We start from the raw sequence: 57671 nt of genomic DNA on the forward strand, positions 1-57671 counted from the left end.
AGAAGCTCGCCGTGCTCGTCAACGAGTTCGGTAGCGAGGGCGTCGACGGCGAGATCCTGAAATCCTGCGCCGATGCGAACTGTCCGGAAGAGAACATCGTCGAGCTCGCCAATGGCTGCATCTGCTGCACCGTCGCCGACGATTTCATTCCGACCATGGAAAAGCTGCTGGCGCGCCCGGTGCGGCCCGATCACATCCTGATCGAGACCTCGGGCCTGGCACTGCCGAAGCCGTTGCTGAAGGCGTTCGACTGGCCGGAGATTCGTTCGCGCATCACGGTCGATGGCGTGATCGCGCTCGCCGATGCGGAGGCCGTTGCCGCCGGCCGCTTCGCGCCCGACCCGATTGCTGTCGAAGCGCAGCGCGCGGCGGACGAGAGTCTGGATCACGAGACGCCGCTGTCGGAAGTGTTCGAGGACCAGATCGCCTGCGCGGACATCGTGCTGCTGACCAAGGCCGATCTCGCCGGCAGCGCAGGCATCGAAGCCGCCAAGGCCGCGATCACCGCCGAGATGCCGCGCCGCGTGCCGATGCTCCCCGTGACCGACGGTGCGATCGATGCGCGCGTCATCCTCGGCCTCGGCGCTGCCGCCGAGAACGATCTCGCCGCGCGCCCCTCGCATCATGACGGCGAGGAAGAGCACGAGCATGACGATTTCGCATCCGTCGTGATCGATCTTCCGGAGGTTACGGACGTCGACACGCTGGTCGCTTCGGTCCAGCGCCTGGCGCGCGAGCAGAACGTGCTGCGTGCCAAGGGCTATATCGCGGTTGCGGGCAAGCCGATGCGCCTGTTGCTGCAAGCCGTCGGCGAGCGCGTGCGCCACCAGTTCGACAAGCCCTGGGGCGCAGGCAGCAGGCAGTCGAAGCTCGTCGTGATCGGCGAGCACGGCGATATCGACGAGGCCGCGATTAGGTCAGGACTTGGTCTTTCAGGATCTGGCATCTGATGCACGTCGTCTTCCGCGAGAGCCGCGGTCTCGAGGAGACCGCGACGCCAAGGGACATCGGCCAGGACCCGGCCGATCTCGTGGTGCTCTCGTATTCGGATTCCGATCTTGCCGCGTTCGCGGCCGGCTGGCGGCGCGGCCGTGACAGCCTGCCGTCGCTGCGGCTCGCCAATCTCGCGGAGCTGCGTCATCCGCTGTCGGTCGACACCTATGTCGAGCGCACGCTGTCGCGGGCGCGCGGCATCCTGGTGCGGCTGATCGGCGGCGAGTCCTATTGGCCATATGGGTTAGCTGCCCTGCAACAGCTCGCCAAGGATCGCAACATCGTACTGGCTGTGCTGCCGGCCGATGGCCGCGACGACACGCGGCTCGATGCGTACTCCACGCTGCCGGTCTCGACGCTGCGGCGGCTCAAGGTGCTCTGCGACACCGGTGGGCCGGTCGCCGCGCAAGCCGCGATCGCGCAGCTCGCGCTGGCTTCGGGGCTCTATGCCGGCCCCGTCGTCGGCGAGATGACCGTGCCCGAGATGGGATTTTACGATCCCGCGCGGGGAGTGATTGCGGCACCGGCAGCGAGCCAGGGGAATCCGCTCGCGCTCGTGACCTTCTATCGCTCTTATCTCACCGCGGCGGACACCGGCCCGGTCGATGCCCTGATCGCGGCGCTGCGTGAGAAGGGATTTGATGCCTACGGCGTGTTCGTTGCCTCGCTGAAGGCTGCGGGTGTTGCGGATTGGCTGCGAGCGTATTTCGCCAAGAATCCTCCGGCCGCGATCGTGAATGCGACGGCGTTCTCTGCGGCAGGCGACGACGGCACGACGCCGTTCGATGCCGCATCCTGTCCCGTGTTCCAGGTCGCGCTCTCCACGGCGCGGCGCGCGGACTGGGCGGAGTCGCTGCGCGGCCTGTCGCCCGGCGACCTCGCGATGCATGTGGTGCTGCCGGAGGTCGACGGCCGTGTGTTCACGGGCGTGGTAAGTTTCAAATCGGCCGCGGAGCGTGATCCCGATCTGCAATTTTCGCATCTGGCGCACAGGCCGGACGAAGAGCGCGTGACGGCCGTCGCCGCGCGCGTTGCGGCCTGGCGTCGCCTCGCGGAGAAGCCGACTTCCGAGAAGCGCGTTGCGATCGTGCTCTCGAACTATCCGGGCCGTCCGCACCAGATCGCGCATGCGGTGGGGCTCGATGCGCTGGCGTCCGTCGAGGCCTTGCTGTCCGACCTGACAGAGGTCGGCTTCGATGTCGCGCCGGTCCACGCGCTCGGCGGGACGCTGCTCGAGCGGAAATTGACCTGGAGTGTCGCGGAGTATTGCGCGGCACTCTCGCGTCTCCCGCAGGTCCTGCAGGATGATCTTGTGCAAGCCTGGGGTGGCCCGGAGGATGACCCGGGTTGTCGTGACGGCGCATTCCATTTCGCGGCTATCGCTTGCGGCCAATCGATCATCGCGGTTCAGCCGGAACGCGGCGATGCGACCACCCGCGATGCCGACTATCACGATCTCGCCCGCACGCCGCGCCATGCCTATGTCGCGTTCTATCTCTGGCTCAGGCAGCAGGGCTGTGATGCCGTCGTGCACATGGGGGCGCACGGCACGCTGGAATGGCTGCCCGGAAAATCGGTGGCGCTGTCGTCGCGCTGCTGGCCGGAAGCCCTGATCGGCGATCTGCCCGTCGTCTATCCCTTCATCGTCAACGATCCCGGCGAGGCCGCGCAGGCCAAACGGCGTCTGGGTGCCGTGACCATCGGCCATCTGCCGCCGCCGCTCGAGCAATCCGCGGTGCCGGAAGGCCTGCGCCGGCTCGAGCGTCTGCTCGACGAATATTCGACCGCCGACGGGCTCGATCCTGCCCGCCGCCAGCGGCTGATCGCCGCAATCCGCGACGAGGCGCGGGCCGCCGGCCTCGAGGACGATCTCGGCCTTGATGCATCGGCGGCGCCGGCCGAAGCGATTCCGCGGATCGACCGCTTCGTCTGCGATCTCAAGGAAAGCCAGTTCGGCGATGGCCTGCACGTGTTCGGCCGCGGCGCCTGCGGCGAGGCAGAGCGCGATGCGCTCCGTGCCGCGCTTGCGGGAATGCGCGTCGCACCGGGACCGTCGGGCTCGCCCTATCGCGGGCGCCAGGACGTGCTGCCGACCGGGCGCAATCTCTTCGCCGTCGATCCGCGCGCGGTGCCGACGCCGTCGGCACATGCACAGGGGATCAAGCTCGCGGAAGAGCTGCTGCGCCGCCACCTGCAGGATCATGGCGACTGGCCGAAGGGCCTCGTGGTCGATCTCTGGGGCTCGGCGACGATGCGCACCGCGGGCGAGGAGTTTGCGATGGCGCTGCATCTGGCCGGTCTTGCGCCGCGCTGGGACCACGCCTCCGGCCGCGTCACCGGCTACGACATCATTGCGCCGGCCGAACTGGGCCGCCCCCGCATCGACGTCACGCTGCGCGTGTCGGGCCTGTTCCGCGACGTCTTCGCGGGCCTTGCGCAATTGTTCGAGGCTGCCGCCGAGGCGCTTGCAGCTCGCGAGGACGAGGGCGAGGAGAATCCCTATCGCCATCGTGCCTCCCGCGTGTTCGCACCGCGTCCCGGACAATATGGCGTTGGCCTCTCCGCGATCCCGGATGCCTTCACGCCCGAGACGCGCGACGCGGCCGGCGAAGCGTGGCTGTCGGCATCGTCCTGGGCTTTTTCCGCCGATGGCGCGATGCAGCCGGATCGCGCCGGCATCGAGACGCGGCTCGCAGCCGCCGATGCTTTCGTTCACGTGCAGGATTTGCCGGAAACCGATCTGCTGCTCGCCGCCGACTACGCCGCGCACGAAGCCGGTATCGCGGCGGCTGCGGCACATCTCGGCGCGGCAGGACCATCGCTCTATCATCTCGATACGACGCGCCCCGAGCAGCCGCATGCGCGCACGCTGACGGAGGAGGTCTCTCGCGTCGTCCGCGCGCGTGCGGCCAACCCGGCCTGGATCGCCGGCATGATGCGCCACGGTTTTCGAGGCGCCGCCGAGATCACCGCGACGCTGGAACACATGGCCGCCTTCGCGCATCTGGCGGGTGCCGTGCCGCCGCATCTGTTCGATCTCTACTATGACGCGACGCTCGGCAACGACGACGTCCGCGCCTTCATGGCCCGCGAAAATCCGGCGGCGCTCGCTGCCATGGAGACCTGCTTCACGCGCCTGCATGAGGCCTCACTCTGGCAAACGCGCCGCAATTCGATCGCGGCTGCGCTGAGGGAGGCGTCATGAGCGCTTCCGCGGTCAAGGGCTGGTGTCCCGGCGCGCTGCGCCCGATGCAATCGGGCGACGGGCTCGTGGTCCGCGTACGCCCCTTCGGTGGGCGGCTCGAAGCCGCGCAGGTCGCCGGGCTTGCCGAGCTCGCCGAACGCTATGGCAATGGTCTGATCGATGTGACGAGCCGCGCCAACCTCCAGATCAGGGGGGTGAGCGAACAGGGCCATCGGCCGCTGCTCGAGGGCCTTGCACGGCTGCAATTGCTCGACCCCGACACGGACGTCGAGGCCCGCCGCAACATCCTGGTGACGCCATTCTGGAATGTTGGCGACGAGACGCAGGCGCTCGCCGCGGAGCTGGAAGAGGCGCTTGCCGACAGCGCGCTCGATCTTCCCACAAAGTTCGGATTCGCCATCGATGACGGAACCTCGCGCGTGCTCGCCGGCGATTCCGCCGATGTGCGCATCGAGCGCGATCGCGGCGGCCGGCTCCTGGTGCGGGCCGATGGCGCGAGGCTCGGCCGCTCTGTCGCACGCGGACAGGCGGTGAGCACGGCGCTGGCGCTCGCGCACTGGTTCATCACATCAGGCGGCGCGAAGGATGGGCGAGGGCGCATGGCGGCCCATGTCGCGGCCGGCGCGGCATTGCCTGGGACATTGAACGGCGACACCGAGCCCGCGCCCGTGATGGCGGCGTCACGGCCCGGGCATTATCCGCAAGGCGCCATGGTCGGCGTCGCGTTTGGGCAGATGCTGCACACCACGCTCCATCAATTCTCCGGCTGCGGCCATGCGCTGCGCATCACGCCATGGCGGATGGTGCTGAGCGAAGGCAAGCGCGAGATGCCGAGCGGGGCGGGCCTCATCACCGAGCCCCACGATCCGGCACTGCGCGTCATCGCCTGCAGCGGTGCGCCGCGTTGCCGCGAGGCGCATGCCGACACGCGCGCGCTGGCAGCCGCCCTTGCACCGCGTATCGCGCTGGACACGCGGCTTCACGTCTCCGGCTGCACCAAGGGCTGCGCGCGGTCCGGCGCATCCGCGGTGACGCTGGTTGCAACCAGTGCCGGATTCGATCTCGTCCGTGACGGCTCGACCCGCGACGAACCGGTTTTGCGCGGATTGAACGGCGCCGACATCGTCAGCGATCCCTCCATCCTGGTCGGGGGGCACTGATGCCGCACACCTACGAGACCGATGGCGCGGCGATCTACCGCCAATCCTTCGCGACCATCCGGACCGAATCGGATCTTGCGCGCTTTTCGCCGGACGAGGAGCCGGTGGTCGTGCGGATGATCCATGCCGCCGGTATGGTCGGCCTGGAGGCGCATATCCGCTTCACGCCCGGAATGGCGACCGCCGCGCGCGCGGCCTTGCAGAAGGGCGCGCCGATCCTGTGCGACGCGCGCATGGTCTCCGAAGGAATTACACGCGCGAGATTGCCGGCGGCCAATGCTGTGATCTGCACGCTCGGCGACGAGACCGTTCCGGCGCTGGCGAAATCCATGCGCAACACGCGCTCTGCCGCGGCGGTGGAGCTGTGGCGGCCGCATCTCGATGGCGCGATCGTCGCGATCGGCAACGCGCCGACTGCACTGTTTCACCTGCTCAACATGCTGGAAGACCAGAACTGTCCGCGGCCTGCGGCGATCATCGGCTGCCCCGTCGGCTTCGTCGGCGCGGCGGAATCCAAGGCGGCACTGATGGCCGATCCGCCTGTGCCGGCGCTGACAGTCGAGGGCCGTCTCGGCGGCTCCGCGATCACGGTCGCCGCCGTGAACGCGCTGGCGAGCCGGAGCGAGTAGCCATGGGACGCATCATCTGCTGCGGTCTCGGCCCCGGCGATCCCGACCTGATGAGCGTGCGCGCGGATCGCACCGTGCGCGGCGCGAAGCACGTCGCCTATTTCCGCAAGAAGGGGCGGCCCGGCCAGGCGCGGCGTATCGTCGAGGGCATGCTGGGTGCCGACGTCACCGAATACCCGATGGAATATCCGGTCACGACGGAGCTCGCCTTCGACAGCGCGGAATACGTCCAGCTGCTGGCCGGCTTCTACGACGAATGGGCGGAGCGGCTGGCGCGGCTTTCGCGCGCGGTCGACGTCGTCGTGCTCTGCGAGGGCGATCCCTATTTCTACGGCTCCTTCATGCATCTGCACACGCGCCTGCAGGGGCGCGTCGAGATCGAGGTGATCGCGGGCATTCCCGGCATGGTCGGCTGCTGGAACGGCGTCGGCCGGCCGATCGCGCTCGGCGACGACGTGACGACAGTGCTGATGGGCACGCTCGCTGAAGACGAGCTCGAACGGCGCATGCGCGATTCCGATGCGCTCGTCATCATGAAGACCGGCCGCAATCTCGCAAAGGTGCGCCGCGCGCTCGCTGCCGCCGGCCGGCTCGACGACGCCTGGCTGGTCGAGCGCGGCACCATGCCGGGCGAGCGCGTGGTGCGGCTCGCCGAGATCGATGCCGCCGATTGTCCTTACTTCGCGATCGTGCTCGTGCACGGCAAGGGCCGGCATCTGGACGCGGGCGAATGACGGGCTCGCTGACCATCGCAGGCCTCGGGCCGGGCAGCGATGCGCTGGTGACGCCCGAGGTCTCTGCCGCGCTTGCCTCTGCGACCGACATTCTGGGCTACGCGCCCTATGTCGCGCGTGTGCCGCCGCGAGCGGGGCTCGCCCTGCACCCATCCGACAATCGCGAGGAGCTGCAGCGCGCGAGCGAGGCCCTGCGGCTCGCGGCCGAAGGCGGGCAGGTCGTCGTCGTTTCCTCCGGCGATCCCGGCGTCTTCGCGATGGCGTCCGCCGTGTTCGAGGCGCTGGAGCAGGCGCCGCAATATCAGGAGCTGCCGATCCGCGTGCTGCCCGGCATCACCGCGATGCTGGCAGCGGCCGCGCGCGCTGGCGCGCCGCTCGGGCATGATTTCTGCGCGATCAATCTCTCCGACAATCTCAAGCCGTGGGCGGTGATCGAGAAGCGGCTGCGGCTTGCCGCGGAAGCCGATTTCTCGATTGCGATGTACAATCCGCGTTCGGCGAGCCGGCCGGAGGGCTTTGGCCGCACACTTGCCGTGTTGAAAGAGGCCGGCTGCGGTGATCGCCTCGTGATTTTCGCGCGCGCGATCAGCACCGCCGACGAGAAGATCGAGACGGTCACGCTGAACGAAGCGACGCCCGAGATGGCCGACATGCGCACGCTGGTGATCGTCGGCAATTCGCAGACGCGCCGCGTCGGCCGCTGGATCTATGCGCCGAGGCAGGTGCGATGACCGAGCCACTGCATGATCTCGGCCACGCTTTCGACCCGCATCCGTTCGGGCAGTCTTGGCCGCGCGATCATGATCACGGGCAGGCGGAGCACGCGGGCCGCGTCGATCTTGGCGCGCGCGCCGTCGCCGCCGGAGTTGCGGGCGACGATCCACGCGATGCCGCGCGCGCGCACCATCTCGAGCTCGCCGTCGAGCGTGAACGGCCCGCGCGATACGATCACGTCAGCCGGGAAGGGCAGCGCGGCTTCGGGCGGATCGACGAAACGCAGCGTGTAGGCGTGCTGTGGCTTGGTCGCGAATGGCGCGATGTGCTGGCGGCCGATGGCGAGGAACACTTTTGCCGGCGCCTCGGGGAGCGCGGCGGCTGCGGCGCTGACATCCGCGACCTCGATCCAGTTGTCTCCGGGCACTTTGGTCCAGGGCGCACGTTCCAGTGCGATCAGCGGCGTCTTGGTTTCTGCACAGGCCTCGACCGCGTGGCGGCTCATCTCGGCCGCGAAGGGATGCGTCGCGTCGATCACATGCGTGATGCCTTCGCCGCGGATGTAATCGGCCAGCCCGCTCACGCCGCCAAAACCGCCGATGCGCGTCGGCAGCGGCTGATCGGAGGGCGTGCGGGTGCGGCCGCCATAGGAATAGACGGCGTCGATGCGCACGCGCGCGATCTCCGCGGCGAGCACGCTCGCATCGGCGGTTCCGCCCAGAATAAGGGCGCGCGGCATGGCTGATCCCTGGCTGACCATCATCGGTATCGGCGAAGATGGCCTTGCCGGGCTGTCGGAAGCAAGCCGAAAGGCACTTGCTAACGCCGAAACCGTCTTTGGCGGTGAACGGCATCTTGCGCTTGCCGGCGTGAGCGGTCGCGGCCGCCCATGGCCGGTGCCGTTCGACGCAGATGTCGTGCTGAGCTGTCGCGGCCGGCCGACGGCGGTGCTCGCCTCCGGCGATCCTTTCTGGTACGGCGCGGGTGCAAGTCTTGCCGAGAAGCTCGACACGGGCGAGTGGGTTGCCCATTCAGCCCCGTCGACCTTCTCGCTCGCCGCCGCGCGGCTGGGCTGGCGTCTCGAAGCCGTTGTCTGTCTCGGGCTTCACGCCGCGCCGTTCGAGCGGCTCGTGCCGCATCTGGCGAATGGCGCGCGCATCATTTGTCTCGTGCGCGACGGGAAAGCCGCCGGTGATCTCGCGAAATGGCTGAGCGCGCGCGGATGGGGGGCTTCGGCATTCTGGACTCTCGCCGCGCTCGGCGGCCCACGCGAAAGCCTCAAGGAGCATTGTGCGGGCCGCTTTGCCGGCGATCTCGCTGGAAACCTGGTCGCAGTGGCGATTGAGGCGAAGGGCGCGCAGGGCATTCCCCGCAGCTCGGGACTTTCAGACGATCTCTTCGTCCATGACGGCCAGATCACCAAGCGGCCGGTGCGCGCGCTCGCGCTCTCGACGCTGGCGCCGCGTTCGGGCGAGCGGCTGTGGGACATTGGCGCCGGCTCGGGTTCGATTTCGATCGAGTGGGCGCTGTGCGGCGGGACGGCGATCGCCATCGAGGCGCGCGAGGATCGCGGGGCGAACATTCGCAGCAATGCAGCGTCGTTCGGACTGGTGCATCGGATCACCGTCATCACAGGGAGGGCGCCCGAAGCTCTCGCTGCGCTGGACCCGCCGGATGCCCTCTTCATCGGCGGCGGTCTCGATAGCGCGATGTTCGACGCGATCTGGTCGCGGCTTGCGCCGGGTGCGCGGCTGGTTGCCCATTCAGTGACGCTGGAGACGGAGGCGCTGCTTGGCGAGCTGCATCAGCGCCACGGCGGCGAGCTGATGCGGGTCGAGATCGCGCATGCCGGGCCGCTCGGCCGCTACCGGTCCTGGGAGGCTGCGCGTCCCGTGGTGCAGTGGAGTGCGGTCCGATGAAGGTCGCCGGGCTCGGATTCAGAAAGGATGTCACGCTAGCTTCGCTGCGTGAGGCGCTGCTGGCGGCCGGTGGTTCCGAAGGCCTTGCGGCGGTCGCGACTGTCAGCGAAAAGGCCGAGGTGGAAGCGTTGAAGCAGCTCGCGCGGGAATGCGGCGTGCCGGTCATGGCTGTCCCGGCCGACATGCTGGCCGGCATCGAGACACCGACGCGGTCGAAGCTCGTCGCGGAAAAATTCGGTACCGGATCAGTCGCTGAAGCCGCGGCGCTCGCTGCGGCTGGTCCGCGCGCGCGATTGATTGCGACGCGGGCGGTCTCGCAGGATCGCACCGCGACGGCGGCGATCGCGGAAGGAGACGGCGCATGACGGTGCACTTCATCGGTGCGGGGCCGGGCGCCCCTGACTTGCTGACGCTGCGTGGCCGCGACCTGATCGCGGTGTGCCCGGTCTGCCTCTATGCCGGCTCGCTGGTCCCTGAGGGCGTGCTGGCGCATTGCCCGCCTGGTGCGCGGATCGTCAATACCGCGTCGCTGTCGCTCGACGGGATCGTGGCGGAGATCGCCGCCGCGCACGCCGAGGGCAAGGATGTTGCTCGCTTGCATTCCGGCGATCTCTCGATCTGGTCAGCAATGGGCGAGCAGCTCCGCCGCCTGCGCGCGCTCGGTATTCCCTATACGGTGACGCCGGGCGTTCCGTCGTTCTCGGCGGCAGCGGCGGCGCTGGAGACTGAACTGACGCTGCCGGGTCTTGCGCAATCCGTGGTGCTGACACGCACACCGGGCCGCGCCAGCGCGATGCCTGAAGGCGAAAAGCTCGCCGCCTTCGCCGCGACCGGCGCGGTGCTTGCGATCCATCTGTCGATCCACCTGCTCGACAACGTCGTCGCCGAGCTGACGCCGCATTACGGCGCGGATTGCCCCGTCGCGATCGTCTGGCGTGCGAGCTGGCCGGAGCAGCGCATCGTCCGCGCCACGCTGGCAACGCTCGATGCCGCCGTCGGTCCCGAGATGGAGCGCACCGCGCTGATCCTGGTCGGCAGGACGCTCGGCGCGGCCGATTTCGACGAGAGCCGTCTCTATGCCGCCGATTACGATCGCCGCTATCGGCCTGTTGGCGCCGAGCCGCGCTTTCCGGAGGCATCGTGATGCCGGCAGGGCTCGTCATCTCCGCGCCTGCCTCCGGCGTCGGCAAGACGACGTTGACGCTGGCGCTCGCGCGCGCCTGGCGCACTCGCGGGTTGAACGTGCAGTGCTTCAAGAGCGGGCCCGACTACATCGATCCCGCCTTCCATGCCGCCGCGACGGGACGTGCTTCCGTCAACGTCGATAGCTGGGCGATGGATCGCGGGACGATCGCGCATCTCGTCAGCCGCGGCACCGATGCCGATGTCGTGCTCGCCGAAGGCTCCATGGGCTTGTTCGACGGCGTTGCCGCGCGCGGCGTCTCCGGCACCGGCGCCACCGCCGATATCGCGGAGATGCTGGGCTGGCCGGTGGTGCTGGTGATCGACCCCTCCGGACAGGCGCAGACGGCCGCCGCAATTGCCGCGGGCCTTCGCGACTATCGCGCGGGTGTGCGCCTTGCCGGCGTCGTGCTCAACCGTGTCGCCAGCCCGCGCCACGAAGACCTGGTGCGGCGCGCGCTCAACGATGCCGGCATCGCCGTGTTCGGCGCGCTGCCACGCCATGCCGAGATCAGCCTGCCGAAGCGGCATCTCGGCCTGGTGCAGGCCGAGGAGCAGGCCGAGATCGGCAAGCTGATCGACGAGGCCGCGCGCTTCGTCGCCGAACATGTCGATCTCGATGCGGTGCTGCGTTCGGCAGCCAGCTGGTCGCCGCAGCCTGCCGCGAATGATCTGAATGTGACACCGCCCGGCCAACGCATTGCGCTGGCCCGCGATGCAGCCTTCTCCTTCGTCTATCCGCATATGCTGGAAGCCTGGCGCGCTGCGGGCGCCGAGATCTCGACATTCTCGCCGCTTGCCGATGAAGCGCCTGACGCGAGCGCCGATGTGTGCTGGCTCCCCGGCGGCTATCCCGAGCTGCATGCCGGGACAATCGCGGCCAATGCGCACTTTCGCAGCGGCCTGCGCGCGTTCGCTGACACACGGCCGGTGCACGGCGAATGCGGAGGCTATATGGTGCTGGGAACCGCTTTGACCGACGCCGACGGCGTTCGCCACGAGATGACCGGCCTGCTTGGCCTCGAGACGAGCTTTGCCAAACGCCGCGTGCATCTGGGATATCGTCTCGCTGCGCTCGCCGCCCCGATGCCGGGGCATCAGGTCGGCGCGCGGCTGCGCGGTCACGAGTTTCACTATTCGACGATCGTCGCGCAGCCGGACACGCCGCTGGCGGTCGTGCACGATGCAACAGGTGCGGTCATCGCCGAAACGGGCTCGCGCCGCGGCCACGCCACGGGCACCTTCTTCCATCTGATCGCGGAGGACCGGTGAGCGGTTTTGTCACTTTCATTTCGGCCGGCCCCGGCGACCCCGAGCTTCTCACGCTCAAGGGCGCCGCGCGGCTGCGGGATGCCGACGTCGTGCTGTATGACGACCTCGCGTCCGGCGCGATCCTCGATCTGGCCCGGCCCGGCGCCAATCTGGTCGCGGTGGGCAAGCGGGCAGGGCGGCCCTCGACCAAGCAGCACCATGTCAACCGCCTGCTGGTCGACTATGCCGCAACCGGCTCGCGCGTCGTGCGGCTGAAGTCCGGCGATGCCGGCATTTTCGGGCGGCTGGAGGAGGAGCTCGACGCGCTGCGCGAGGCCGGCATCGGCTACGAGATCATTCCCGGCGTCACCTCGGCCTGCGTTGCGGCGGCGCAAGCCGGCATTCCGCTGACCCGGCGCCATACCTCGCGCCGGGTGCAGTTCGTGACCGGGGCCGACGTCACCGGCGAACTGCCGCCAAACCTCAACTGGGCGGCGCTGGCCGATCCGGAGGCGACGACCGTCGTCTATATGGGCCGGCGCACTTTTCCGGCGCTTGCCGCAAAATTGATCGAGCACGGCCTCGCCGCGGACACCCCGGCGCTGTTCGCCGAATCCCTCGGCCGTCCGGACGAGCGGCTGATCCGCACCACCGTGACCGAGCTGGCCGAACGGCTTGCGCGAGGCGGCGCAGCCTCGACGGCGGCCGTGATCCTGTTCGGTGCTCTGGCGGGGGATTATCCGTCGTGACGGCGCCGGCCGCCGTTCGCCCCTTGACGCCCGGCTTGCGAAAGGGGCACACATGGGATGCATGGTGCTCGACGCGGCGCAAAGCGCCGGAGCATAATCGGGAATGGGGGTGGGCGGACCCAGTTGCGGCGCCCAAAACCCCAGCCGCCCCCGCGACTGTAAGCGGTGAGGGACTTCGATCAGCCACTGGGCCGCAAGGCTCGGGAAGGCCGGAGAATCCCAGTGAGCCGCGAGCCAGGAGACCGGCCCTGCACGTTTTGAGGCCAAGGCCGTCGGGTGTGACGGCAGGAAGGATCTGAGCCATGCATATCGAACCCGGGGTCGTGACGGGCGCCAAGCTCGTGTTGAGTTACGCAACCGGCATCGCCGCAGGCGGCGTTGCCTTGAAGCTGGCGGTCGAGACCGTGCGCGAGCAGGGCATTGGCTCGTTTGCTGCGCGCACTCTTGTCACCACGGGCCTCGTCTTCGTCTTCTTCGAGATCCTGCCGCACTTCCCGGTCGGCGTCTCCGAGGTGCACTTCATCCTCGGTTCGACCTTGTTCCTGCTGTTCGGCGCCGCGCCCGCGGCCTTCGGCCTCGCGTTCGGCCTGCTGCTCCAGGGCGTGTTCTTCGAGCCGCCGGACTTGCCGCAATATGGCATGAACGTGACGACACTTTTGGTGCCGCTGTTTGCGATCCAGGCGATCGCCTCGCGGATCATTGCGCGCAACACCGCCTATGTCGACTTGAAGTATCGTCAGGCGCTGGCGCTTTCGACGACCTACCAGGCCGGCGTGATCGCCTGGGTGGCGTTCTGGGCGCTCTATGGCTCCGGCTTTGCCATGAGCAACCTCGCAAGCATCGCGACGTTCGCGGCGTCCTACGCGCTGGTCATCGTGATCGAGCCGCTCGCCGATCTTGCCGTGCTGGCCTTGGCGAAGTCGCTGCGCGGCGTCACCGCGCCCGGCCTCGTCACACCGCGCCTGCACAACGCGGCCTGAGAGACCAGGGGCGGCCGTGAGGGCCGCCCCTGATACTCGCGATGCTCACGCTCTCCCTGATAGGCATCGGTTGCGGCGATCCCGAGCAGCTTACGCGCGCCGCGATCGGTGCCATCAACGCGGCCGATCTCGTCCTGATCCCGCGCAAGGGGACCGCGAAATCCGATCTCGCCGATCTCAGGCGCACGATCTGCGCGGATGTGCTGGCAAACGACAAGACCCGCATCGCCGAGTTCGATCTTCCCGTGCGCGACGCGACTGACGCGGACTACCGCAAGGGCGTGGATGATTGGCACGATGCCGTTGCGGCGGCCTGGTCGCAGACGATCGCGGATCATCTGGGAAGCGAAGGCAAGGTTGCGCTGCTGATCTGGGGCGATCCCTCGCTCTATGATTCCTCGCTGCGCATTGCGCGGCGGCTCAATCCCCTGCCTGAGATCGAGGTCGTGCCCGGCATCACCTCGATTCAGGCGCTGTGCGCGGCGCATGCGCTGCCGCTCAACGACATTGGCGAGCCGTTCCTGGTCACGACAGGGCGTCGCCTGCGCGAGGGCGGCTGGCCGGCAGGCGTCGATACCGTGGTTGTGATGCTCGACGGCGGCACGGCGTTCCAGTCGCTCGATCCAGCCGGGCTTTACATCTGGTGGGGCGCCTATCTCGGCATGCCCGATCAGATCGTCATGTCCGGTGTACTCGCCGAGGTCGGTCCGCGCATCGTCGCTGCGCGACAGGATGCGCGCGAGCGGCACGGCTGGATCATGGACAGCTACATTCTCAAGCGCAGGCCGTAAGCGAGGCAGCATGCTCCCCGAATGGGTCTACAAGAAGTGCCCCGAGATCTCCGCGGTCCATCGCGAGGCGGCGGTCGCGCGGCAGGCGCAGCTGACAAAGCCGGCCGGCGCGCTCGGCCGGCTCGAGCAGCTCGCGATCGAGCTTGCGGGCCTGCAGGCGACCGGGCAACCGCGTGCCGCGCGCGTCCCGATCATCGTCTTCGCCGGCGACCACGGCATCGTCGCGCAGGGCGTGTCGGCCTATCCGCAGGAAGTGACCATCGCGATGATGGCGAACTTTGCCTCGGGCGGCGCCGCGATCTCGGTGCTGGCGCGTGACCTTGGCTCCAGCCTGGAAATCGTCGACGCCGGCACGCTGGCGCAGGAGGCGATGGCGGGAATCGTCATCGACAAGCCGCGCAGCGGCACGCGCGATTTCAGCGTGGAAGCTGCACTCACCGCTGCGGAGCTGGCATTCGCCTTCGAAGCCGGCCAGCGCGCCGTCGCGCGCGCGGAGGCCCATCAGCCCGATCTCCTGATCTTCGGCGAGATGGGCATCGGCAATACCACGACGGCGGCGGCGATTGCGGCGAGCCTGCTCGGCATGAGTGCCGAGGAGGTCGCGGGCAGCGGTACCGGCGTCGACGCGGCCGGCCGCGCGCACAAGGCGCGCGTGATCGACGCTGCGATCGCGCATCATGGCATCGCAAGTGCTCCGCCCGAAAAGATCCTGTGCGCCGTCGGCGGCCTCGAGATTGCGGCGATCTGCGGTGCCATCATTGCGGCCGCGCAGCGCCGCATCCCCGTGCTGATCGACGGCTTCATCGTATCGGTGGCAGCGCTTGCGGCCGTGCGGCTGAACCCGTCGTGCCAGCCGTTCCTGCTGCCGTCGCATCAATCGGCGGAGCAGGGGCACCGGCTGGTGCTGCGTGCCCTGAATGTGCAGCCGCTGATCAGCCTCGATCTCAGGCTCGGCGAAGGATCGGGGGCGGCCATCGCGCTGCCGCTGGTGCGGCTCGCGTGCAGCCTGCACAACGGCATGGCGACCTTCGCGCAGGCCAATGTGCCGGATCGCCCTGGCTGATCCGGCTCAAGCCGCGCGCTGATTGACGAAGACGACGCGCCAGCCGGTCGCGAGCCGATCGATCCGGGTCAGCGACAGCGGGTCGATCACGAAGCGCAGGGCCGCTTGGGGTGTCAGATCCAGTGCGATGCAGAGTGCGGCGCGGATCGTGCCGGAGTGCACGACGAGCGCTGCTGATCCGGCTCCGACCCGCGACAGACCCAGCCGGACGCGCGCGACCTGATCCTCGAAGCTTTCGCCGCCCGGCGGCCGTCCATGCGCCGGCGCACTCCAGAACTGCGCATAGGCCTCGCCACCGGTGGCGGCGAGCTCGTCATGGCGCCGGCCGGTCCAGTCGCCAAAATCCTGCTCGCTGAATTCGGTCAGTCGCACAGGTTCGAGCCCCAGCGCGCGCGCCGTCTCAACCGTGCGTCGTGCCGGGCTCGCAAAGCACGCAGCATCCCGCGGCAGTCTCTGCCGCAGCATCTCCAGTTGCGCGCGGTCGCCGAGATCGGCCGGCGCGTCGGCTGCGTGGATGGTCCCCGCGATGCCGTCGACGGGCGCATGACGTATCAGCCAGAGGAAGGTCTCGCCTTCCATGCTCGTCTCCAAGGAAGTTGGTCGCTGTGGCAATAACGCCGCAGCTTGTACATTGACTCTGTCTGGATCGTAATCCTAGATGCTCGCGACGGTTTCCCCGCGAGGGGATGAAAAGGGAATGCGGTGCGGGGAAATTGTCCCCAATGCCGCGGCTGCCCCCGCAACTGTAAGCGGCGAATCTTGCATCACGAGCCACTGGGTATCTCGGTCCCGGGAAGGCGACGCAAGGTATTGACCCGCGAGCCAGGAGACCTGCCGTCAGCCGTGGTCACACGCGAAGATGTCGGTCGGGGAGTACAGACATTCGGCTTCATCGGACGGCTGAAAGCCCAAAGATGGGACCTTGGTTCGCTGTGACGTGCCACTGACGTCATACCGAGGTTCCAAACCGTGTCTTCCATCCGTCTTGTACGACCGCGCCATTTCCTGCTCGCCTCCGCCGCGCTCACCTCGTTTGTATCCGCTGATATGCCCGCCGCCCTGGCGCAGCAGGCCCGTGAACCGCTGCCACCGGTCGAGGTGTCGCCCGCCCAACCCCGCAAGCAAGCGAAGCCAGCGAGTCGCGAAGCCCAGAGCGCACGCCGCGCGCCAACGCGCAGGTCCACTGCCGCGGCGGCCGCGTCCAAGCCTGTCGTGCCTGCCGCGACGGCGCAGACGCCGCTCAATACCAATGTGGTTGCCGAAAGCGCCTCGCGGCTCGGCCTGACCGTGCACGAAATCCCCGCAACCGTTGAAGTGATCTCGTCGGAGACCATGCGCGAGCAGGGCTATCGCACCGTGTCCGAGACGGCACAGGGCGCCGTCGGCGTCACGTCCGGCGACAATCCGGCCGAGCCCGCGGCGTTCTCGATGCGCGGCTTCACCAACAGCCAGATCAACACGCTCTACAATGGCATCAAGATCGGTCCGCAGAATATGACATCGCGGATCACGGACACGGCCAATCTCGAAGCCGTGGAATTCGTGAAAGGTCCGGCCTCAGTGATGTCGGGCGAAGGTGCTGCCGGCGGCGCGATCAATTTCGTCACCAAGACGCCGCATACGGGACCGGTCCGCAACGAAGCCGATTTTTCCTGGGACTCGCTGAATTCTTTTCGCGCGCACTACGGCTCCGGCGGCAGCACCAATGTGCAGGGCCTCGACTACCGCTTCGATATCAGCCGTTCCTCGCTCAACGGCTTTGCCGACGACACCAACACCAAGACGTTCGACGTGTCGGGCCAGCTCAACTACCGCATCTCCGACAGCCTCAAGATCTGGGGCGCGATCGAGTATCGCGAGGACCGCTCGAAGGCCTATTGGGGCGCGCCGCTGGTGCCGATCGCCTTCAGTGGCTCGCATGCGACGACGGGGATTGTCTCCGGAAATTATATCTCGAACTACAACAAAACAAATCTCGGCGCGGTCACCATCGACGACCGCACCTTCAACACCAATTACAACGTCCTCGACAATCGCAACGTCGCTCAGGAAGTGTGGCTGCGCGGCGGATTCGAGCTGAAGCTCGCGCCTGACCTGACGTTGAAGAGCCAGGCCTATGGCTACGGTGCGGAGCGCACGTGGTTCAACAACGAAGTTGAGGCGTTTAATTCCGGTACGAACCTGGTCGATCGCGAGCGCTTCTATGTGGCGCACAGTCAGCGACTGGTCGGCAATATCACCGACCTGACCTGGGACACGAATATTGCCGGCTTCGATAATCGGCTGGTCACGACGCTGTCGTCAAGCTACCTCGACTTTGTCAGGCCGGGCGCCGCGAACTTTCCCGGCGACTCCGTCTCGCTGGTCGATCCCGCCCGCGGCTATTACGGCCTGCTCACGACGCAACAGCAGATCGCCCGCATCGACAACGAGGCACTCTCGTTCGAGGACCGGCTGAAGCTCACGCGCACCTTCGCACTGATCGGCGGCCTGCGCGTCGAGCATATCGGGCTTGACCGCAATTCGACCGACTCCGCCGGCCTTGTGAAAGCAGGCTTCCCGTTTGCAACGGACTGGGCACCGGTGACGGGGCGCATCGGTTATACCTGGGAGGCCGTGCCCGGCATGACCTTCTTCAGCCAGTACGCCACCGGTGCCGACATCTCCGCCAACAACATTTTTCTGCTGGGACCGACCCAGCCGCTCGATCTGACGACGGCGCGGACCTACGAGACCGGCGTCAAGCATCTGTTCTGGGACAACAGGGCGGAGTGGTCGTTCTCGGCCTACGACATCGTGCGCAAGAACGTCTATGCGGCAGCCGGCGGCCAGACGCTCAACATTGCGGGACGGCAGGAGTCGAAGGGTGTGGAGCTTGCAGCCGCGGTGCGCCCGATCGAGCCGCTGCGTCTCTGGGGCAACATCGCCTATGTCGATGCGCGCTATGCCGACTACAATTTTGCCGGGGGATCGTTCTCCGGTAACACGCCGCCGAACGTGCCGCGCATCGTGGCCAATGCCGGCGCGTCGTACCGGTTCTTCACGCCCTGGCCGGTGGAGCTCGGCATCACCGGTCGCCATATCGGCGACCGCTACAACACGGATGCCAACGTCGTGACGATGAAGGCGTATACCGTCGCCGACGTCTATGCCTTCGTCGACATCCCCAGAACGGTGTTCAATGCGGTCGATCAGGCTCGCCTGGCCTTCCGCGTGCGCAACATCACCGACAAGCGCTACGCCATCTGGGGCGATCCGTTCTATCCCGACCAGATCCTTTTGGGCGCGCCGCGCACCTACGAGATCTCGGCCGCGTTCAAATGGTAGGATGCTGACCGCATGATGGGCGCGATCGTCCTGCTGCATCGCTGGCTCGGGATCGCGTTCTGCCTGCTGTTCGCGATGTGGTTCGCGACGGGGATCGTGATGCACTTTGTTCCGTTTCCGTCATTGACGGAAGTGGAGCGGTTTTCCGGACTTGCGCCAGTGGATCCCGGGGACGTGAAGATTACAGTCGCCAATGCCGTGTCCGCGAGCGGGGTCGACGATGCCACGCGCGTTCGCCTGTTCCAGCGAAGCGACGGACCGGTCTTTGTCGTGTCGGGACGGGCGCGTGTCCGCGCGATCCATGCTTCCGACGGACGGGACGCATCGGTGATGTCCGAGGACGTGGTACTCGGTATCGCGCGGGGCCATGCCCGCCAACGCGGGCTCGACGCCACACGGGTCGAGATCGCTGCGCTCTCGGACTACGACCAATGGAGCGTGCCGAATGGCTTTGACCGCCACCGCCCCCTGTTTCGCGTCTCGCTCGGCGATGCCGCCGGAACGGAGCTCTATGTCTCGTCGCTCACCGGCGAGATCGTCCTGGATAGCACGCGACGCGAGCGCGGCTGGAACCTCGCCGGCAGCGTCTTGCACTGGATCTATCCGACGATCCTGCGCAGCAATTGGGCGCTGTGGGACCGCGTCGTCTGGACGCTGTCGCTTCTGGCCTTGATCGCAGCCTTGCTGGGCGCGGTGCTCGGGATCGTCCGGATCAGGATGCGAGGACGCGGCCTCCCAACGCCTTATCGCGGCTGGCATGCCCTGCATCACCTCACTGGTCTCGCAGTAACAGCCTTCGTGCTGACCTGGATTTTCAGCGGCTGGTTTTCCATGGACCATGGGCGCTTGTTCTCGCGCGGACAGTTGACGGCCTCCGAAGCGAGCGTGACCTATGCGTCGCCGGATTGGGCCGCGGCGTGGCTCGATCGCCGGCCGATATCGTCATCGGCCCGGGAGATCGAATGGTTCGCCTTCAACGGCAATGCCTACCGCCGCGATCGGTTCGCGCTCGGTTCCCAGACCTTGATTGGAGCAGGGGACGCGTCCCACGATGGACAAACGCGATTTTTGAGCACCGACGAAGTTCAGGGATTGACGGCACGCCTTGCCACGGGCTGCGGCTTACCGTCCATTCTCGCCGACAATGACGACTATCCCGCGCAGTCCGTCGTTCCCGGTGCCCCCGTCTACCGCGCCCGCTGCGGCGACGTCTGGTTCGACGTCGACAGTGCCGACGGCAGCGTGCTGCAAAGGCTGGATGCTTCGCGGCGGGCCTATCGCTGGGTCTACAGCGCGCTTCACACGCTGGATTTTCCCGTTCTCATGGCGCATCCGCGATTGCGTGATGCCCTTGTCGTCGGGCTCTGCCTGCTCGGGCTGGTGTTCTCCGTCACCGGCATCGTCATCGGCTGGCGGCGCCTGCGATCGACCTTCGCGGCCTGAGCTGCGTCTAGGACAAATCATATGCGGCATGCAAATTGCGGGTTGCGCGGGCGATGGCAGGCGACGATGATCATCTGACGGGCGCAGCGGTGCGCTCTGCCAACGGGGCGATCGTGATCGATGTCAACTCAGCGCAAGCGGCTCGGCATGATCACGCCGTCGTCCAACTCGGTGCTGGAGCCCGTCACAAATTCCATGCTGCATGGCGTGGCCGGCGTCACCGCGCATTTCTCGCGCTTCCGCGTCACCGAGATTTCGCTCGATGCCGCGGCGCTGAGCCAGTTCGATGCCTCGGTGATGCTGCCGGCAGCGGACCTGCTGGCGGACGCCAGGGTCGACGCCATCGCCTGGAACGGAACGTCGGCGAGTTGGCTCGGCGTCGGCCGTGACAAGAGCCTTTGCGAAGCGATCACGGCGCGGACCGGTGTCCCGGCCACGACTTCCACGCTCGCCTGCATCGATGCCGTCCGCACGATCGGCGCCAGACGTGTCGGCTTGGTTTCGCCCTATACGGACGACGTGCAACGGCGTATCGGCGATGTCTGGGCCGAGGAGGGGATCGTCCCGCATGCCGAGCGGCATCTCGGCCTGCGCGACAATTTTTCGTTTGGCGAGGTCACGCCTGCAGCGATCGAGGATATGATCCGCGCCGTCGCGGCGGAGGGGGCGGATGCCGTGGTCGTCCTCTGCACCAATCTCGACGGCGCCGCACTCGCATCCTCGCTCGAGCAGGAATTGAACGTCGCCGTACTGGATTCGGTTGCGGTCACGCTGTGGCGGACGTTGGAGCTTGCCGGTGGCGACATCGGGGCCCTTGCCGGGTGGGGCCGGATCTTCCAGACATCAGCGATCATCAAGTGACGGAGAGGCATGTGACGCAACTCGATCTCGCCATCCGCGGCGGCACCATAGTGACGGCCAGCGACGAGTTTCGCGCCGATATCGGCATTCGCGGCGGCCGCATCGTCAGCATCGCCGACAGAATCGAGGGCGCGGCGGGCGAGATCGACGCGACGGGTCTGCTGGCGCTGCCGGGCGGGATCGACAGCCATGTCCATATCTCCCAGGCTCAGGGTCCCGACGTGGTCATGGCCGACGATTTTGCCTCGGCAACGCGCGCGGCGGCGGCCGGCGGCAACACCATGGTGCTGCCCTTCGCGCTCCAGGAGAAGGGGACTTCGCTCCGGACCTGCGTCGAGAATTACCGCAAGCTCGCGGAAGGCGAATGCTACATCGACACGGCGTTTCACCTCATCATCTCGGATCCGACCGCCGTCGTGCTCGGGCAGGAGCTGCCGGCCCTCGTCAAGGACGGCTACACCTCGTTCAAGGTGTTCATGACCTATGACGATCTCGTGCTCAGCGACAAGCAGTTGCTCGAGGTGTTCGAGGTCGCGCGCCGCGAGGAGGCGCTGGTGATGGTCCATTGCGAGGGCTACGACGCCATTCGCTTCCTCACCACCAGGCTGGAGCGCGACGGCCACATCGCGCCTTATTATCATGGCACCTCGCGGCCCCAGGCCGTCGAGCGCGAGGCGACGCACCGCGCCATCAGCCATGCGGAGGTGATCGGCGTTCCCATCATGATCGTGCATGTCTCGGGGCGCGAGGCGATGGAGCAGGTGCGCTGGGCCCAGCAGCGCGGATTGCCGGTGCATGCGGAAACCTGTCCGCAATACATCACGTTGACGGCCGACGACATGAAGGGCCTGAACATGGACATGATAGGCGCGAAGTATGTCTGCTCGCCGCCGCCGCGCGATGCCGAGAGCCAGCAGGCGATCTGGGAGGGCATCACGTCAGGCGTGTTCCAGACCTTCTCGTCCGACCACTGCCCGTTCCGCTATGACGATCCCAAGGGCAAGCTGACGCCGAATGCACGCACCTCGTTCCGCTGGGTGCCGAACGGCATTCCCGGCGTCGAGACGCGGCTTCCGATCCTGTTCTCGGAGGGCGTCTCGAAAGGACGCATCAGCTTGCAGAAATTCGTCGAGCTGACGGCGACCAACCATGCGCGGATCTATGGCCTCTATCCGCGCAAAGGCTCGATCGGCGTCGGCTTCGATGCCGACATCGTGCTGTGGGACCCGAAGCTGAAGAAGACGATCCGACAGGCCGATCTGCACCACGGCGCGGACTACACGCCGTGGGAGGGGTTTGACGTCACCGGCTGGCCCGTCACCACCATCGCGCGGGGCCGCGTGGTGTACGAGCAGGGCAAGATCGTCGGCGACAAGGGGGCGGGCGAAGTGCTCAGCCGCGGCAAGTCGAGCCTGGTGTGAGCGTCACATGGACCCGATGTGACGGATCACATCGGCTCGATGCCGATCTTCTTGATGATGCCGGCCCACTTCGTGGTTTCTGACGTCATGAAGTTCGTCAGGCCTTGCGGGTCCATTACCAGCGGCTCGGCGCCCTGTTCGACGAAGAGGGCACGCACCTTGGGGTCGTTCACGGCTTCGACCATCGCCTTATAGAGCTTGTCGACAACGGCCTTATCGGTATTCGCCGGCGCAAGCAGCGCAAGCCAGGCCGCGCTCTCGTAATTCTTCAGGCCGGCCTCGGACGCGGTCGGCACATCCGGCAGCGCCGTCATGCGCTTGTCGCTGGCGACCGCGAGCGGGCGCGCATCGCCGCTCTTGATCAGGCCGAGGACGTTCGGCAACAGCTGGAAGCCGAGCGGGACCTGGCTCGCGATGAAGTCCGGCGTGTATGCGGCGATGTTGCGGTAGGGAACGTGCGTGAGCTCGGTGCCCGTGAGCTGCTCGAAATAGGCCGCCGACAAATGCTGCGACGAGCCGACGCCGACGGTACCGTAGTTCAGCTCCCGCGGATGCGCCTTGGCGTACTCGATCAGCTCGGCCAGCGATTTCGGCGGCAGCTTCGAATTGATCACGACGACATTCGGCATCGTCGCGAACAGGCCGATCGGGGCGAGATCCTTCACCGGATCGTAGGGCAGCTCCTTGTAGAGCGACTTGTTCGCAGCCAGCGGGCCGGAAGTGCTCATCAGCAAGGTGTAGCCGTCCGGGGCCGCATGCGCCGCGGCCGCGGTGCCGATATTGCCGCCGGCGCCGGGTCGGTTGTCGACCACGAAAGCCTGTCCGAGCGACGTGGACATGCGATTGAGCAGGATGCGTGTGATGACGTCGCTGGCGCTGCCGCCGGCAAAGGGCACGAGCACCTGGACTGGCCGGGCGGGATAGTCTTGCGCATGTGCGGGACGCAGCCCGGTGGCGGCGAGAGCCGCGCCTGCGCCAAGCGCGAGCAGCGACCTCCGGTCAGGACGAAATCCCTCGCTCTGCTGCTGAGCGATGTCTGTGATCTTGCTGCGACCGAACCGTGTCATCTCGGACTGGATCTCCCGACTGTGTCTTGTTTTGCGAACCGAGGGATCGTCCGGGACAAGAGACGTCGGGGATGAGCGCCAGGTCGCGATTTTCTGCGCCTGGACCGTAGTTAGCAGGCCGATGCGACCGTCATGCCGCCTCGTCTCAAAACTTACCAACCCGTCTCATTTTGCGGGAGGCGCGACATCTTGTCCGAGCGCGATGAGCCTTAATCGAGCCCGGTCTTGCCTGGTGACCAATAGGCTTTGGCCTTGATCCGCGCTGATGCAACGCCCGCGGCCTTCAGCGCGCGGCTGACACGCTGGATCGAGGACGCCTTGCCGGTCAGCACGAACCGCGCTCCGTTTGCAGCGAGGCGCAGCAATTCCGCTTCAACGGTCGTGAGATGGTCCTCGCCGGCGCTGCGTGCGATCAGTCGCGCTTCTCCAAGGTTGGTCGCGTCCAGTACCCGCCGCGACTCCACAATATCTGTGGCTTCGAACATGTGGAGCGCACCGCCGGCCTGCAAATTGTCGCGCAGAGCTGCGGCAAGTCCAAAAGACGTCTCGTCGCCGAACAGGACGACAGGCGCCTCAAAGCCAGCGAGATCGAGCGAGCGACGTGGGCCGAAGAACCGGCAGGAATCATCTGCACGCAAACCGTTCGCCCAACGACTGCCCGGGCCATCGCCATGGGCGAAGGCGAGCAGTTGCGTCTTGCCGCGGCTCGCATTCCACGACATCGGCGTATAGGTGCGTGCGCTAAGTCCCGCGCCCATCGCGACCTGGATCTTTTGCCCCGCCGTCCAGGCGACGTTCTTGAGGGCCTCGCCCTCTAACTCGATGAGTCGAAAGCGCGGCGAAAGTCTCTCGATGGCGGTGACGCGCGCCGGACGCATCAGCCAGCGCAGCAACATTTTTGCGACCCGTCCTTGCGGGGCCTGCGATGGTTCGGAGAGGGGCGGTGACTGGCCGGGCTCGTTCAAGACTTGGCGCTCCGATGATCAGGTCTTGATCGTGAGTTCGTTGCCGCGGTCGGGGTCGAACGGTAGCGACAGCGAGAGGTAGCCGTTTTGGGGATCTCTGATGTAGTCGATATAGCCGGAGGCCTCCTCGAACGCGTTCTCGCCGACGATGATTGCTCCGGGCTTCAGATGCGGCTCAAGCAATTTGAGAATGGGCAGATAGAGCGTGAAGGCGCCGTCGAGCATCACCATGTCGATCTCGCCAAGGCCGGACGCCAGCGTTTCGCGGGCATCGCCGAGCCGGAATTCAACGAAGTCGGCGAGCCCGGCGGCGGCGGCATTGGCGCTGGCGCGCTCGATCTTGCCGGGCTCGAGATCGGTCCCGATCAGGCGGCCGCCGCCCGTGTCGCGCAGCGCGGCCGCCATATAGATCGCCGAAATTCCCATCGAGGAGCCGAATTCGACGATACGCTTCGCCTTGCAGGCGCGGGCGCACATATAAAGAAAGCGTCCGAACCGCGGCGAGACGCTCAGGAAATTGTTGGCATAGTTCTGGTAGACGGCGTTGAGATCGCGGCTCTCGGCCGCAATGGCCTGGCTGATCAACTCCTCACGGCTGCCGGCTTCATCGACCAGCGCCTGCATCAGCGGCGCATCGGCGATCTCCGCCTCCTGGTGAAGGCGATCGAGGACGTCGGCGACCAGGCCCGTGCTGAGTGAATCCATCATGATCGGCTCCCTTGCAATGCGCCACCCGCGCTTCGGAGCCTGGATACGAGATCGTGCGTTTGGCCGCATTCCGCGAACGGGACAATCGATTGCGATTTCCGGTCAGTGTGCGCGGCGCTCGGCCAGATATCGCGCGGGCGGCTTGCCGAGCGCCTTGCGGAACATGGTGACGAAGGCGCTCGCGCCCTCATAGCCGAGATCGAGCGCCACTGCTTGCACCGAGGCACCCTGGTCGAGGCGTTGAAGCGCGATCAGGATGTGGAGCTGCTGGCGCCAGCGGCCAAAGCTCATGCCTGTCTCGCGTTGCAGGATGCGGGTGAGGGTTCTGGGAGCAATCGCGATGCGCCGGCCCCAATCGTCGATCGTGGCGCGATCGGACGGATCCTCCATCAACGCGCTCGCGATGCGGCGCAGCCTCATGTCGACAGGCATCGGGAAGCGCAGCTCCTCGGTCGGCGCGACCGCGAGCTGGTCGAGCAGCACCGTGGCGATCCGTCCGTCGGCGCCGTCGACGTCGTACATCACGGGCATGTGGGTGGCATGGACCAGCAGGCTCGCCAGCAGAGGCGAGATCGACAGCGCGCAGCATTGTCGCGGCAACGCCGGCACAGCCTCCGGCTCGATGAACAGGCAATGCATCTCGACATCGCCGATAACGCTCACGCTGTGCGGGACATTTCCGGGGATCCACACCGCACAGCGCGGCGGCACGATCCAGACGCCGTGCCCCGCCTCCAGCCTGACGATGCCGCGCAAGGTCAGGACCAGCTCGTCCTTGCGATGCGCGTGCATCGCCAGCTCCATGCCCTTGGTGACCATGCGGCCACCGAAGGCGGCAAGGGTGCGCGGCACGATTTCAGGGTCGAAATCCCCGAGGTCGTCGGGGAGAAAATGGTCGTCGTTGAGCCGGAAGAAGGGCATGGCGGGAGATGGTCGGTCCGGACGCGAGGAGTGGGCACAGGCAATATCTGGCCGGCGATCGCGACTTTCAACGCAGGGAGACTTAATCTCGATCGGTTCTAACCGGCGCGCTTCCTTGGCTTGCGCTGCTCCTTGCGGGACGAAGCGCCTTTGCCGCTGGAGGAGGGCTCCACGAACTCTCTCGCCGCGGCGGCGGCCTGCGCCAGATCGTGGCTGATGACGTCCAGCACGGCCTTGGCCGCGACCGACACCGCGCGCCGCGGATGATGCACCCAGGCAATCGAGCGCACGATCCGCTGCGCGTCGAAGCGATGCGCCCGGATCGTCCCGCCTGCCAGCGATTGCCGGAGCGCGATGGTCGGCAGCACCGTCGCGAAATTGGTGGTCGCGATGACGTCGCAGAGCGCGGGCAGGGTGTCGAGCTCGAGCCGCGGCCGCAGGTCGATGCCGATTGCGGCGGCGTGCTCGTCCAGGATCAGCCGCAGGCCATGGCGCTTGGAGGGCAGCACCAGGTCGAAATTCGCGATGTGGTCGAAGCGCAGTTTTGCCGGCGGCCTGAGCGGGCTGTCCTTGCGGCAGGCGAACACCATCTCCTCGTCCATGATGTGATGCGCGGCCAGCGGCGTCTTCCGGCGCGGCACGTTGATCAGCGCGAAATCGAGCTGGCCGGTGTTGACCCAGTCGACCAGCGTCTCGGTGTAGCCCTCGCAGGCCGACAGCGTGATCTCGGGATAGCGGCTGGCGACGGCCGCGGACGAACTCGCCATGGTGCTCTGTGCCACCGAGGTGATGAGGCCGACCGAGACGCGCCCCGAGATGCGCCCGCCGAGCTGCGCCATCTCCTGCCGCGCATATTCGGCATCGCGCACGATCGGCGCCGTCAGGCGCACCAAAGCCTCGCCGGCGCTGGTCAGCGTCATGCCCTGCACGCTGCGATCGAACAGCTTCTGGCCGAGCTCGGCCTCGAGCTTGGCGATCTGCATGCTCAGTGCAGGCTGAACGATGTTGAGCTGGCGCGCAGCACGGGTGACGTTTTTCTCCTCGGCCAGGCACAGGAAATATTGCATCTGCCTGAGTTCCACGGGCCTGGCCTTTCTTCGCCGATCTTGCTCCGGGCCATCATCCCAGATGATGAATGTTATAATCAATCATTATTTGTGGTGATGGGTGGGATTGCCTAGTCTTGCCGCTTGAGGGGGCGCGGTCCCCCAGGGAGCAAAATCACAAATATGCAGGACGCCAGCCCCAAGCGGATGATCATCGGCATTTCCGGCGCCTCGGGTGTCACCTATGGCGTGCGCCTGCTGCAGCTCCTGCGCAATGCCGGCGTCGAGACCCATCTGGTGATGTCGAAGACTGCCGAGCTGACTTTCGCCTACGAGACCGATCTGAAGATCGCGGAGGTGAGGGAGCTCGCCAATGTCTGCCACGCGAACGACGACATGGCCTCCGCAATATCGAGCGGCTCGTTCCGCACCGCCGGGATGATCGTGGCGCCGTGCTCGATGCGCTCGATGTCCGAGATCGCCTCCGGCGTCACCACGACGCTGCTCACGCGCGCCGCCGACGTCGTGCTGAAGGAGCGCCGTCGCCTGGTGCTGATGGTGCGCGAGACGCCGCTGCATACCGGGCATCTCAGGACGATGACCGCCCTGTCGGAGATGGGCGCGATCATCGCGCCGCCCGTGCCGGCGTTCTACGCAAAACCCGAGAATCTCGAAGACATGGTCGAGCACACCGTCGGCCGCGTGCTCGACCTCTACGACATCGATATCGGCGTCGTGCGCCGCTGGGGCGAGGACGAGGCGCTCAAGCGCCGCTCACCGCCGCTGCGCAAGATCGCGCCCTGACCTGAAGACCCAAGGAAAGACCCGTTACATGCAAATGGAAACTCCAGCCAAGGCGGGCGCGAAGGCGCCGTCAGATCTGCGCGCCTGGCTCGCCTACCTCGCCGAGCGCGGCAAGCTCGCCATCGCCCGTGAGGGCATTGGTCTGGCCGATGAACTCGCCGCAATCGCCAAGCGGCTGGAGCGCGATAGCGCGGTGCTGTTTCCGCGCCCCGACGGGCACGAGATTCCCGTCGTCGCCAATCTGTTTGCCGGCCGCGACTGGGTGGCCGATTCCATCGGCGTGAGCGAGGACCAGCTGCTGCCGCGATTCCTGGCTGCCGCAAGCAATCCGCTGCCGACGCATGAGGTGCCGAGCGGGCCGGTGCAGGAGGTCGTGCACGAGGATGTCGATCTGCTCCGCCAGCTTCCGGTGCCCAAGCACAACGAGCGGGACAGCGGTCCCTACATCACTGCCGGCTTGCTGATCGCGCGCAATCCGAAGACCGGCGTGCAGAACGTCTCGATCCACCGTTGCCAGATCTCCAGCAAGAACCGCATCGGCGTGCTGCTGCTGCCGCGTCACACGTTTTCTTACTATCGCCTCGCCGAAGAGCTGGGCCAGGCGCTGGAGATCGCGATCGTGATCGGCGCGCATCCGGCGCTGATGCTGGCATCCCAAGCCATCGCCGCACTGGACGAGGACGAGATGGCGATCGCGGGCGCGCTGCTCGGCGCGCCGGTCGATGTCGTGAAGTGCCGCACCAATTCGGTGCGCGTTCCCGCCCATGCGGAGATCGTCATTGAAGGACGGATTCTGCAAGGCGTGCGTGAGCCGGAAGGACCGTTCGGCGAATTCCCCCAGTATTACGGCCCGCGCGCCAATCGCGAGGTGATTGAGGTCGATGCGATCACGCATCGCAAGGCGCCGATCTTCCACACCATCGTCGGCGGTGGCTTCGAGCATCTCATTCTCGGCGGCGTCCCGCGTGAGGCGACGCTGCTCCAGCATTTGCGCCGCAGCTTCCCCAATGTGCTCGATGTTCGTCTCACGCGCGGCGGCACCTGCCGCTACCATCTCGCGATCAAGATGGACAAGACCAATGACGGCGAGCCGAAGAACGTCATGATGTGCGCTTTCGGCGCGCACTACGACATCAAGCAGGTGATCGTGGTGGACAAGGACGTCGACATCTCCTCGTCCGAGGAGATCGAGTGGGCGGTGGCGACACGCTTCCAGGCCGACCGCGACCTCATGGTCGTCGCGGGCGCGCTCGGCTCAAAACTCGATCCGACCACCGACAACGGCATCAGTGCCAAGATGGGCCTGGATGCGACCGCGCCAGTCAGCGCACCCGAGCTCGCCTTCAAGCGCATTCGCGTCAAGGGCGAGGAGGACGTGAATCTCGCCGCTGCCTTGCAGGCCGATCCGAGCGCGGCGGTCGCGCGCCTGCTTGCGGAGGCGCGGACATGAGCGGATTACCGCCCGCCTGCAACTTGCGTCTTTGTGCGCGGTTGGAATATGAAGCCGGTGCTGCCTATAGTGCCGCGCCAACAAGCCAACCATTTTGCGGCGCAATGCCGGGAGGACGGAACTGATGTCGACGGCCCTGCGCATCGCTCATGGCGCTTTCGGCAGGGTCGCTCTGCTCGACATGGACCGTTCGCTGGTCCGCCACGCCCATCATCACTGCCACGTCCTGCTCAAGGTCGAGGGCGCCGATACGCAGTTCATGGTCGGAGACCAGGTCACGCCGCTGACGGACACCGCCGCCGTTCTCGTCGACGGGTGGAAGCCGCATGCCTATGTGCACGACGCCAATCGTCCGCGCACCCTCATCATGGCGCTCTATATCGAGCCGGAATGGCTGAAGGAGTTCCGTCCCGGCTGGGCGGCGAGCGGCGCGCCGGGCTTTTTCGAACGGCCGTCGGGAGAGGTGTCGCCGCGCATTCGCCAGCTCACGCTGCATCTGGCGGCTGAAATGATGGCGAATCCGGATGCGGTGCGCACGCACGAGCAGACGCTGTCCGACCTGATGATCGCGGTGATCGAGCGCTTCACGCCCTGGCGCAGTTTCCCGACCTCGATCCGCGGCATGAGCGCGGTGAGCTGCGACTGGCGCATCCGCCGCGCCATGGACGCGATGCGGGTGAACGATTCCTATGCCAATGTCGATCAGTTCGTGAAGGGCGCAGGTCTCTCGCGCGCGCAGTTCTTCCGCCTGTTCGAGACCTCGCTCGGCGTCTCGCCAAAGATCTATCTTAACGTCGTCCGCATGGAGCGCGCGCTCGATGCCGTGATGCGCGAGGATACGCCGCTCGGCGAGCTCAGCGAGCGGTTTGGGTTTCCGGAGCCGGCGCATTTCACGCGCTTCTTCCGCGATCACGCCGGCGTCAGCCCGCGCGAGTTTCGCAACGTCTCGCGTCTTGCAGGTTGAGTCTTGCGGGCCGATATTGCGCTGCACGCTCTCGAATGAGACGATTTGGTAAGTCGTGAGAGCGGGCGGTATGGCCCCCGCATCCCCCGTCCTGACATCTGTCACCGTCGCGTCAAAGAACGCGTCGGGAGGTATGCCGGGACATGTTGCAGGCGGTCAAATCCGCAAATCCAGGAAGTGGCGACGAGCCGTGGGTCGGGCGTTCGATCGAGCGCGTCGAAGACGCCGCGCTGCTGAGCGGCCGCGGCCGCTTCATCGACGATCTCGGCGTTCAACCCGGCACACTGCACGCGACGATTTTGCGCTCGCCGCACGCGCATGCCGACATTCTCTCGATCGATGCTAAAGCCGCAAGGAATCTGCCGGGCGTTACCGCCGTCCTGACCGGCGAGGACGTCAAGGCGGTCACCACAACCCTCGTCGTCGGTGTGAAGGCTCCGGTCGAGTGCTGGCCCATCGCGATGGACCGCGTGCGCTATGTCGGCGAGCCCGTGGCGGTGGTCGTCGCGACCGACCGCGCCCGCGCGGAAGACGCGGCCGAGCTCATCAACGTCGAATACCGCCCGCGCGGCGCCGTGGTCGATCCGCTTGGTGCGATCGCGGCGGGTGCACCGGTGCTGCATGACGGCTTTCCGGGCAATCTCGCCAGCGAACGCGCGTTTCGCTATGGCGACCCTGAGAAGGCCTTTGCGGATGCGCCGCATCGTTTCTCCGTCGACATCCGCTATCCCCGCAATTCCTGCACGCCGATCGAGACCTACGGCGTCGTCGCCTCGCACGATGCCGGCGAAGATGCCTACGAGGTGCTCGCAAATTTCCAGGGCCCGTTCAGCATCCACACAGTCATTGCGCGCGCGCTGAAAGTGCCGGGCAACCGGCTGCGGCTGCGTACGCCGCCGGATTCCGGCGGTAGCTTTGGCGTCAAGCAGGGCGTGTTTCCCTACATCGTGCTGATCGCCGCGGCCGCGCGTGTCACGGGCCGGCCGGTCAAGTGGATCGAGGACCGGCTCGAGCATCTCACCGCATCGGTGTCGGCGACCAACCGCGCGACGACATTGTCGGCGGCGGTCGCAAGCGACGGCAAGATCCTCGCACTCGACTGGGACCAGGTCGAGGATTGCGGCGCTCACTTGCGCGCGCCCGAGCCGGCGACGCTCTACCGCATGCACGGCAACATGACCGGCGCTTACGACATCCGTCACGTCAGCATCCGCAACCGCGTCGTCGTCACCAACAAGACGCCGACCGGCCTCAACCGTGGCTTTGGTGGCCCGCAGGTCTATTTCGCGCTGGAGCGACTGGTTCAGAGGATCGCAATAGGCCTCAAGCTCGATCCGCTCGATGTCATCAAGCGCAATCTGATCGACGCCGGTGCGTTTCCCTATCGCACCGCGACGGGCGCCTTGCTCGATTCCGGAAATTACCAGGAAGCCGTCGCGCGCGCGGTCGAGCAGGGCAGGCTCGCGGAACTTAAATCGCGCCGCGACGAGGCGCGGGCGCAGGGGCGGCTCTACGGCATTGGCTTCACCGCGGTGGTCGAGCCCAGCGTCTCCAACATGGGCTACATCACCACCGTGCTGACGGCGGCGGAGCGCCGCAAGGCCGGGCCGAAGAACGGCGCGCAGGCGACCGCGACGGTCGGGCTCGATCCGGTCGGCAGCGTCACGGTTCACGTCGCCTCGGTGCCGCAGGGGCAGGGCCATCGCACGGTGCTATCGCAGGTCGTCGCCGACGTCTTCGGCCTTCAGCCAAAGGACATCCGCGTCAACACCGAGATCGACACGGCCAAGGACGCGTGGTCGATTGCCTCGGGCAACTACGCCAGCCGTTTCGCAGCCGCCGTGGCCGGCACGGCAAAGCTGGCCGCTGAGCGCGTTGCGAGCCGTCTCGCGCGTATTGCGGCGAGCCAGCTCAACGTCGAGGCCGCGGACATCGTGTTCGCAAAGGGTTTTGTCGCCTCGAAGCACAATCCTGAGAACCGCATCGCATTCTCGCGCGTCGCCGCCCTCAGCCACTGGTCGCCGGGCTCGCTGCCCGACGATGCCGGCCAGACCATCCGCGAAACCGTGTTCTGGACGCCGCCGGAGCTGACGCCGCCCGATGAGGACGACCGCATCAATTCCTCGCTCTGCCACGGCTTCATTTTCGACTTCTGCGGCGTCGAGATCGACCGCACGACGCTGGAGACGCGGATCGATCGCTACGTCACCATGCACGATTGCGGCACCATTTTGCATCCCGGCATGGTCAACGGCCAGATCCGCGGCGGCTTTGCGCAGGCGCTCGGAGCCGCGCTCTACGAGGAATATGCCTATGCCGAGGACGGCAGTTTCCTGACGGGGACGCTCGCCGACTATCTGCTACCGACCACGACAGAGGTGCCGGAGCCCGAGATCATCCACATGGAGACGCCGTCGCCGTTCACGCCGCTTGGTGCCAAGGGCGTCGGCGAGGGCAATTGCATGTCGACGCCGGTGTGCCTCGCCAATGCGGTCGCGGATGCGCTCGGCGTTGCCGACATCACGCTGCCACTGGTGCCGGCGCGGCTTGCGGAGCTGGTGCGCGGCGACGAGCCGCCGCCGCCTGCGGGCGGCGCGACTGCTGCGCGCGCGCGCGAAGGCGATCGCCGGCTGCGGGGCGAGGGGCAGGCCTCGGTGAAGGGTGCGCCCGAGCAGGTCTGGGCGATGCTGCTCGATCCCGCGACGCTGCAATCCGTCATTCCCGGCTGCCAGCGCGTCGACAAGGTCACCGACACGCATTTCCGCGCCGATGTCACGCTCGGCATCGGCCCCGTCACCGGGCGCTACCGCGCCGATGTCGAGCTGTTCGATCTCGATCCGCCGCGCGCGGTCACTCTGCGCGGCGGCGCCACCGGTGCGCTCGGCTTCGGCAGCGCCGAGGGTCGGATCACGCTCGCGCCGGACGGCGGCGGCGGAACCAAGCTGACCTACAGCTATGACGCCGCCATCGGCGGCAAGGTCGCCAGCATCGGCGGCCGTTTGCTCGATGGTGCAACGCGCGTGATCATCGGGCAGTTCTTCACCGCGTTGGCCCGCAAGGCCGGTGGTGGTAGCGCGACGGGCGGCGGCTTCTCGCTGTTCGGCCTGCTGGCGAAGCTCTCAAGCCTGTTCGGGGGGCGCCGATGAAGCCGCCCGCATTCGACTATCTCCGCGCCGGGAGCATCAGTGAAGTCCTCGAAGGGCTCGCGCAGCAAGGCGGCGACGCCCGCGTCCTTGCCGGAGGGCAGTCGCTGATGGCGATGCTCAACATGCGCCTCGCCAAGCCGAAGCTGCTGATCGACATCATGCGTCTCAAGGAGCTTCGCCAGATCGAGCGGAAGGGCGACGCCGTCGTCATCGGCGCCGGCGTGCGCCAGGCCGATCTCCTCGCATGGCCGGATCTCGCCGAAGCGCTGCCGCTGGTGGCGCTGGCGCTGCCCTGGGTCGGGCATATGCAGACCCGCAGCCGCGGCACCATCTGCGGCTCGCTCGCGCATGCCGATCCCAGCGCCGAGATGCCGCTGACGCTGGTCGCGCTTGGTGGCGAGGTATTTTTGCGCAGCGCCAAACGGCGTCGCCGTGTCGCTGCAAAAGACTTCTTCGCCGGCATGATGCTGACGGCGCGGAGCGACGACGAGCTGATCGAAGGCATCTCGCTGCCGGTCACCAAGGGATCACGCGTTGCCTTCCGTGAGGTCGCGCGCCGTCATGGGGATTTCGCCATCGTCGCCTGCGCCGCGATGAAGACGCCGACGGGTGTGCGGCTCGCCGTTGGCGGCGTTGCTGACGTACCCACCACGCGAGACTGGCCGCGGCTCGAAGGGACTGCGCTCGATGATGCCCTCAACGCCTTTGCCTACGAGCTCGGCGCGCGTGACGACGTCCACGCCACCGCCCGCTACCGCCGCGACCTCGTGCGCATGATCGGCCGCGATCTGATCAGCGAGGTGCTGCAATGACCCGTCTCAAGGCAGATCAGCGCCATGCGGTCCGTTTCTCGCTGAACGGCAAGCCCGTGGAGAGTGAAGCCGAACCACGCATGCTGCTTTCCGATTTCCTGCGCCATCAGCTGGGTGCCACCGGCACCCATGTCGGTTGCGAGCACGGCGTCTGCGGCGCCTGCACTGTCGTCGTCGACGGCATGCTGACCCGGTCCTGCCTGACGCTCGCCGCGCAGGTCGAAGGCTGCGAGATCAGGACGGTCGAAGGACTCGCACCTTCGGCCGACCGGCTCGGCGTGCTGCAACAGGCGTTCCGCCGCAACCACGCGCTCCAGTGCGGCTTCTGCACCGCCGGCATTTTGATGTCGCTCGACCACTATCTCGCCCGGAATCCTGCGCCGACCGAGGCGGAGATTCGCGATCTCCTCAGCGGGCATATCTGCCGCTGCACCGGCTACACCCCGATCATCCAGGCGGCCCTCGAAGCCGCCGCAGAGCTCACTTCATCCAAAAAAGAGACGTCAGATGCTTGATCTCGCCAGCAGCTTCATGGCCAGCGCCGCGCGCGATCCCCAGACAATCGCGCTGGTCGACGGCGATCTGCGCCTGACCTACCGGCAATGGTACGACAAGATTTCCGCGCTCGTGGCCTCGCTCGAGCGCCTCGGCCTCAAGCCCGGCGATCACGTCGTTACGCTCTTGCAGAACCGCTGGGAGGCCGCGACGCTGCACTGGGCCTGCCAGTTCGCGGGCCTCGTGATCACGCCGATCAACTGGCGCGCCAAGGCCGACGAGCTCGATTACTGCATCGAAAACGCCGAAGCCTGCGCGATCGTCTATCAGGACGTCTCCGCCGACGCGGTGCAAGGCTCGGCGCTATCAGGCAAGCTGCTGCGCGTGTCCGTCGATCCCGGAACAGGCGAGGCGACCAGCTTCGCCGATCTGGTCAAGGACAGCGCGCCGGATGCCGAACCGCGTGTCGGCGCCGATGCCTGGTCGATCATGCTCTACACCTCGGGCACGACCTCGCGCCCGAAGGGCGTGCCGAGGCGGCATCGTGCCGAACGCGCGGCCGCGATCGCCCATGTCGCGCAAAATCTCTACGCCCGCGGCGAGCGCACGCTCGGCGTGATGCCGCTATATCACACCATGGGTGTGCGCTCGCTGCTGGCGATGTCGCTGATCGGCGGCAGCTTCATCTGCCTGCCGCGCTATGACAGCCGCCAGGCATTGGCGTTAATCGAGAAGGAAGAGATCACCAACCTCTATCTCGTTCCGACGCTCTACCACGACCTCGTCCATCACGAGGCCTTCGCGAAGACCGACGTCTCCAGCGTGCGCAAGCTCGGCTTCGCCGGTGCGTCGATGACCGATGGCCTGCTGAAGAAGCTGAACGAGGCGTTCAAGCCGGAGCTGTTCGTCAATCATTACGGCAGCTCCGAGATCTACACCTTTACGATCGACCAGAACGCGGCGGCAAAACCGGGCTCGGCCGGCAAGGCGGGGTTGAACCAGCATGTCAAGGTCGTGCGCATCGGCGCGAAGTCGGTCGCGGAGCTTGCCGCGGTCGGCGAGGAGGGCGAGATCATCGCGACGCTCGCGGGGGATGAGTCCTTCGAGGGTTACTGGCGACGCCCTGAAGCCGACGCCAAGTCGCTGCGCGAGGGATGGTATTTTACGGGGGATACCGGCCTCATTGATCCTGACGGCGATCTCTTCGTCACCGGCCGTGTCGACGACATGATCATCACTGGCGGCGAGAATGTCTCGCCGGTCGAGATCGAGAGCTGCCTGTCGCTGCATCCGGCGGTCGACGAGGTCGCGGTGGTCGGTGTCGCCGACGAGAAGTGGGGCAAGGTCGTCGCCGCGTTCGTCAAGCGCAACCGCGCCGTCTCCGACGTCGAGCTGGAGCAGTTCTGCCGCACCTCGGGCCTTGCCAATTTCAAGCGGCCGCGCCGCTACGTCTTCGTCGACGCGATCCCGAAATCGCCGGTCGGCAAGCTGCTGCGGCGACTGCTCGTCGCCGGAGAATACGAGGCCGAGCGCCTGCCGCCCTCGGACGCGGCCTGATCATCACAGCCATCAACAATCAACAGAAGGAAGACAACATGCCGTCACCCTATACATTCACTGACCCTCGGCTCGCCAAGCTCGACGGGTTCAAGGTCGAGATCGACGAGGCGCATGAGCGCGCCGATATCATCCTGGGCCGTCCGCCCTACAACGTCGTGGCGATGCCGCAGCGCGACCAGCTGCGCCTGACCTTCGAGACGCTGGACGAGGATCCGCGCGTCCGCGTGATCGTCGTGCGCGGCGAGGGGGAGCATTTCTCCAGCGGCGGCAATATCGGCGGCTTCATGGAAGCGAGCCCCGAGCATGTGTCCAAGCTCGCCTGGAACATCGCCGCGCCCGCGCGTTGCGCCAAGCCCGTCATCGTCGCCAACCGCGGCTATTGCTTTGGCGTCGGCTTCGAGCTGTCGCTGGCCTGCGATTTCCGCATCGCCTCGGAGACGACGCAATACGCGCTGCCGGAGCAGAAGCTCGGCCAGATCCCTGGCTCGGGCGGTTCGGCCCGCCTGCAGAAGATGGTCGGCATCACCCGCACCAAGGACATCGTGATGCGCTCCAAGCGCATCTCGGCCAAGCAGGCCTACGAGTGGGGCATTGCGACCGAATGCGTGCCGGATGCCGAGTTGGAGAAGGCGACCGACAAGCTCGTCGACGAGCTCCGCACCTTCTCGCCGCTGGCGCAGCGCACCGCCAAGAAGCTGCTCAACGACACCGAGGATTCGACGCTCGCCATCGCCATCGAGCTCGAAGGCCATTGCTACAGCCGCCTGCGCCAGTCGGAAGACTTCAAGGAGGGCGTCGAGGCCTTCAACGCCAAGCGTCCACCGAAATTCACCGGGCGCTGATACGCGACAAAACTGCCGCGGTTCGCAATGGCGCGGACCGCGGCCCTATTCAAACGGGGGAGGTAAAACAACATGGCTGAGATGGATATGCCGGTCGCGGGTGCGCAAGCATCGGCGGATAACAAGCAGATGGTCAATGCGATCATCGCATCGGTGCTCGGATGGGCACTCGATCTGTTCGATTTGTTCATTCTGCTCTACGTGGCGCCGATCGTCGGCGCGCTGTTCTTTCCGTCGAGCAATGCGGCGCTGTCGCTGGCCGCGGTCTACGGCTCGTTCGCCGTCACGCTGCTGATGCGTCCGCTCGGCTCGGCGGTGTTTGGTCATTACGCCGACGTGCACGGCCGCAAGCAGGCCATGCTGATTGCCATCGTCGGCGTCGGCCTCAGCACGGCGGCGTTCGGCCTGCTGCCGACCATTGCGCAGGTCGGCGTGATCGCGCCGATCATCTTCCTGGTGCTGCGTCTGGTGCAGGGCATCTTCGTCGGCGGCGTCGTGGCGTCCACCCACACCATCGGCACGGAATCGGTGCCGGCGAATTGGCGCGGCGCGATGTCGGGCCTGGTCGGCGGTGGCGGCGCCGGCATCGGCGCGCTGCTGGCGTCCTTCATCTTCCTGATCACGTCGTCGGTCTTCCCCGGCGATGCCTTCGCGGTGTGGGGCTGGCGCTTCATGTTCTTCTCGGGGCTGCTGAGCTCGCTGCTCGGCTGGTTCATCTTCCGCAACCTCGAGGAGTCCCCGTACTTCAAGGAGCTCAAGCGCCAGCAGGGCAACAAGCAGGTGAAGGTCTCGAAGGCGCCGGTCAAGGACGTGTTCTCCGGCGAGTATCGCGGCGTGCTGCTGGTCAACCTGCTCATCACCTTCGGCGGTGGCGCGGGCTACTATCTGACCTCGGGCTATCTGCCGAGCTTCCTGAAGGTCATCAACGCGGTCCCGAACCAGACCTCGTCGCTGATCCTGATGGGCGCGAGTGTGTCGGCGTTCTTCTCCGCGGTGCTGGTGGGCGCGCTCAGCGATCGCATCGGCCGCAAGAAGACGTTCCTCCTGATCGGTGTCCTCGCGGCGGTGCTGCTGCCGCTGTGCTATCTCAACCTCGCGGCCACCAAGGACACCACGCAGATCACGCTCTATGCGCTTGCGATCGCCTTCATCGGCAATGCCGGCTACGCGCCGGTGCTGATCTTCCTGAACGAACGGTTCCCGACCGCGCTGCGCGCGAGCGGCACCGGCCTGTCCTGGAACATCGGCTTTGCGCTGGGCGGCATGATGCCGACCTTCGTTTCGCTGGTGAGCGGAAGCCCCGCGGAGATTCCGATGTCGCTGGCCTACTTCGCGGTCGGCGTGTTCGTGATCTACCTGATCGGCGCGGTCGTGATCCCCGAGACCAAGGGCAACTTCCGCTGAGCCAAATCGGCGCGGCCGCAAAGGCCGCGCCGATCCATCGAATTGCACGACGAGACGGGAATGGATGAGCTGCATTTCGACGACGTGATCGTCGGCGGCGGGTCGGCGGGCTGCGTGCTCGCCAACCGGCTTTCTGCTGACGGGCAACGGCGCGTGCTTCTGATTGAAGCCGGGATGGATACCCCGCCGGAAGCGACGCCGCCCGAAATCCTCGACAGCTATCCGATGACGGTGTTCTTCGGCGACAAATACATCTGGCCCGGCCTGTCGGCGGCGGCCGGTCGCAATGTCGGGGGCAAGCCTGTTATCCGCGCCTATGAGCAGGGCCGCGTGATGGGCGGCGGCTCCAGCATCAACGTGCAGTCGGCCAATCGCGGCCTGCCGCGCGATTACGACGAATGGCGCGATCTCGGCGCGCGCGGCTGGGGCTGGGTGGATGTCCTGCCATATTTCCTCAAGCTCGAGACCGATCTGGATTTCGACGGCCCGCTGCACGGCAAGCGCGGGCCGATCCCGATCCGCCGTATCGCGCGCGAGGCGATGCCGCAGTTTGGCCGCGCCGTCGCCGAGGCGCTGTCGGCAACCGGCCTGCCGTTGCGCAAGGACCAGAACGCCGAATTCGACGACGGCATCTTTCCGCCGGCGTTCTCCAATCGCAACGACCGGCGCGTGTCCACGGCCGCCGGCTATCTCGATACGGCAACGCGGGCGCGGCCGAACCTGGCGATCTGGGCGGACAGCGAGGTGGAGCACCTTCAGATCGAAGGTCGCCGCGCGACCGGCGTGGTGGTCGCGCGTGGCGGCCAGACGATCATAGTCAGCGCCGGTCGCGTGATCCTCACCGCAGGCGCACTGCAATCGCCGGCGATCCTGATGCGGGCGGGCATCGGCCCGGGGGCGGCGCTGCAAGCGCTCGGCATCCCCGTGGCCATCGATCTCCTGGGCGTCGGCAGCAATCTGCGCGACCATCCGGCGCTGACCTTCTGCCAGTATCTGCCACGCCGGCTACGGCTGCCGCTGGCCCGGCGCCGCCCCAATTTTGCGGCCATGCGCTTCTCGTCGGGACAGCAGGGCTGCGACGCCTCCGACATGTACATCACGGCTTCGGCCCGCGGCGGCTGGCACGCGCTGGGCACACGGCTCGGGCTCTATTTCCTCTGGTGCAACCGGCCGTATTCGAGCGGCTCGCTCACGCTGGCGACGCCCGATCCCAGGACCTATCCCGTCGTCGATCTCAATCTCTTGTCCGACCCGCGCGATCTCGAACGGCTGGTCGCTTCCGTCCGGCTCCTCGCCAGGCTAGTCGCTCATCCCGCGCTCAACCCTGAGGCAGGCGATTTCTTTCCAGCGTCCTATTCTCCGCGCATCAAGCGGCTGAGCCGGTACGGTACAGCCAACCGCATCGTTGCCTCCATCCTCGGTCCGATGCTCGACGTGCCCGCCGGCCTCCGGCAACTCCTGATCCGGCTCGTGCTCCTCAACGGTACGGCGTTTCAGGCGACGCTGGCGGACGACCGCGCCCTCGAAGCCTTCGTGCGGCAAAGCGTGTTCGGCGTCTGGCACCCCGTGGGGACATGCCGCATGGGCGATCCGGCCGATCCGTTGGCGGTGGTCGATCCCGAGGGCAGGGTGATCGGCAGCGAGAACATCTTCGTGGCGGACGCCTCGATCATGCCAAGGCTGCCGACGGCCAATACCAATATCCCCGTGATCATGGCGGCCGAGAAGATCAGCGATGCCTTGCTGCGGCATCATTGATCCCTTTCCGCCGGCCGTCTTTCGGTGTAGCTCTGCGCCCACTTATTAGGCGGCGGGCGCCGATCCCGCTGCCGTGGAAATCATGCAGGAGACCTGGGATGTACCCGAAAGTTCAAATGTTCATCGCCGGCGAGTGGACCGACGGCACGTCCGGCAAGTCGGAGGACATCCTCAATCCCGCGACCGGCCAGCCGATCGGCAAGACCCCGCATGCCTCGAAGGCGGATCTCGACCGCGCGCTGGAGGCCTCCAAGGCCGGCTTCGAAATCTGGCGCAAGACCTCGCCGTTCGACCGCTACAAGCTGATGCGCAAGGCCGCCGACATCATCCGCTCGCGCGCCGCCGAGATCGCGCCCGTGATGACCATGGAGCAGGGCAAGCCGGTCGTCGAAGCGCAGGGCGAGACCATGCTGGCCGGCGACCTCATCGACTGGTTCTCCGAGGAAGCCCGCCGCGCCTATGGCCGCATCGTGCCGCCGCGGATGGGCAATGTCTCCCAGCTCGTGACCAAGGAGCCGGTGGGCCCGGTCGCGGCGTTCACGCCCTGGAATTTCCCGATCAACCAGGCCGTCCGCAAGATCTCGGCCGCGCTCGCCGCAGGCTGCTCGATCATCGTCAAGGGTCCGGAAGAGACGCCGGCGAGCTGCATGGAGCTGGTGCGCGCCTATGCCGACGCGGGCATTCCGCCCGGCGTCGTCCAGCTGGTGTTCGGCGTGCCGTCGGAAGTGTCGGAATATCTCATTCCGCATCCGATCATCCGCAAGATCAGCTTCACCGGCTCGACCGCGGTCGGCAAGCATCTGGCCGCACTCGCCGGCCTGCACATGAAGCGCGTCACCATGGAGCTCGGCGGCCATGCGCCGGCGATCGTGTTTGCGGATGCGGACCTCGACAACGCCGCGAAGATTCTCTCGGCCAACAAGTTCCGCAACGCCGGCCAGGTCTGCGTCTCGCCGACGCGCTTCCTGGTGCACGAAAGCGTCTATCAGCCCTTCGTCGACAAGTTCGTGGCTGCCGCCAAGGGCCTCAAGGTCGGCAATGGCCTCGACAAGGACACCCGCATGGGCCCGCTGGCGAACCCGCGCCGTGTCGACGCCATGGAAGGTCTGGTCTCCGACGCAGTCCAGCGCGGCGCCAAGGTGCAGGCCGGCGGCAAGCGTATCGGCAATGAAGGTTTCTTCTTCGAGCCGACCGTCATCACCGATGTGCCGCGCGATGCCCGCATCATGAACGAGGAGCCGTTCGGACCGCTTGCTCCGATCACGTCCTTCCGCAGCTATGACGAAGTGGTGGCCGAGGCCAACCGTCTGCCTTACGGGCTTGCGGCCTACGCCTACACGACCTCGACCAAGACGATGCAGGCGATCGGCTCCGACATCGAGAGCGGCATGGTGTCGATCAACCATCACGGTCTCGCGCTGCCGGAAGTGCCGTTCGGCGGCATCAAGGATTCCGGTTACGGCTCCGAGGGCGGTCTCGAGGCGATCGAGGGTTATCTGAACACGAAGTTCGTGACCCAGGCGAGCGCGTAAGACGAAGTTAGGGTGGGTTAGCCGCAAGGCGTAACCCACCTCTTCCGTCTCCGCGGAAAACCAAAGAGGTGGGTTACGCTACGCTAACCCACCCTACGCCATTTGCGATGGGCTACGATCTCTTGCGTTGCCTCACAGGCAAAACATGGACAACAGCCGTCACCCGAGCAAGCGTGTCTCCCTTGCCGGGATGCTTATCGACCGGAATTCGGCGGTGCCGCTGCATTTGCAGATCGCGGCCCATATCCGCGACGGCATTTTGCGCGGTGCATTTCCGGCTGGAACGCTGTTTCTCGGCTCGCGCGAGATCGCGCGCGAATTGGGCTGTTCGCGCACGGTGGTGCTGACCGCCTGGGACCTGCTCTACGCCGAGGGATATCTTGAATCGACACCACGCGGCAGCGTCATGGTGGCGTCCGTCGCGACGCCGCATGCGGAGCCGCCATCCGTCGCTCCGCCTGCGATCGTGCCCGCCCACGTGTCGAAGCGCTGGCAATCGCTGCTTGGCCTGGATTACGAGACCAACTGGCCATCGGTGTTCGCACCCGGCGCCCCCGACATCTCGACGTTCCCGTTCAAGGAATGGTCGCGCCTGCTGCGCCAGAGCTGGCAGAGTCCGAAAGAGCAGGAGTGCCTCGATCTTCCCTCGGAAGGTCATCCGCGCTTGCGGAGCGAGATTGCAAACTTTCTCGGCTCGGTGCGCGGTCTCGTCTGTTCGCCGGAGGAAGTCGTCGTCACCTCAGGCACGTCGGGCGCGCTGGATTTCTGCAGCCGGATGATCCTCGATCCCGGCGACGAGGTCTGGGTCGAGGAGCCCGGCTTCGTCGAGGCGCGCTGGGCGCTCACGGCGGCCGGCGCAAAGCTCGTTCCAATTCCGGTCGACGACAAGGGCCTCGTCGTCTCCGAAGGTATCCGGCGCGCGCCGCTTGCGAAGCTGATCGTGGTCACGCCGTCGCATCAATATCCGCTCGGCGTCAGCATGGGCCTCGAGCGGCGTCTCGAGCTTTTGGACTGGGCCAACAAGAACGACGTCTGGGTGATCGAGGACGACTACAATTCGGAGTTCAGGCACCAGGACAGCATGATCGCGTCCTTGCGCTCGCTCGATCGCGAGGGGCGGGTGATCTACTTCGGCACCTTCTCGAAGATCATGATGCCGAACCTGCGGCTCGGCTACATGGTCGCGAACCGGCATTTCATCGACGGCTTCTCCAAAGGCCGTGCCCGCATCGACGTGCACACCTCCGGAATCGGCCAGCTCGCACTGGCGGAGTTCATGCGGGAAGGCCATTTGCTGCGGCATCTGCGCGGGATGCGGCGGGTCTATGCCGGCAGGCGCGAGGCTCTGATCGCAGCGATCGCCGCGCAAATGCCTGATGATCTGACCGTGTCCTCCGCCGTCACCGGGCTGCACCTCGTGGCGCAGTTCACCGACGCGATGCAGGCGCGGATGAGCGACCGCGAGGCCGCCGCAGTGCTGAAGCAGGCCGGCATCCACGTGCAGCCCTTGTCGCAGAATTTCCTGGAGCAGCCGACGCGGCAGGGCCTCGTGTTCGGCTACGGACGGCTGCATGTCGAGGATGCTGCGCCTCTGCTTGCGAGAATCGCCGCTTGCATCGGCAGCGGTTCCCGCAACGCACCATCCAGCGCGGCAACATCCTCGCGTACTGTTCGTACAATAAAGGGAAGCTGAGCCGACCGCTGTGCATAGCTCATAGGCACGCGACTATCCCGCAGCGCCGTTCGATCGCCTGCAAATTAGACAGAGGATTTTGAAAGCCCCGATTGCAGTGCAGCGGGCGTCACGATCTACGCGGAGAAATCCGTGGTGCGCTGCACGTTTCTCGCGTGGAGCGATCTGCTTTCGGCTGCACTCTGCGCAGGCATCGCTGCACCAAAACGTGCAGCCCATGTTGCACCGCGCGATGTCGGTCGTCGGCTGGTCTAGCGGTTTGCGACAACTCTGGCCCTATCCCGAGCCCATAGCTCTGTCGCACGCTCCCGGTCGGTGGCATGAGAGGGGATAATGATGAGTGCTCCCGGTTTGGCATTGGACGTTGCGATGGACGGGAAGGACCCCGCGTCCGGCTCGGACGTTGCGCGTAGCTGATCCCCGCACATGAGCGCTTCCGAACATCACTGGGAAGTCGGCACCGATATCGGTGGCACCTTCACCGACATCATTGCCATCCGGCGCGATTCCGCCGAGGCGCGGATCGCAAAAGTGCCATCGCGCCCCGACGCGCCGGTTCAGGCGATGCTGGAGGCGATCGAGGCGGTGGGCCTGCGCAAGAGCGAGGTCAAGCGCTTCGTCCACGGCACCACGCGCGTCACCAACGCCATCGTCGAGAACCGGCTGCCGAAGGTGGCGCTGGTTGCGACCGAGGGTTTTGCCGACGTGCTGGAGATCGCGCGCTATCGCCGCCGCGATCTCTACCGTCTCGACATCCCACCAAAATCACCGCCGCTGGTACCGCCCGAGCGATGCTTTGGGCTTGCCGAGCGGCTCGATCACGAAGGGCGTGTGCTGAAGGCGCTTGATGAAGCGGAGATCGAGCGGCTGGTGGCGTGGCTGAAACAGACCGGCGTGCAGAGCGTCGCGGTCGCGCTGCTTCACGCCTATGCCAATCCCGTCCATGAAAAGATGCTGGGCGAGCGTCTCAGGGATGTCGTCGCCCACGTCTCGCTGTCGCACGAGGTCAATCCCGAGGCACGCGAGTATGAGCGGACATCGGCAACCGTGTTCAACGCCGCCGCGATGCCGATCGCGGTGGAATATCTCAGCGAGCTCGAGCAGCGGCTGCCGATCGGCCCCGGCCTGCAGGTGTTTCATTCGGCCGGCGCCATGATCCCGATCTCGGCCGTGAAGCGGCGGCCGCTGGTGATGGCAATGTCGGGCCCGGCGGCCGGCGTCTCTGCCTCCGTCAGCATCGCGCGCCAGCTCGGCACGTCGCGGATGCTGACGTTCGACATGGGCGGCACTACGACCGACGTGTGCCTGATCGTCGACGGCCAGGCCGAGATGGCCGACGGCCGCATGCTCGGCGACAAGCCGCTGCGCCAGCCGATGCTTGCGGTTCATTCGATCGGAGCGGGCGGCGGGTCGATCGTGCGCAACGGTCCGGGTGGCTTGACCGTTGGACCCGAGAGCGCGGGCTCCGAGCCGGGGCCGGCCTGCTACGGCCGCGGCGGCCTAGAGCCGACCATCACCGACGCCAATGCAGTGCTCGGCTATCTCAATCCCGAGACGAAACTTGGCGACCGGATCGGGATCAACATCGAGGAAGCGAAGCGCGTCGTCGATCCGATCGCGCGTGCGCTCGGCCTCAGCCTGACCGAAACCGCACTCGGCATCATCAAGGTCGCGAACGCGACCATGGCCCGCGCGCTCCGCCGCGTCACGGTCGAGCGCGGCATCGACGGACGCGACTGCACGCTGCTTGCCTTCGGCGGGGGCGGCCCGATGCATGCCGCGGGCCTCGCCGATCTCTACGGAATTGCAGAGGTGGTCGTGCCCAGCGCGTCGAGCGCGTTCTCGGCGCTGGGCTGTCTCACCGCCGATTTCAGCTTCTTGCAGCAGCAGACGCTGCGCGCCGCCCTCGACGGCATCGATCTTGCCCGCGCGTCGGAACGGATCGGGACGCTGATTGAAGATGCCTCGGCGCCGTTGATCGCGAACGGAGTTGCGAAGGCGGAGATCCAGATCGAACTGGTGGCCCTGATGCGCTATGCGGCGCAGAATGATGCCATTCCGGTGCCGTTCGTGTTGCCGCTCGATGCTGCCAGGCTCAAGAAGGACTTTCTGGCGCGGCATCACGAGCTGTTCGGCTATGCGACCGGCGAGCCCTGCGTCATCGAATCCGTGCGGGTGCAGGCGCGCCGTCCGTCGACGACCGTCGTGAGCCGCCCCGCGACTGCGGTGCGGGCAGTGTCCACGGGCAAGCGCATCTGCTCGTTCGACGGGCTGCATGAGATCGAGACTGCGATCATCGACCGCGCCTCGCTGACAGAAATGGTTAGCGGCCCCGCTATCATCGAAGACGCATGGTCCACCGTGGTGGTGCCGCCAGGCTGGCAAGCCAGACCGGATGCCGCCGGCAATCTGTTCCTGACGCGGAGGGCGGCATGAAGCTCGATCCGTTTGTCGTCGAGGTCATCAGGCACGGGCTTTCCGCCGCAGCCGAGGAAATGAGCCTGGTGATGACGCGCTCGGCGCGCTCGCCGCTGCTGCGCGAGGCCGGCGATCTGTCATCCGCGATCACGGATGGCCACGGCGGTCTGGTCGGGCAGGGCCGCGACATCCCGATCCATCTCGGGGCGATGGCCTACACCATTCCCGAGCTCTTGAAGGTGATGCCGCGCGAAAACCTGAACGACGGCGACGTGGTGATCTACAATGTCGGCGCGCTCGGCGGCAATCATCTCAACGACGTCAAGGTCGTGCGGCCCGTCTTCGTCGACGGCGAGATCGTGGCGTTCGCAGTCAGTCTCGCGCACTGGCCCGATATCGGCGGCACCTGGCCCGGCAGTTATTTCGCAAAAGCCATCGACACCTTCCAGGAGGCGATGCGGATTCCGCCGGTGCTGATCGCGACCGCGGCCGGCGTCAGCACGCCGATCGTGCAGCTGCTCAAGGCCAACGTTAGGGATCCCGAGTCCTGCGAGGGAGATCTGCTCGCCCAGATCGCGGCCACCAAGGCAGGTGAGAAGCGCATTCTCGAGCTCTGCCGCGAGCACGGCAAGGCGGTGTTCACGGCGACGCAGTCGCGCCTGCACGATCTCTCCGAGATCGAGATGCGCGAAGCGCTGCGCGATTTGCCGGATGGCATTTACGAGGGCGAGGATTATCTCGATGACGGGAGCGAAAACAACGCGCCGGCGCGCATCCACGTGAAGATCACCATTCGCGGCGACGAGGCGACCTTCGACCTCTCGGGGAGCTGCGACCGCGTCTCGAATTTCTGCAACACGACGCCGTTCATGGCGCGCTCGGCCGTGGCCTATGCCGCGCGCATCATGAGCGGGCGCGACATGCACCAGAACGCTGGAGCGCTGCGGCCTCTGACCATCGTCACCCGCCCGGACTCGATCCTGGAGCCGGGCTGGACTGCGTCGGTAGCCGCCGGCAACCACGAAACCTCCATGCGCATCGTCGATGCGATCTTCCGCGCCATGCAGGACACCATCCCGGAGCGCCTGTCGGCCGGCGGGGCGACCACCGCAGGCGTACTGTTCTTCGCCGAACCGCGGCAGAACGGGTCGTGGAAGATGCTGTACGAGGTTCACGGCGGCGGGGAAGGTGCGCGGCATGATCGGGCCGGCATCTCGGCGACGCGGGTGCATCTGTCGAATACGTCCAACACGCCGGTCGAGGTGATCGAGGCGAATTACGCGATCCGCTTGGAGCAGCAGGCCATTCGCCGGCAGTCCGGCGGCGCGGGCACCCATCGCGGCGGTGATGGTTCGGTGCGCACCTATCGCATCCTTGCGCCCTCGATGCATCTGACCACCTGCATCGAGCGCATGGTGATCGCGCCCTGGGGCATGCAGGGCGGCTTGCCCGGCAAGGCCTGCCGCATCTCGCTGGTCCGGCAGGGCACGAACGTCGCGATCGACGGCAAGTCGAACCTGGTGTTGCAGCAAGACGATCTCGTCACGATCGAGATGTGCGGCGGCGGCGGCTACGGCGCCGCAGCTGTGGAGTGAGGGGACCCGCGATGAGCAGATTGTTGCGAACCGGATTGAATGCAGGCGAGGCCGCGCCGATGGCCGTGGTCGGTGGCGAGGGCGTCTACTTCCATCTGTCGGATGGCCGCAGGCTGATCGACGGCAGCAACACCGGCGGCGGCCTCGGTCATCGCCATCCCGCGATGGTCGAGGCGATCCGCCGCGCGGCCGATACACCTGTCGTCAACGAGGGCTGGACCTGGGTCGGCCGCGAACAGGCCGCCGACGATCTGATGGCCACGGCGTTCAAGGGCGAAGAAGATTGGGTCGGAGCTGTCCGTTTCTGCATCAGCGGCAGCGAGGCCAACGACATGGCGCTGTCGCTCTGCCAGGCGCTGACACAGCGATCTGCGTTGGCGACGCGCGAGCGCGCCTATCACGGCATCACCGGCCTGTCGCGCAGCATGACGGTGCAGCCGCAATGGCACGGCGGTCTCGCGGTGCATTCGGGTGGCTCGAAGCTGCCGGCGCCGATGGCACCGGTGCGGATTCTGCCGTCGCCGGATGGCGCGATCTATGGCGCGCCGGTCAACAACACTCCGCCCAGCGAATATCTCGCCGACGCCACGCGGCTGCTCTCGGACACGGCGGCCACGATCATCGACTACACCCAGGGCGGCATCTATTACGACGGCGCCTATCAAGACGAGGTCGCGCGCCACGCCCGGCAGGCCGGCTCGTACTGGATCGCGGATGAGGTCGTCACCGGTGCGGGACGTGCCGGACGCTGGTTCGCATTCCAGGGCGCCCAGAGCCGCCCCGACATTGTGACGCTCGGCAAGTCGCTTGGCGGCGGTGCGGCCGCGGTCGCTGCGGTCGTCGTGTCGAAGGGCATCGTCGAGCGGCTCAAGGGCTCGAGCTGGCAGAATTACGGCACGCTGCGCGGCCATCCGATCAGCATGGCCGCCGTCAGCGCCTATCTGAAAGTCGTTAGCGAGGAGAAGATCCTCGAGCACGTGAAGAGCCTGGAAAAGTTGTTCACCCGCCGCCTGCTCGCGATCGCGCAGAAGCATCCGAGCGTGCAGCGCGTGGCGGGACAGGGGCTGCACTGGACGGTGGAGCTGCACGGCCCGGATTGGCGCTCCTGGCATGCCGACACGACCGAAGTTCCCATCGCCTCGCGCGTGGCGGAGCGGGCGCTGGAGGCCGGCGCGGTGATCGGAACCAGCGGCGAGCAGACCTCGCTGTTTTTGGCGCCGCCGCTGGTGATCTCCGAGCATGAGGCCGAGTGGCTGCTGGATGCGCTCGACCACGGCCTCGATATCGCCGACGAGGAGCACGGGTGAACACGGACCCCACAGCGCCGCATCGATCGCCGGCCTGGCCGGCGGAAGAACCCTGGCATCTCGCGCTGCCGGAGGGGACGCTGTACGACGCGCTGGTACGAGCCGCACAACAGCGGCCCTCGCATCCAGCGACGGTGTTCTACGGCGCGAGCCTGAGCTATGCCGAGCTGCGCGAGCGCGTGGATGCTTTGGCTGGCTTTCTCCAGCACGCTTGCGGTGTAAGTCGCGGCGACCGCGTCATGATCGCGCTGCAGAACTCGCCGCAATATGTCATCGCCTACTACGCGGTGATGCGGGCGGACGCCGTGATCGTGCCCGTCAACCCCATGAACAAGACCGCCGAGATCGCGTACCTCGCGGAGGACAGCGGCGCCAGGGTAGCGATCATCGGCAGCGAGTTGAATGAGGTGTTTGCTCCGCTGGTGGGCGGGACAATCGCGCATGCGATCGTCGCGCAATATCGCGACGAGGTTCCGGCCGCCACGCCCTATAAGTTGCCATCGTGCGTGACCGAAGCGCCGTCGGAGGTACCGTCATCGCCCGGCTGGCACCCCTGGTCGTCCGCGATTGCGCAAGGCTTGCAACCCAATGCGATGAGCGCGGGGCCGGATGACCTCATGATCCTGCCCTACACGTCGGGCACAACGGGCAAGCCGAAGGCCTGCATGCACACGCATCGCAGCGCGCTGTTCACCGCCGCGCTACAGGCGCGCTGGTATGGCATTGGCGCAGACGACGTGATGACCGGCTTCATGCCGCTGTTCCATGTCGCGGGCATGCAGGGCTCGATGAATGCGGCGATGGTGACAGGCGCGACGCTGCTCTTGATGGCGCGCTGGGACAGGGACCTGCTGCCGGATCTGTTCGAAACCTACGGCGTGTCGTTCTGGAACGCCGCACCGACCATGATCGTCGACGTGCTCGCCAGCGCCCGGTTCCGCGATCGCTGTTTTGCAAAACTCAAGGTGCTGACCGGCGGCGGCGCTGCCATGCCGACCGCGGTGGCCGAACGGCTGAAGGGCCGCTTCGGACTCGATTTCGTCGAAGGCTACGGCATGACCGAGACGATGTCGCCGACCCATCTCAATCCGATGGCCGCGCCGAAGCGGCAATGTCTCGGCATTGCCGTGCACGAGACCGATGCGAGGGTCGTCGATCCCGAAAGCCTGATCGAGCTCGGCGAGAATGTCGTTGGCGAGATCGTCGTGCACGGGCCGCAGGTGCTGCAAGGTTACTGGAACAGGCCGGAGGCCAATGCCGAGTCCTTCATTGAACTCTCGGGAAAGCGGTTCCTGCGCACGGGCGATCTCGGCTATCGCGACGCCGACGGCTATTTCTTCGCCGTCGACCGCCTGAAGCGGATGATCAATGTCAGCGGCTTCAAGGTGTGGCCTGCCGAAGTCGAGGCCGCGATGTACCAGAACCGCGCCATCCGGGAGTGCTGCATCGTCTCATCGCCCGACAATTACCGCGGCGAAACAGTCAAGGCGCTGGTCGTGCTGGATGACGCCGCGCACGCAACCATTTCGCCGGAGGATGTCGTGAGCTGGGCGCGCGGCGCGATGGCCAGCTACAAGGCGCCGCGCGCCGTCGTCTTCGTCGATGAGCTGCCTCGTACCGCAAGCAACAAGATCAACTGGCGGCTTTTGCAGGACGCCGAATGGGGACGGACGGCATGAAAGCTGCTTGGCTGGAAATGTGGCGCAAGGCTGCGTTATGCTGCCCCCGCCGGCACGCCTTCACCAATCAATCAGGAACTCGCTGATGCGCATCGTCAACGTCGCCGCCGCCCAGATGGGCCCGATCCAGAAAGCCGACAGCCGCGAGGCCGTCGTCAAGCGCATGATCGCGCTGATGGACGAGGCGAAAGCAAAAGGCGCCGACCTGATCGTCTATCCGGAGCTGGCGCTGACCACGTTCTTCCCTCGGTGGTACGCGGAGGACCGGGCCGAATTCGACAACTGGTTCGAGCGCGAGATGCCGAATGCGGCGACAAAGCCCCTGTTCGAGCGTGCGGCGCAGCATCAGATGGCGATGAACTTTGGTTATGCCGAGCTGACGCCGGATGGTCATCACTTCAACACCGCGATCCTGACCGACAAGTCCGGCAAGATCGTCGGCAAATATCGCAAGGTCCATCTGCCGGGCCATGTCGAATACGACACCAAGCGTTCGCACCAGCATCTGGAGAAGCGCTACTTCGAGCCGGGCGATCTCGGCTTCAACGTCTGGCGCGCGCTGGGCGGCATCATCGGCATGGCCATCTGCAACGACCGCCGCTGGCCGGAGACCTATCGCGTCATGGGCCTGCAGGGCGTCGAGATGGTGCTGATCGGCTATAACACGCCGTCGGTGAACGCGGAGAAGAGCGAGGAGGGCGTCGAGAAGCGCCTGTTCCACAATCGTCTGTCCGTGCAGGCCGGCGCCTATCAGAACGCGACCTGGGTGGTCGCCGTGGCGAAGGCCGGCAATGAGGATGGTCATCCGCTGTTCGGCGGCAGCCTGATCGTCGACCCCAACGGCGAGATCGTTGCAGAGGCCAAGACCGACGATGACGAGGTTCTGGTTCACGCCTGCGATCTCGATGCGACCACCTTCGGCAAGACCACGATCTTCGATTTCGCCCGGCATCGCCGCATCGAGCATTACGGCCTGATCACCAGCCAGACCGGCGCAGTGCCGCCGCCGGAGAAGTGACGCCGATGGCGGATAATGGCATATCGCTGCGTGAATTGGATCCGCGCGATCGCTACAAGCTGCTCTGCGGCGTGGTGGTGCCGCGGCCGATCGCGCTGGTGACGACGCTGGACGAGAACGGAGCTGTCAACGCCGCGCCCTTCAGCTTCTTCAATGTGTTCTCGGAGAGCCCTGCGCTGATCGTGCTCGGGCTCCAGCACAAGCCGGATCACAGCCCGAAAGACACGACCCGCAACATCCATCGCGACGGCGAATTCGTGGTTCACATGGTGGACGAAGCGCTGTCTGCCGCGATGAACGATTGCGCGGTCGATTTCCCGTCCGGCGACAGCGAGGTCGCGGCCACGGGGTTGGCCACGCTTCCCTCCGTGGACGTGAAGGTGCCGCGCCTTGCCGCTGCGCCCTTTGCGCTCGAATGCCGGCGTCATGTCGTGCTGACCTTCTCGCCGGATCGCGAACTGCTGGTCGGCGAGGTGCTCAGGGTTCATGCCCGCGACGGCCTGGTCGACGAGGCCAACATGTATGTCGATCTCGACGCCTACCGGCCGATCGGCCGCATGTTCGGCAATCTCTACACCACCCAGCGGGACACGTTTGCGCTGTCGCGCGAGAGCCACGCACAATGGCTCGCGCGCACAAAAGAGCTGAAGGACGCCTAGTGAGCCGAGAACTGCACCGTTCCGAGCGCCATGGTGACGGCCGCCTGCGTCGGGTCGATCACGGCAATGCCAAGCGCGTCTTCCAGCGGACGGCGGTGGCGCGCCATGCCGGCGCAGCCCATCACGATGGCGCGGGCGCCGTCCTCGTCACGCAGCGCGCGGCCGACCTCGATCATCTTTGCCAGCGTGCCTTCGCCCGAGGCGGTTTCGGCAACGCTCATGTTGAGGGGACGCTCGCCGGCGAGGCGCTCGGTCAATCCCATCTGCCTGAGATAGCGCATGTGACGCGGGATCGAGCGCTGGGCGATCGCAATGACACCGAAGGTTTCGGCCCGCGCCAGCGCCGTCAGCACGCCACACTCGGCGATGCCGAAGACGGGACGATCGGTGCCTTCGCGGCAGACCTGAAGGCCGGGATCGCTGTAGCAGGCGATGACGAAAGCGGCCGAGCTGTTGTCGCCCTCGACCAGTTTTCGCAGCGGCATGGCGACGCCATCGACATCGGCCTGGCTTTCAATGCCGAACGGACCCTCGGCCAGCGACTGGCAGACCAGTTCGGGGCCGCCCTCGAAGCCGAGCGGCTTCAACGCTTCCTCCAGCCCTTGCGTGACCGCGGGATTGGAGTTCGGATTGATGACGAGAATGCGCGGCCGGGCCATGTTGGTCTTCCCTCGAAATGGCGATCATCTGGCTCAGGCATATCATGGAGTGCCTCATGACTGAACCCACCTACGACCTGATCATTCGCGGCGGCCGCGTCGCCACCACGACCGACGTGTTCGAGGCCGATGTCGCGATCTCCGGCGAGACCATCGCGGCGATTGGCAAGGGCCTTCCGCCCGCCAAGCGCGAGATCGACGCGCGCGGCAAGCTGGTGCTGCCCGGCGGTGTCGACAGCCACGCCCATATCGAGCAGCTGTCCGCGGCCGGCATCATGAATGCCGACACCTTCGAGAGCGCGACCGTCTCTGCCGCTTTCGGCGGCACCACCACCGTGATCCCGTTTGCCGCGCAGCATGTCGGCATGAAGCTGCCGCAGGTGGTGGAGGACTATCATGGCCTCGCGAAGAAGGGCGCCGTGATCGACTACGCCTTTCACATGATCATCGCGGATGCGACCAAGGAGACGGTCGAGGAGCACATTCCGGCGCTGGTGAAGCAGGGGCACGCCTCGATCAAGATCTTCATGACCTATGACCGGCTCAAGGTCGACGACGAGCCGTTGCTCGACATCCTCCTTGCCGCGCGCCAGTCCGGCGCGATGTTGTGCGCCCATGCCGAAAATCACGGCATCATCGCCTGGATGGTGAAGCGCCTGCTCGCGCGCGGCTACACGATGCCGAAGTACCACGCCGTCAGCCATGCGCGCGTGTCGGAGGCGGAAGCCTTCACCCGGCTGATCGGCATGGCGGCGCTGATCGACCAGCCCATCATGATCTTCCATGTCTCGACCGCCGAAGGCGCCAAGGTGATCCGCGACTCACGCGGGCAGGGGCTCAAAGTCTTTGCCGAGACCTGTCCGCAATATCTGTTCCTCACCGCAAACGATCTCGACAAACCCGGCTCCGAGGGCGCCAAGTGGATGTGCAGCCCGCCGCCGCGCACGCATGCGGATCAGGAAGCGCTGTGGCAGGCGCTGTCGCTCGGCGATCTCCAGACCATCTCGTCGGACCACGCTCCGTATCGCTACGACGAGACCGGCAAGCTGCGCGCCGGGCCCAATCCGAACTTCAAGCAGGTCGCCAACGGCTTGCCCGGGCTCGAGCTGCGGCTGCCGCTGTTGTTCGACGCGATGGTCTCGAAGGGCCGGCTGGGTCTGGAGAAATTCGTCGAGCTGACGTCGACGGCGCCGGCAAAGATCTACAATCTGCATCCGCGCAAGGGCTCGATCGCGGTCGGTGCCGACGCCGATATCGCGATCTGGGATCCCAACCGCGAGACCGTGATCGCCGACGAGATGATGCACGACCTCGCCGGCTACACGCCGTTTGCGGGCCGCAAGCTGAAGGGCTGGCCGGTGTCGGTGCTGTCGCGCGGCCGGGTGATCATCGAAGGCAACAAGTGCCTTGCGAGCGCCGGCAGCGGCAAATTCCTGGCGCGCAGCGGCGGCGAGGCGGCAAAGCCGACCGGCCGGCTCGTCGCCGACATGGATCCGGAACGGAATTTTGGAGCAAAGCTGCTGTGACGGTGGATCGCGCGCGATGAAGGTTCTGATCTTCGGCGGTACCGGCTTCGTCGGCCTCAACCTTGCGGAGGTGCTGCTCGCGCGCGGCCATGACGTGACGCTGTATGACCGCGCAGAGTTGCCGCCATCCGCGCGCCGGGCGGTGGCCGATTATGGCGCGAAGCTCACGGCGGTGCAGGGCGACATCACCGATGCGGAAGGCATCGATGCGCTCATCGCCAAGGGCTGCGATGCGATCGTGCTCGGTGCGGCCATCACCGCCGGCGAAGATCTCGAGCGTGCCTCGACCGCGCGCGTTATCGAGATCAACTGATGGCGCAGATCCCGATCCTGCTCTCCGCGATCCGTCATGGCGTTCGCCGCGTCGTCAATCTCTCGTCAGCATCAGCCTACGGCGCCGCCGGGGGCCGTTATCCGGTGCTGGATGAGGATACGCCCTGCGATCCCATCTCGTTCTACGCGATCAGCAAATTCACTTCGGAGCGGTCGGTGGCGCGCCACGCCGAGCTCTTTGGCGGCGATTTCATGAACGTGCGGTTGAGCGCCGTGTTCGGTCCGTGGGAACGGGCCAGTTCGGTGCGCGACACGCCAAGCCTCCAGTGCCAGATCCTGGCTGCGTTCGCGCGCGGCGAGCCGGCGATCATGCCGGGGCCTGGGATGAAGGACTGGACCTACGCCCCGGACGCTGCCGAGGCTGTTGCCATCCTGCTCGAAGCCGAGCGGCCGCGCCATCGGCTCTACAACATTTCCTGCGGCGCGACGTGGTCCGCGCTGCAATGGGGCGAGGCATTCGCGGCGTTGCATTCCGGGCTGCAGTGCCGGCTGGCGGTGCCTGGAGAAAGCACCGTCATCAAGCTGCATGGGCGGGATCGCGCGCCGCTCTCGGTGACGCGGATGGCGGATGAATTCGGCTGGCGCGCGCGGTTCGGCTGTGCCGAGTCCGCGGCGGCGATGAGCAATTGGTGGATGCAGCACCGGGAGAGCGTCTGACATGCGGCTGCAAGGGCGTACGGCCGTCATCACCGGAGCGGGGTCGGGCATCGGCCGTGCCAGCGCGAAGCTGTTCGCGGAGGAGGGGGCACGTCTCGCCCTGGTCGATCGCGATGCCGCAGGACTTCAGGAGACGCTGAGCCTTGTGGGCGGCGCAACGACGCATGTGGGCGACGTCGGCGACGCCGGGTTCGCAGAGACTGTCGTCGGCGACGTCGTCGCGAGGCACGGGCATCTCGACGTCCTGATGACCGCGGCGGGCTTTTCCTGCGGCGGCACGGTGCTGACGACCAGCCCGGACGATTGGGACGCGGTGTTCCGCGCCAATGTCGGCGGGACCTGGCTGTGGGCGCGGGCGGCGGTGCCGCAGATGCAACGGCAGAGGAGCGGCTCGATCATTACGCTGGCCTCGCAGCTCGCCATTGCCGGCGGCAAGGGTAACAGCGCCTATATCGCCGCCAAGGGTGCGATCGTCAGCCTCACCCGCACCATGGCCGTAGATTTTGCGACCGACGGCATTCGCGTTAACGCGATTGCGCCGGGTGCGATCGACACGCCGATGCTTCGCCGCAGCTTTGCCCGTCACACCAATTCGGAGGAAGTGCGCGAAGCCTCCCGCAACCGCCACGCCATGAAGCGGTTCGGCGAGGCGGAGGAGATCGCGCAGACCGCGCTGCATCTCGCCAGCGATGCGTCCTCGTTCACGACCGGCACCGTGATGGTGGTCGACGGAGGCTGGCTCGCGGCATGAGTGAGGCCCTGACCGAGCTTGAAGCCGACGTTCGCGCTGATCTCGCCATGATCGCGCATCCCCACGCCGCATGGCTCGAACCGAAGATCGGACCGGATGGCAACGCTGCGCTGGACGTCCTCATCGTCGGCGCCGGCCAGTCCGGCATCGCCATTGGCTTCGGCCTGATGCGCTCCCGCGTCAGCAACATCCTGCTGCTCGACAAGGCCGAGGAAGGGAAGGAGGGCCCCTGGCTCACCTATGCCCGCATGCCGACGCTGCGCAGCCCGAAGGACTATACGGGGCCGGACCTCGATATTCCGAGCCTGACCTACCAGTCCTGGCACGAAGCTCGTTTCGGCAAGGTAAGCTGGCAGCAGCTTGGCTGGATTCTGCGGGAACATTGGGCTGAGTATCTGCTCTGGCTGCGGCGCATGATCGGCTTACCGGTATGCAATGCCTGCGAGCTTCTGGAGATTGCCCCTGTGGCGGACGGTTTGCTCGCCGCGCGCGTGAAACACGCTGAAGGCGTCGAGACGCTCTATGCGCGCAAGATCGTCCTCGCGACGGGGCAGGAGGGCATGGGCGACTGGATGATCCCTGACCAGTTGCGCGATCTGCCGGCGGGTTCAGTGGCAACCGTCGCCGAAGATATCGACTTCGAAAAGCTCTGCGGCAAGCGCGTCGCGGTGATCGGCGCCGGCGCCTCCGCCTTCGACAACGCCGCAACGGCCCTGGAGGCGGGCGCGGCCGAGGTGCATCTGCTGTGCCGCCGCGCGGAGATCCAGGTGATCCAGCCTTATCGCTGGCTCACCTTCCGCGGCTTCCTGCGCCATCTCAGCGATCTCGACGATGCCTGGCGCTGGCGCTTCATGCGCAAGATCCTCGAAATGCGCGAAGGATTTCCGCAACCGACTTTCGACCGTTGCGCGCGTCATGCCAATTTCACATTGCACGAGGGCGCGCCGATCGAGGCTGCGCGCCAGACGGTTGCCGGCGTTGAACTGGAGACGCCGCGCGGTGCGATCATGGCGGATTTCGTCATCTGCGGCACCGGCATCGACATGAATTTTGCCGGCCGCGGCGAACTGCGGGCATTTGCCGGCAATATCGCGACCTGGGCCGACCGCTACCAGCCGCCGGAAGACGAGCGGAATGAACGGCTCGGCCGTTTCCCTTATCTCGCCGACGACTACGCCTTCACCGAGCGCGTGCTCGGCGAGACGCCGTGGATCTCCGACATCCACCTCTTCGCCATCGCCTCCACCATGAGTTTTGGTGCGTCGGGATCGTCGATCAACGCGATGACGACGGCGGTGCCGAAGCTGGTGAACGGCCTGACGCGCGGCCTGTTCCGCGCCGATGTCGAACGGCACTGGGCCTCGCTCAGCGCCTATGACGTGCCGCAGGCCGTGGTCACGCGGTCGGCGCGAACATTGGGGCAATCGCGATGATCATCCATGCGCCGCCGCGACGAAGTGCCCTCGCAGGAGTGGCGCGC

The 57671-nt window shown here is 66.4% G+C and carries 47 protein-coding genes, 1 pseudogene and 2 riboswitches (1 of these 50 cut by a window edge); of the genes and pseudogenes, 40 read left to right on the forward strand and 8 right to left on the reverse strand.

Annotated elements, in window-relative coordinates; genetic code table 11:
* The 6 genes in view from cobW to cobJ are tightly spaced (at most 2 nt apart) and all read left to right on the forward strand, a layout consistent with a single transcriptional unit that may run on beyond the window.
* A protein-coding gene (cobW, locus tag NLM15_RS15180) for a cobalamin biosynthesis protein CobW (protein ID WP_254117870.1) crosses the window boundary here: on the forward strand, window positions 1-950 show its 3' portion. Its footprint begins 100 nt before the window's first position; the window shows 950 of its 1050 coding nt (coding positions 101-1050); its start codon lies off the left edge, out of view; it ends in the stop codon at window positions 948-950.
* On the forward strand, window positions 950-4198 hold the full coding sequence (gene cobN / locus NLM15_RS15185) for a cobaltochelatase subunit CobN (RefSeq protein ID WP_254117871.1): 3249 nt from the start codon (window positions 950-952) through the stop codon (window positions 4196-4198). Before cobW ends, cobN begins: the two co-directional genes overlap by 1 nt.
* A complete protein-coding gene (gene cobG, locus NLM15_RS15190) occupies window positions 4195-5358 on the forward strand; it encodes a precorrin-3B synthase (protein WP_254117872.1) in 1164 nt (387 codons plus the stop codon). The genes cobN and cobG overlap by 4 nt, the downstream gene beginning before the upstream one ends.
* Entirely contained in the window at window positions 5358-5987 is a 630-nt protein-coding gene (locus NLM15_RS15195) for a precorrin-8X methylmutase (protein ID WP_254117873.1), read from the forward strand. The genes cobG and NLM15_RS15195 overlap by 1 nt, the downstream gene beginning before the upstream one ends.
* A gap of 2 nt (window positions 5988-5989) precedes the next feature.
* Window positions 5990-6721, forward strand: a complete 732-nt coding sequence (locus NLM15_RS15200) for a precorrin-2 C(20)-methyltransferase (RefSeq protein WP_254117874.1) — start codon at window positions 5990-5992, stop codon at window positions 6719-6721.
* Window positions 6718-7452: a precorrin-3B C(17)-methyltransferase gene (gene cobJ, locus NLM15_RS15205; protein WP_254117875.1), complete on the forward strand. Its 735-nt coding sequence runs from the start codon at window positions 6718-6720 to the stop codon at window positions 7450-7452. Before NLM15_RS15200 ends, cobJ begins: the two co-directional genes overlap by 4 nt.
* Here the strand turns inward: cobJ and NLM15_RS15210 are convergent.
* Window positions 7428-8174, reverse strand: a complete 747-nt coding sequence (locus tag NLM15_RS15210; protein WP_254117876.1) for a cobalt-precorrin-6A reductase — start codon at window positions 8172-8174, stop codon at window positions 7428-7430. The two genes, cobJ and NLM15_RS15210, sit on opposite strands and share 25 nt — an antisense overlap.
* Here NLM15_RS15210 and cbiE point away from each other — a divergent pair.
* From cbiE to cobT, 8 genes are all read left to right on the forward strand, one after another.
* Window positions 8173-9354, forward strand: a complete 1182-nt coding sequence (cbiE, locus tag NLM15_RS15215; protein ID WP_254117877.1) for a precorrin-6y C5,15-methyltransferase (decarboxylating) subunit CbiE — start codon at window positions 8173-8175, stop codon at window positions 9352-9354. The genes NLM15_RS15210 and cbiE overlap by 2 nt on opposite strands.
* The gene (locus NLM15_RS15220; RefSeq protein WP_254117878.1) at window positions 9351-9719 is read left to right on the forward strand and encodes a cobalamin biosynthesis protein; all 369 of its coding nucleotides are present in this window, start codon (window positions 9351-9353) and stop codon (window positions 9717-9719) included. The genes cbiE and NLM15_RS15220 overlap by 4 nt, the downstream gene beginning before the upstream one ends.
* Window positions 9716-10498, forward strand: a complete 783-nt coding sequence (gene cobM / locus NLM15_RS15225) for a precorrin-4 C(11)-methyltransferase (protein WP_254117879.1) — start codon at window positions 9716-9718, stop codon at window positions 10496-10498. The genes NLM15_RS15220 and cobM overlap by 4 nt, the downstream gene beginning before the upstream one ends.
* Window positions 10498-11808 (forward strand): cobyrinate a,c-diamide synthase, encoded by a 1311-nt coding sequence (locus NLM15_RS15230; protein WP_254117880.1) that lies wholly within the window; start codon window positions 10498-10500, stop codon window positions 11806-11808. The genes cobM and NLM15_RS15230 overlap by 1 nt, the downstream gene beginning before the upstream one ends.
* On the forward strand, window positions 11805-12536 hold the full coding sequence (cobA, locus tag NLM15_RS15235) for a uroporphyrinogen-III C-methyltransferase (protein WP_254117881.1): 732 nt from the start codon (window positions 11805-11807) through the stop codon (window positions 12534-12536). The genes NLM15_RS15230 and cobA overlap by 4 nt, the downstream gene beginning before the upstream one ends.
* Before the next feature lie 45 nt (window positions 12537-12581).
* Window positions 12582-12802: riboswitch (cobalamin riboswitch) on the forward strand.
* Window positions 12803-12838: 36 nt separating this feature from the next.
* Window positions 12839-13516 (forward strand): energy-coupling factor ABC transporter permease, encoded by a 678-nt coding sequence (locus NLM15_RS15240; protein WP_254117882.1) that lies wholly within the window; start codon window positions 12839-12841, stop codon window positions 13514-13516.
* A gap of 41 nt (window positions 13517-13557) precedes the next feature.
* Entirely contained in the window at window positions 13558-14307 is a 750-nt protein-coding gene (cobF, locus tag NLM15_RS15245) for a precorrin-6A synthase (deacetylating) (protein WP_254117883.1), read from the forward strand.
* A gap of 10 nt (window positions 14308-14317) precedes the next feature.
* Window positions 14318-15370: a nicotinate-nucleotide--dimethylbenzimidazole phosphoribosyltransferase gene (gene cobT / locus NLM15_RS15250; protein WP_254117884.1), complete on the forward strand. Its 1053-nt coding sequence runs from the start codon at window positions 14318-14320 to the stop codon at window positions 15368-15370.
* Between the two features lie 6 nt (window positions 15371-15376).
* Here the strand turns inward: cobT and NLM15_RS15255 are convergent, their stop codons facing one another.
* A complete protein-coding gene (locus NLM15_RS15255) occupies window positions 15377-15949 on the reverse strand; it encodes a histidine phosphatase family protein (RefSeq protein WP_254117885.1) in 573 nt (190 codons plus the stop codon).
* Between the two features lie 72 nt (window positions 15950-16021).
* Window positions 16022-16224, forward strand: a riboswitch (cobalamin riboswitch).
* 115 nt (window positions 16225-16339) lie between these two features.
* Here NLM15_RS15255 and NLM15_RS15260 point away from each other — a divergent pair.
* From NLM15_RS15260 to hydA (NLM15_RS15275), 4 genes are all read left to right on the forward strand, one after another.
* Window positions 16340-18697 (forward strand): TonB-dependent receptor domain-containing protein, encoded by a 2358-nt coding sequence (locus NLM15_RS15260; RefSeq protein WP_254117886.1) that lies wholly within the window; start codon window positions 16340-16342, stop codon window positions 18695-18697.
* A 12-nt stretch (window positions 18698-18709) separates the two neighbouring features.
* Entirely contained in the window at window positions 18710-20140 is a 1431-nt protein-coding gene (locus tag NLM15_RS15265; protein WP_254117887.1) for a PepSY domain-containing protein, read from the forward strand.
* Between the two features lie 120 nt (window positions 20141-20260).
* Window positions 20261-21001 (forward strand): aspartate/glutamate racemase family protein, encoded by a 741-nt coding sequence (locus tag NLM15_RS15270; RefSeq protein WP_254117888.1) that lies wholly within the window; start codon window positions 20261-20263, stop codon window positions 20999-21001.
* 11 nt (window positions 21002-21012) lie between these two features.
* Window positions 21013-22422 (forward strand): dihydropyrimidinase, encoded by a 1410-nt coding sequence (gene hydA, locus NLM15_RS15275; RefSeq protein WP_254117889.1) that lies wholly within the window; start codon window positions 21013-21015, stop codon window positions 22420-22422.
* Between the two features lie 26 nt (window positions 22423-22448).
* On the opposite strand, the gene NLM15_RS15280 is transcribed toward hydA (NLM15_RS15275), so the two are convergent.
* The 5 genes from NLM15_RS15280 to NLM15_RS15300 form a co-directional block, all read right to left on the reverse strand.
* Window positions 22449-23489 carry a tripartite tricarboxylate transporter substrate binding protein gene (locus NLM15_RS15280; RefSeq protein ID WP_254117890.1) on the reverse strand — a complete coding sequence of 347 codons (1041 nt, stop codon included), beginning with the start codon at window positions 23487-23489 and terminating at the stop codon, window positions 22449-22451.
* 209 nt (window positions 23490-23698) lie between these two features.
* Window positions 23699-24385, reverse strand: a complete 687-nt coding sequence (locus NLM15_RS15285) for a siderophore-interacting protein (protein WP_254117891.1) — start codon at window positions 24383-24385, stop codon at window positions 23699-23701.
* A gap of 87 nt (window positions 24386-24472) precedes the next feature.
* Window positions 24473-25159 (reverse strand): O-methyltransferase, encoded by a 687-nt coding sequence (locus NLM15_RS15290; RefSeq protein ID WP_254124247.1) that lies wholly within the window; start codon window positions 25157-25159, stop codon window positions 24473-24475.
* 105 nt (window positions 25160-25264) lie between these two features.
* Complete coding sequence (locus NLM15_RS15295) at window positions 25265-26083, reverse strand: helix-turn-helix domain-containing protein (RefSeq protein ID WP_254117892.1); 819 nt, start codon at window positions 26081-26083, stop codon at window positions 25265-25267.
* 98 nt (window positions 26084-26181) lie between these two features.
* Window positions 26182-27150: a LysR family transcriptional regulator gene (locus NLM15_RS15300; RefSeq protein ID WP_254117893.1), complete on the reverse strand. Its 969-nt coding sequence runs from the start codon at window positions 27148-27150 to the stop codon at window positions 26182-26184.
* A 162-nt stretch (window positions 27151-27312) separates the two neighbouring features.
* Here NLM15_RS15300 and NLM15_RS15305 point away from each other — a divergent pair, with 162 nt between their 5' ends.
* The 18 genes from NLM15_RS15305 to NLM15_RS15390 all read left to right on the forward strand — a co-directional run bounded on the left by NLM15_RS15305 (window position 27313) and on the right by NLM15_RS15390 (window position 52265).
* Window positions 27313-27933 (forward strand): UbiX family flavin prenyltransferase, encoded by a 621-nt coding sequence (locus NLM15_RS15305; protein WP_254117894.1) that lies wholly within the window; start codon window positions 27313-27315, stop codon window positions 27931-27933.
* Window positions 27934-27961: 28 nt separating this feature from the next.
* Window positions 27962-29383, forward strand: coding sequence for a UbiD family decarboxylase (locus NLM15_RS15310; protein WP_254117895.1), 1422 nt, complete (start codon window positions 27962-27964; stop codon window positions 29381-29383).
* Window positions 29384-29507: 124 nt separating this feature from the next.
* Complete coding sequence (locus NLM15_RS15315) at window positions 29508-30347, forward strand: helix-turn-helix transcriptional regulator (RefSeq protein ID WP_254117896.1); 840 nt, start codon at window positions 29508-29510, stop codon at window positions 30345-30347.
* Between the two features lie 143 nt (window positions 30348-30490).
* Window positions 30491-33493 (forward strand): molybdopterin cofactor-binding domain-containing protein, encoded by a 3003-nt coding sequence (locus tag NLM15_RS15320; protein WP_254117897.1) that lies wholly within the window; start codon window positions 30491-30493, stop codon window positions 33491-33493.
* Window positions 33490-34305, forward strand: coding sequence for a xanthine dehydrogenase family protein subunit M (locus NLM15_RS15325; protein WP_254117898.1), 816 nt, complete (start codon window positions 33490-33492; stop codon window positions 34303-34305). Before NLM15_RS15320 ends, NLM15_RS15325 begins: the two co-directional genes overlap by 4 nt.
* Entirely contained in the window at window positions 34302-34820 is a 519-nt protein-coding gene (locus tag NLM15_RS15330; RefSeq protein ID WP_254117899.1) for a (2Fe-2S)-binding protein, read from the forward strand. Before NLM15_RS15325 ends, NLM15_RS15330 begins: the two co-directional genes overlap by 4 nt.
* Window positions 34813-36357: an AMP-binding protein gene (locus NLM15_RS15335; RefSeq protein ID WP_254117900.1), complete on the forward strand. Its 1545-nt coding sequence runs from the start codon at window positions 34813-34815 to the stop codon at window positions 36355-36357. The genes NLM15_RS15330 and NLM15_RS15335 overlap by 8 nt, the downstream gene beginning before the upstream one ends.
* A 38-nt stretch (window positions 36358-36395) precedes the next feature.
* Window positions 36396-37202 carry an enoyl-CoA hydratase/isomerase family protein gene (locus tag NLM15_RS15340; protein WP_254117901.1) on the forward strand — a complete coding sequence of 269 codons (807 nt, stop codon included), beginning with the start codon at window positions 36396-36398 and terminating at the stop codon, window positions 37200-37202.
* Between the two features lie 72 nt (window positions 37203-37274).
* On the forward strand, window positions 37275-38606 hold the full coding sequence (locus NLM15_RS15345; RefSeq protein WP_254117902.1) for an MFS transporter: 1332 nt from the start codon (window positions 37275-37277) through the stop codon (window positions 38604-38606).
* A 60-nt stretch (window positions 38607-38666) separates the two neighbouring features.
* A complete protein-coding gene (locus NLM15_RS15350; protein WP_254117903.1) occupies window positions 38667-40364 on the forward strand; it encodes a GMC family oxidoreductase in 1698 nt (565 codons plus the stop codon).
* 98 nt (window positions 40365-40462) lie between these two features.
* The gene (locus tag NLM15_RS15355; protein ID WP_254117904.1) at window positions 40463-41896 is read left to right on the forward strand and encodes an NAD-dependent succinate-semialdehyde dehydrogenase; all 1434 of its coding nucleotides are present in this window, start codon (window positions 40463-40465) and stop codon (window positions 41894-41896) included.
* Between the two features lie 214 nt (window positions 41897-42110).
* Window positions 42111-43589, forward strand: coding sequence for a PLP-dependent aminotransferase family protein (locus NLM15_RS15360; protein WP_254117905.1), 1479 nt, complete (start codon window positions 42111-42113; stop codon window positions 43587-43589).
* Window positions 43590-44015: 426 nt separating this feature from the next.
* Window positions 44016-46025 carry a hydantoinase/oxoprolinase family protein gene (locus NLM15_RS15365; RefSeq protein WP_254117906.1) on the forward strand — a complete coding sequence of 670 codons (2010 nt, stop codon included), beginning with the start codon at window positions 44016-44018 and terminating at the stop codon, window positions 46023-46025.
* Window positions 46022-47602: a hydantoinase B/oxoprolinase family protein gene (locus tag NLM15_RS15370; RefSeq protein ID WP_254117907.1), complete on the forward strand. Its 1581-nt coding sequence runs from the start codon at window positions 46022-46024 to the stop codon at window positions 47600-47602. The genes NLM15_RS15365 and NLM15_RS15370 overlap by 4 nt, the downstream gene beginning before the upstream one ends.
* 11 nt (window positions 47603-47613) lie before the next feature.
* Window positions 47614-48909 carry an aspartate aminotransferase family protein gene (locus NLM15_RS15375; protein WP_254117908.1) on the forward strand — a complete coding sequence of 432 codons (1296 nt, stop codon included), beginning with the start codon at window positions 47614-47616 and terminating at the stop codon, window positions 48907-48909.
* Window positions 48906-50588, forward strand: coding sequence for a long-chain-fatty-acid--CoA ligase (locus NLM15_RS15380; protein ID WP_254117909.1), 1683 nt, complete (start codon window positions 48906-48908; stop codon window positions 50586-50588). Before NLM15_RS15375 ends, NLM15_RS15380 begins: the two co-directional genes overlap by 4 nt.
* Window positions 50589-50673: 85 nt before the next feature.
* The gene (locus tag NLM15_RS15385; RefSeq protein ID WP_254117910.1) at window positions 50674-51606 is read left to right on the forward strand and encodes an N-carbamoyl-D-amino-acid hydrolase; all 933 of its coding nucleotides are present in this window, start codon (window positions 50674-50676) and stop codon (window positions 51604-51606) included.
* Between the two features lie 5 nt (window positions 51607-51611).
* On the forward strand, window positions 51612-52265 hold the full coding sequence (locus tag NLM15_RS15390) for a flavin reductase family protein (protein ID WP_254117911.1): 654 nt from the start codon (window positions 51612-51614) through the stop codon (window positions 52263-52265).
* On the opposite strand, the gene NLM15_RS15395 is transcribed toward NLM15_RS15390, so the two are convergent.
* Complete coding sequence (locus tag NLM15_RS15395) at window positions 52262-52924, reverse strand: aspartate/glutamate racemase family protein (RefSeq protein ID WP_254117912.1); 663 nt, start codon at window positions 52922-52924, stop codon at window positions 52262-52264. The genes NLM15_RS15390 and NLM15_RS15395 overlap by 4 nt on opposite strands.
* A 56-nt stretch (window positions 52925-52980) precedes the next feature.
* Between NLM15_RS15395 and hydA (NLM15_RS15400) the strand changes: the two genes are divergently transcribed.
* The 4 genes and pseudogenes from hydA (NLM15_RS15400) to NLM15_RS15415 all read left to right on the forward strand — a co-directional run bounded on the left by hydA (NLM15_RS15400) (window position 52981) and on the right by NLM15_RS15415 (window position 57624).
* Window positions 52981-54450, forward strand: coding sequence for a dihydropyrimidinase (gene hydA / locus NLM15_RS15400; protein WP_254117913.1), 1470 nt, complete (start codon window positions 52981-52983; stop codon window positions 54448-54450).
* Between the two features lie 16 nt (window positions 54451-54466).
* A pseudogene (locus NLM15_RS15405) lies at window positions 54467-55440 on the forward strand (NAD-dependent epimerase/dehydratase family protein).
* Window position 55441: 1 nt separating this feature from the next.
* A complete protein-coding gene (locus NLM15_RS15410) occupies window positions 55442-56191 on the forward strand; it encodes an SDR family oxidoreductase (protein ID WP_254117914.1) in 750 nt (249 codons plus the stop codon).
* Window positions 56188-57624 (forward strand): NAD(P)-binding domain-containing protein, encoded by a 1437-nt coding sequence (locus NLM15_RS15415; protein ID WP_254117915.1) that lies wholly within the window; start codon window positions 56188-56190, stop codon window positions 57622-57624. The genes NLM15_RS15410 and NLM15_RS15415 overlap by 4 nt, the downstream gene beginning before the upstream one ends.
* Window positions 57625-57671 lie beyond the last annotated feature (47 nt).

This window comes from Bradyrhizobium sp. CCGB20, from assembly GCF_024199855.1.
GTDB lineage: Bacteria > Pseudomonadota > Alphaproteobacteria > Rhizobiales > Xanthobacteraceae > Bradyrhizobium.

Bases quoted from the DNA above. Each gene is read 5' to 3' on its own strand.
- cobN (WP_254117871.1), top strand. From the start codon at position 950: ATGCACGTCGTCTTCCGCGAGAGCCGCGGTCTCGAGGAGACCGCGACG.
- cobG (WP_254117872.1), top strand. From the start codon at position 4,195: ATGAGCGCTTCCGCGGTCAAGGGCTGGTGTCCCGGCGCGCTGCGCCCG.
- NLM15_RS15195 (WP_254117873.1), top strand. From the start codon at position 5,358: ATGCCGCACACCTACGAGACCGATGGCGCGGCGATCTACCGCCAATCC.
- NLM15_RS15200 (WP_254117874.1), top strand. From the start codon at position 5,990: ATGGGACGCATCATCTGCTGCGGTCTCGGCCCCGGCGATCCCGACCTG.
- cobJ (WP_254117875.1), top strand. From the start codon at position 6,718: ATGACGGGCTCGCTGACCATCGCAGGCCTCGGGCCGGGCAGCGATGCG.
- cbiE (WP_254117877.1), top strand. From the start codon at position 8,173: ATGGCTGATCCCTGGCTGACCATCATCGGTATCGGCGAAGATGGCCTT.
- NLM15_RS15210 (WP_254117876.1), bottom strand. From the start codon at position 8,174: ATGCCGCGCGCCCTTATTCTGGGCGGAACCGCCGATGCGAGCGTGCTC.
- NLM15_RS15220 (WP_254117878.1), top strand. From the start codon at position 9,351: ATGAAGGTCGCCGGGCTCGGATTCAGAAAGGATGTCACGCTAGCTTCG.
- cobM (WP_254117879.1), top strand. From the start codon at position 9,716: ATGACGGTGCACTTCATCGGTGCGGGGCCGGGCGCCCCTGACTTGCTG.
- NLM15_RS15230 (WP_254117880.1), top strand. From the start codon at position 10,498: ATGCCGGCAGGGCTCGTCATCTCCGCGCCTGCCTCCGGCGTCGGCAAG.
- NLM15_RS15240 (WP_254117882.1), top strand. From the start codon at position 12,839: ATGCATATCGAACCCGGGGTCGTGACGGGCGCCAAGCTCGTGTTGAGT.
- cobF (WP_254117883.1), top strand. From the start codon at position 13,558: ATGCTCACGCTCTCCCTGATAGGCATCGGTTGCGGCGATCCCGAGCAG.
- cobT (WP_254117884.1), top strand. From the start codon at position 14,318: ATGCTCCCCGAATGGGTCTACAAGAAGTGCCCCGAGATCTCCGCGGTC.
- NLM15_RS15255 (WP_254117885.1), bottom strand. From the start codon at position 15,949: ATGGAAGGCGAGACCTTCCTCTGGCTGATACGTCATGCGCCCGTCGAC.
- NLM15_RS15265 (WP_254117887.1), top strand. From the start codon at position 18,710: ATGATGGGCGCGATCGTCCTGCTGCATCGCTGGCTCGGGATCGCGTTC.
- NLM15_RS15270 (WP_254117888.1), top strand. From the start codon at position 20,261: ATGTCAACTCAGCGCAAGCGGCTCGGCATGATCACGCCGTCGTCCAAC.
- NLM15_RS15280 (WP_254117890.1), bottom strand. From the start codon at position 23,489: ATGACACGGTTCGGTCGCAGCAAGATCACAGACATCGCTCAGCAGCAG.
- NLM15_RS15285 (WP_254117891.1), bottom strand. From the start codon at position 24,385: ATGTTGCTGCGCTGGCTGATGCGTCCGGCGCGCGTCACCGCCATCGAG.
- NLM15_RS15290 (WP_254124247.1), bottom strand. From the start codon at position 25,159: ATGGATTCACTCAGCACGGGCCTGGTCGCCGACGTCCTCGATCGCCTT.
- NLM15_RS15295 (WP_254117892.1), bottom strand. From the start codon at position 26,083: ATGCCCTTCTTCCGGCTCAACGACGACCATTTTCTCCCCGACGACCTC.
- NLM15_RS15300 (WP_254117893.1), bottom strand. From the start codon at position 27,150: ATGCAATATTTCCTGTGCCTGGCCGAGGAGAAAAACGTCACCCGTGCT.
- NLM15_RS15305 (WP_254117894.1), top strand. From the start codon at position 27,313: ATGCAGGACGCCAGCCCCAAGCGGATGATCATCGGCATTTCCGGCGCC.
- NLM15_RS15310 (WP_254117895.1), top strand. From the start codon at position 27,962: ATGCAAATGGAAACTCCAGCCAAGGCGGGCGCGAAGGCGCCGTCAGAT.
- NLM15_RS15315 (WP_254117896.1), top strand. From the start codon at position 29,508: ATGTCGACGGCCCTGCGCATCGCTCATGGCGCTTTCGGCAGGGTCGCT.
- NLM15_RS15320 (WP_254117897.1), top strand. From the start codon at position 30,491: ATGTTGCAGGCGGTCAAATCCGCAAATCCAGGAAGTGGCGACGAGCCG.
- NLM15_RS15325 (WP_254117898.1), top strand. From the start codon at position 33,490: ATGAAGCCGCCCGCATTCGACTATCTCCGCGCCGGGAGCATCAGTGAA.
- NLM15_RS15330 (WP_254117899.1), top strand. From the start codon at position 34,302: ATGACCCGTCTCAAGGCAGATCAGCGCCATGCGGTCCGTTTCTCGCTG.
- NLM15_RS15335 (WP_254117900.1), top strand. From the start codon at position 34,813: ATGCTTGATCTCGCCAGCAGCTTCATGGCCAGCGCCGCGCGCGATCCC.
- NLM15_RS15340 (WP_254117901.1), top strand. From the start codon at position 36,396: ATGCCGTCACCCTATACATTCACTGACCCTCGGCTCGCCAAGCTCGAC.
- NLM15_RS15345 (WP_254117902.1), top strand. From the start codon at position 37,275: ATGGCTGAGATGGATATGCCGGTCGCGGGTGCGCAAGCATCGGCGGAT.
- NLM15_RS15350 (WP_254117903.1), top strand. From the start codon at position 38,667: ATGGATGAGCTGCATTTCGACGACGTGATCGTCGGCGGCGGGTCGGCG.
- NLM15_RS15355 (WP_254117904.1), top strand. From the start codon at position 40,463: ATGTACCCGAAAGTTCAAATGTTCATCGCCGGCGAGTGGACCGACGGC.
- NLM15_RS15365 (WP_254117906.1), top strand. From the start codon at position 44,016: ATGAGCGCTTCCGAACATCACTGGGAAGTCGGCACCGATATCGGTGGC.
- NLM15_RS15370 (WP_254117907.1), top strand. From the start codon at position 46,022: ATGAAGCTCGATCCGTTTGTCGTCGAGGTCATCAGGCACGGGCTTTCC.
- NLM15_RS15375 (WP_254117908.1), top strand. From the start codon at position 47,614: ATGAGCAGATTGTTGCGAACCGGATTGAATGCAGGCGAGGCCGCGCCG.
- NLM15_RS15385 (WP_254117910.1), top strand. From the start codon at position 50,674: ATGCGCATCGTCAACGTCGCCGCCGCCCAGATGGGCCCGATCCAGAAA.
- NLM15_RS15390 (WP_254117911.1), top strand. From the start codon at position 51,612: ATGGCGGATAATGGCATATCGCTGCGTGAATTGGATCCGCGCGATCGC.
- NLM15_RS15395 (WP_254117912.1), bottom strand. From the start codon at position 52,924: ATGGCCCGGCCGCGCATTCTCGTCATCAATCCGAACTCCAATCCCGCG.
- hydA (WP_254117913.1), top strand. From the start codon at position 52,981: ATGACTGAACCCACCTACGACCTGATCATTCGCGGCGGCCGCGTCGCC.
- NLM15_RS15410 (WP_254117914.1), top strand. From the start codon at position 55,442: ATGCGGCTGCAAGGGCGTACGGCCGTCATCACCGGAGCGGGGTCGGGC.
- NLM15_RS15415 (WP_254117915.1), top strand. From the start codon at position 56,188: ATGAGTGAGGCCCTGACCGAGCTTGAAGCCGACGTTCGCGCTGATCTC.